The sequence below is a fragment of the Pseudomonas sp. GM102 genome (assembly GCF_000282555.1).
GTDB lineage: Bacteria > Pseudomonadota > Gammaproteobacteria > Pseudomonadales > Pseudomonadaceae > Aquipseudomonas.
The window spans coordinates 1-57287 of record NZ_AKJB01000111.1 but is presented as its reverse complement, the minus strand read 5'-3'; the positions used below and the strand labels follow the sequence as shown (position 1 = coordinate 57287).

The following is a 57287-nucleotide window of genomic DNA, read 5'->3' as shown; positions in this document are numbered from 1 at the left end:
GCGGGTTTTGTTCGCCGGCAGGTCGTAGGGGACGACGTTTTCCTTGTGGTACAGGCAACCGGTGATCAGCGGTTGGTCGGGGTCGCCTTCGAGGAAGGTCACGAGCACTTCCATGCCTACTCGCGGGATGGCGATGCCGCCATAGGCGTTGCCGGCCCAGCCGGTGGCGACGCGCAGCCAGCAGCTGCTGGTGTCGTTGCCCTGGCCGTCGCGGTCCCAGTGGAACTGCACTTTGACGCGGCCGTATTCGTCGCAGTGGATTTCTTCGCCCGGCGGGCCGGTGACGATGGCGGTCTGGCTGCCCAAGGCCTTGGGTTTCGGGTGTTCCAGAGCCGGGCGGAAGTGCGCGTCCCACGGCGTGGCGAGGAAGCGGTTGCGGTAGCCCTGGTGGAACTCGTCCTTGCTATGGGTGACGTCGCTGGTGATGTTTTCGCCGAGCACTTGCGGCTGTTTGCCTTCGTGGACGATTTCCAGCAACAGCCAGAGGTCATTCCACTCGGTGCGCGGGTGTTCGCTGAGGGCCATGAAGTGGCCGCTGACCAGGGTCGGTTCGTCGCCTTTGCCTTCGGCGAGTTGGTAGTCGCTGCGATGGCGTTCCAGGGCGCGGGTCGCCAGTTGCTTGCCGCGCGCACGGTCGGTGAAGCGGCCGGGGTAGTCGTAGTCTTCGAGGTCCGGGGCGAACGCGCTTTTGGCCGCGCCCTCAGGCAGTAGGTGCGGTTTTTCGAAGTCGTAGTCGCGGCGGCTGACGCGGGTGGTACGGGTTTCCAGGCGCAGGTTGAAGCGCTTGATCACCGGCTTTTTGGCAGCCATGCCGGAGTCTTGCTGATAGCTCACCGGCGCGAGTTTGCGGAACACTGTCTGGTCATCGCCGAACACCAGTTTGTGGCCGCTGGTCGAGTGCTGGAAGTGGAAGTGAATGCCTTCCTCTTCGCACAGGCGCTGGATGAAGTGCAGGTCGGATTCGTCGTACTGCACGCAGTACACGCGCTCGGGGTAGATCGCGCCGAGCTGGAAGCTGTAGGCGTCGGCCAGAATGCCGCGGGCCTCAAGCACTTGGGCGATGATCTTCGGCACAGTTAAATGCTGGAAAATCTGCTGGTCGTGGTTGTGCCGCAGATAAGCGAGTTGCGGCACCAGGCTGATGCTGTAGCGGGTCAGGCTCTTGCCGGAATCGCCTTGCTCGATGCGGTACACCAAGCCATGAATTTTGCCCTGGCCGGTGGCGCCGAAGGTCAGGCAACCGGGCTTGTGCAGCAGCTCTTCGAGTTTCAGGTCGGGGCGGGCGCTGACCAGTTCGATGTCGAAACAGAACGGCTGGTTGAGGGCTTCGCGACCGACGAAGCTGAGGACCTGCAGGTCGACGGAAACGCCTTGGAGTGTGAGGGAGATATGGATTGCGTTTGCGTCCAGCATGCCTTGAGTTCCGTCCTTTGAAAAAGCAGGGGCGGATGGTGCAGCATTAAAGTGCCATGTTCAAGGTTGAAATGCCGTAGGCCCGGGGCCTGACGGGTATCGGGCTTTCCCCTATAGCCGAGGTTTTACGCAATGAATACAGGCGTTTTTTGAGGCGATTGGGGCCGTCACACCAAATAAAAGAAGGCCCCACAGGGTGGGGCCTTCCTTCATTACTCAGCCAGGAAATTCAAAGCGATTGCAAGGAAATGGTCGCGCTCTGAGAGTCTTGCTGGCTGTCAGCATCCATCCACACCCATTGCGTACCGTCGCCTTGCAGATTATTGGTAATGCTCTGAATCTGCGAGTAAACGATCTTGACGCTCCCAGCCGCACTGGCAGTAGGCCCAATGTTGGTAACCTGATTGGCAAGGAGGCCGTTTGAAGTCTCATTGACAACAAACACGGTCGCTTGCGCCTCACGGAACTGGCAAGAGAGGAACTGTGTAATGGTGCTGGTGATCGTCAGGTTCATCCATTTCGATGGGGGTACCGCATAGTAACGGGCGTACTTGTTGAACGGATGCTGCTCACCATCGGCCGGTAGTGGATAGTTGCTGAGCCCTGATGTGTTGGTCGGCATGCCGACACTTCCCAACCAGATTTCGACCTGAGAGTTACCGGCATTGCTGGGCAGTGAAACCGAAACGGTTTGAGTATCGGTGCCCGAAACAAAACCCAAGGATGCCAGGCCTGCATTGGCCGTGGTACCAGGCACCGTGATCGGTACGGGCGGCTGGCTGTTGCTCCAGTTCACATAGACAGTCGAATTGTTGTCATTTTGAGCGGAGTTGTAGGTAAAGATGCCATAAAGCTGGCCGGGGCTAAGTGCGGTACAGGTGGCTGTATCTCCTGCGGTTAGAGTAATGCGTTGTCCGCCGTTCCAGTTAATTTGGGCAGCTGAGATAGCGACACTTTCCATGTTGGAGTTCCTTTTCCTGTTGTGGGGTATAAGGATGACCGCACAGCAATTTCCTTACCTGCGCTGTGCGTGGAAAGGATATTAGTTGAAGGCATGTAGCGGTCAAGTAACGGGCTGGTTATTTTTAGTTGAACGCACTTGCCTTCAGTAGCCGCTGGATTGTCTTGATGGAAACTTACCGTGATCATCTGTTTTATTTATATAATTCAATAGGATAAGAATCTGTTGCGCGTTCAGCGGTAGTACTGTTTGAAGAGGCAGGAGTTTAAGGAGTTGGTTTTTTGGAATAGATGAAATTAGGAAGCGCTATAACTGTGCTCTTAAGTTTAAAGACTATAAAACTGTCAATATCCGTTTGTCTTTTTATTTGGGTTGAGGGCTCGTTGCATATTTTTAATCGAAATAAAAATATATCAAAAAAATATTTAATCTCTACCGGCAGGTCCTGAAACCAGCACCTGCGGTAGTGATAAGGGGGGCGCGAATGTCAGCTCAACTGCTGCCGATACGGCAAATCCGGCCCGGTCTTGCTGCACGTCAGCGCCGCTGCGCTCACCGCAAACCTGAGCATCGCGTCGATCTGTTCACGGCTCAGCTGCTGCAAACCTTCAACCGAATCCAGGTGCTGCTCGGTCAGCCAGGTAATCAGCGCCGCCTGGAAGGTATCGCCGGCTCCCACGGTGTCGGCAATCTTCACCGAACTGGCCGGCACCGACCACGAGCCGTGGGCACGGCTGAACACTGTTGCGCCTTCGCCGCCACGGGTCAGGAACACCAACTGACAGCGATATTCCAGCCAGCCTTCGATGACGCGCTGAGGATCTTGCTCGGGGTACAGCAGACTCAAGTCTTCGTCGCTGACCTTGATCAGGTCGGCCAGCTCCACCAGCGTGGCAATCCGTGAACGCCACAATTCGATGTTCGGCTCGGGATTCAGGCGCACGTTCGGGTCGAGGCTGATCAGGCGCTTGCCGCTTTCCCGTTGCACCAATGCCAGCAAGGTATCGGCAATCGGTTGCACCACCAGCGAAAACGAGCCGACGTGCAAACCGCGCACTTCAGGCCCTAGCTCTGGCAGGTGCGCCAGGCTCAACTGCCGATCGGCGCAGCCTTCGCCACGAAAGCTGTAGTGGGGCGAGCCATTGGCACCGACCGCGACCATCGCCAAGGTGGTCGGCGCGGCAAAGTCCACGAGGTAGTCCGGGCGCACACCTTCATCGTGCAGCACTTGCTGCAAACGTCGGCCGAGGTAATCGGTCGATAGCCCGCCAAACAGTGCGGCGTCTACGCCCAAGCGGCGCAAACCTACGGCCACATTGAACGGCGAGCCGCCGGCAATTGCCTTGAAATTCACTTTGGATGCCAAGCCGCTGGCATCGTCTTCGCTGAAGAAATCGAACAGTGCTTCGCCACATACCAGATACATAGTTTCTCGCTCTTTAAAGGGTTGCGACATGCTGTCGATAGCGTTCATAGGCCTGCTGACAGGCCGCCACATTTTCTGCAATCGGTAAGGTTTCACTGGCCAGATCGAGCTTTACGCAACGCTCGCACAAGTCCGCCAGGCTGTCTTCGTGACCGTTTGCCCAGGATTTGCACCACGCCGCCTGAATCGCTGCGCCGAGGGCCGCGGCTTCACTTTGCTCGGTACAAATCACTGGCGTATTCATGATGTCAGCGACGATCTGTCGCCACACCGGGCTCTTCGAACCGCCCCCAATCAGGCAGATGCGCAGGCTTTGTAAGCCATTGTGGCGCAGCAGGTCCAGCCCGTAACGCAAACCGAAGGTGGTGCCTTCTACCACGGCGCGGCACAGATTGGCCCGGGTCAGGTTGCTCATGGTCAACCCCAGCAGGCTGCCGCTGGCATGGGGCAGGGCGGGAACGCGCTCGCCATTGAGGAACGGCAGCATGCACACGCCGTCGGCACCGATCGGCGCTTGCGCGACCAAGGCGTTGAACGCTTCGATATCCAATTCGAACAACTCGCGAATCGCGCCGGTCGCGTTGGTCAGGTTCATCGTGCAGATCAGCGGCAGCCAGCCGCCGCTGGAGGAGCAGAACGTCGCGACCGAGGCGTCCGGGCTGACGTTCGCTTGCTCGGCGTAGGCGTACACGGTCCCCGAGGAACCGAGGCTCATGGTGATCGCGCCGGGCTTTATATTGCCGGTGCCGATGGCGCCCATCATGTTGTCGCCGCCGCCGCTGGAGACCAGTGCCTTGGGGTTGATGCCGAGGTGTTCGGCGATACTCGGCAGGATTGTGCCGACCGGTTGGTGAGCATCGATCAGCTCCGGGAGCGCGGCTTGCAGGCGTCCGGTGGGGTCGATGTCGCGCAGCAGTTGCAAGTCCCACTGGCGGGTGCGCACGTTGAAATACCCGGTGCCCGAGGCATCGCCGTACTCGCTGCAACTGCGCCCGGTGAGCCAGAAGTTGAGGTAGTCATGGGGCAGGAGGATGCGGGCGATTCGGGCGAACACCTCCGGGTGCTGTTCTTTGGTCCAGAGCAGTTTGGACACGGTGTAGCCCGGCGCGATGACAACGCCGAGGCGTTCCAGGGAGTCTTTTTCGCCGCCCAGATGGGCGAGCAAGCGGTCATTCTCCGGCGTGGACTCGGTGTCGCACCAGAGCTTGGCCGGGCGCAGCGCCTGGCCGCGATCGTCGAGCAGCACCAAGCCATGTTGCTGGCCGGAAACACCGATGCCGACGATGGCCTGGCCGTCTACATTTGCGGCGAGCAACGCGCGACGAGTGGCCTGGGTGAAGGCTTCCAGCCATTGGGCAGTGTCTTGCTCGCGACGACCATTGGCGCCGCTGATGAGGCTGTGGGCAGCGGCGCCCTGACCGAGGACCTGGCCGCTGTGCGCGTCGAGGATCACGGCTTTGGTGCCTTGGGTGCCGCAGTCGATACCGAGGAATAGTTGTTGGTTTGCCATGGAAACACCCTACCGAAGATCGTTCCCACGCTCTGCGTGGGAATGCCTTAATGGACGCTCTGCGTCCGCTTCTGGATGGGACGCGGAGCGTCCCGGGCTGCATTCCCACGCAGAGCGTGGGAATGATCAGGCGGCGAGCACTCTTTCCAGCGTCCGCGTCACCCCAACATCGCGCAAGCTGTTACAGCACCACTCGAACGCAGCGACAAATTCGGGTGAGTTCGGAATCGCCGTCCCGAAAATCTCCTCCACTTCCAACAACCGCTGAGTGATCAACACATCATCGGCCACCAGCGTCTGGCAGAACGCCGCCCGTGGATCCGCAATTGCATAGGTCTGGCCATTCTCATCCACGCCTTTGAGGTACAGCGCCCACGCCGCGACCACCAGCGCCGCACGCTTGGTCTCCTGCCCATCGGCAATCAAGCGGTTGATGGTCGGCACGGTGAACTTCGGAAACTTCGACGAGCCATCCGAACACACCCGTTCCAGTTGATCGGCAATCGCCTGATTGGAAAAGCGCGCCACCAGGGTATTTTTGTACTCGGTCAGGTCGATCCCCGGCACCGGCGCCAGTTGCGGCGTCACGTCCAGGTCCATGTAGGCGCGCATGTAGCGCACGAACAGCGGGTCGTTCATGGTTTCGTGAACGAAGCGGTAACCCTTCAAAAAGCCCAGATAGGTCAAGGCCAGATGGCTGCCGTTGAGCAGTTTGATCTTCATCTCTTCGTAAGGCGTGACGTCATCGGTGAACTGCACGCCGACCTTTTCCCAGGCCGGGCGGCCGTTGACGAACTTGTCTTCCAGCACCCACTGCACAAACGGTTCGCAGACCACCGGCCAGGCGTCATCGACGGCATGTTTGTCGGCCAGTTGCAGGCGATGCTCGGTGCTGGTCATCGGCGTGATGCGGTCAACCATCGCATTAGGGAAACTGACATGGCGCTCGATCCAGTCGCGCAGATCGGCGTCGCGCAGGGCGGCGAATGCCAGCAGGGCTTTACGGGTCACGGCGCCGTTGTGCGGCAGGTTATCGCAAGACATCAGCGTGAACGCGGGCATACCGGCTGCACGCCGTTTGGCCAGTGCGGCGCAGAGGAAACCGAACACGGTTTTCGGTGCGTTCGGGTGAGCCAGATCGTGCTGGATCTGCGGCAGGTGTGCCATGAACTCGCCGTTGCTGTCATCGATGCAATAGCCGCCTTCGGTGATGGTCAGCGAGACGATGCGGATATCTGGATCGGCGAGCTTGTCGATCAGCACTTCGGCGCTGTCTTCGGCCAGCAGCATGTCACGGATGGCACCGATGACCCGGACCTCGGCGTCGTCGGCGTCGCCGAGTTCGAACAGGGTAAACAGATAATCCTGCTCTTTGAGATCGTCCCGGGCGCGGCGGTCTTCGGCGCGCAGGCCGACCCCGCAGATGGCCCAGTCCAGCGCTTCGCCGGTATTCATCAAGGCGTCGGTGTAGTACGCCTGATGCGCGCGGTGGAAACCGCCGACGCCAATGTGCGCGATGCCTTGGCGGGTGTCGCTCAGGGTGTAGGCGGGCAGGGCCACCTCGGGAGCGAGGCGGTTGAGGTTCTGTCTATTCAGTTTCATCGCATGCTCTCGGATCAGGCTGCGGCGCGCACTGGGCGGGTCAGCGCCACGCCGTCGGCATCGAATAAATGGCAGTGTTCGGCATCCAGGTGCAGGCTCAGGGTTTCGCCATAACGGCTGGCCAGATCGCCGCGAACGCGCATGGTCAGCGCTTCGCCGGAAGACGTCAGGACGTGGCAGAAGGTGTCGCTGCCCAAGCGTTCGCTGACGTCGGCAGTGACTTGCAAGGTGCAGTCGCCGGGTTGCGCCAGCTCCAGATGTTCCGGACGAATCCCTAAGGTCACCGCGCCGCCGACACTCAGATTCGCCCCGCTCAGCGGCAGGGTGATGCGGGTGCCGGCGTCCAGCAGCACTTCGCAGCTTTGGCCGTTGACGCGGGTGACTTTGCCCTTGAGGAAGCCCATTTTCGGCGTGCCAAGGAAGCCTGCGACAAACAGGTTGGCCGGCTGGTGATACAGGTCCAGTGGCGAACCGACTTGCTCGATCTTGCCGCCATTGAGGACGACGACTTTGTCGGCCATGGTCATCGCTTCGACCTGGTCGTGGGTCACGTAGATCATCGTGGCTTGCAGTTCTTTGTGCAGGCGCAACAGTTCCAAGCGCATCTGCACCCGCAGGGCAGCGTCGAGGTTGGACAGCGGCTCGTCGAACAGGAAGATTTTCGGGTTGCGCACGATCGCCCGGCCGATGGCCACGCGTTGACGCTGACCACCGGACAGTTGCTTGGGCTTGCGCTCCAGCATCGGCCCGAGTTCAAGGATGCGCGCCGCTTCGCCGACTTTTTTCTCGACTTCGGCTTTCGCTACACCGGCCAGGTCCAGCGCGAACGACATGTTTTTGCGCACGCTCATGTGCGGGTACAAGGCGTAGGTCTGGAACACCATCGCCAGGTCGCGCTTGGCCGGGCTGACTTCAGTGATGTCGCGGCCATCCAGTTCGATGGTGCCGCCGCTGACTTCTTCAAGGCCGGCGATCAGCCGCAGCAGGGTGGATTTGCCACAGCCCGACGGGCCGACGAACACCACGAATTCCTTGTCATTCACCTCCAGGTCAATGCCTTTGATGATGGAAAAACCTTCGAAGCCTTTTTGCAGATTTTTGATTTTCAGGTTGGCCATGATGATGGGCCTCCACATGTTGTTATTCATTTAAGCCGGACGGGCTTTTCTGTAGGAGCTTGGCTTGCCGGCGAAGGCGTCCGAAAGATCGCCTTCGCCGGCAAGCCTGGCTCCTACAGGGATCGTGTTGAGTCGGCGATCTTCATTTCACGGCGCCGAATGACAGGCCGCGGACCAATTGTTTCTGGCTGATCCAGCCGAAGATCAGGATCGGCGCACAGGCCAGGGTCGACACCGCCGACAACTTGGCCCAGAACAGGCCTTCGGGGCTCGAGTACGAGGCGATCAATGCGGTCAGTGGCGCGGCCTGGGACGAGGTCAGGTTCAGCGACCAGAACGCCTCGTTCCAGCACAGGATCAGCGACAGCAAAACCGTGGAAGCCAGGCCGCCCTTGGCGATCGGCAGCAACACCCGGACCATTTCCTGCCACAGCGTCGCGCCGTCCAGGCGTGCGGCTTCGAGGATGTCCTTGGGGATGTCTTTGAAGTAGGTGTAAATCATCCAGACCACGATCGGCAGGTTGATCAGCGTGTAAATCACGATCAGCGCGATGCGCGTGTCCAGCAGGCCGAAGCTCTTGGCCAGCAGGTAGATCGGCATCAACACGCCCACCGGTGGCAGCATCTTGGTCGAGAGCATCCACAGCAGCGTGCCTTTGGTGCGCTGGGTTTCATAGAACGCCATCGAGTAGGCCGCCGGCACCGCGATCAGCAGGCACAGGGCCGTGGCGCTGAAGGAAATCACCACCGAGTTCCAGGCGAAACTGAAGTAGTCGCTGCGCTCGTTGATGTGCAGGTAGTTCTCCAGGGTGGGCGTGAAGATGAACTGCGGCGGTGTGGCGAACGCGTCGATTTCGGTTTTGAAACTGGTCAGTACCATCCAGAAGATCGGGAAGAAGATCAGGATCGCGATGGCCCAGGCCAGAGTGCCGAGCAGCAGGCTTTGCAGGCGGCGGGATTGTTGAAGAGTCATGGCGCAGGCCTCAGGCTTTGTCTGTCAGGTTTTTGCCGATCATTCGCACCAGCACGATGGCCGCGACGTTGGCAATCAACACCGCGATCAAACCGCCGGCGGACGCCATGCCGACGTCGAACTGCACCAGCGCCTGGTTGTAGATCAGGTAGGCGAGGTTGGTCGAGGCGTAGCCGGGGCCACCGTTGGTGGTGGTGAAGATTTCGGCGAACACCGACAGCAGGAAGATGGTTTCGATCATCACCACCACCGCAATCGGCCGGGCCAGGTGGGGCAGGGTCAGGTGCCAGAAGATCGCGACCGGACCGGCACCGTCCAGGCGCGCGGCTTCTTTCTGTTCCTGATCGAGGGACTGCATGGCAGTCATCAGGATCAGGATCGCGAAGGGCAGCCATTGCCAGGACACAATGATGATGATCGACAGCAGCGGGTAATGCGCCAGCCAGTCCACCGGTTGCGCGCCGAACAGCTTCCAGATGTAGGCGAGAATTCCCGAGACCGGGTGAAAGATCAGGTTCTTCCAGATCAGCGCACCGACGGTGGGCATGATGAAGAACGGCGAGATCAACATCACCCGCACGATGCCGCGACCGAGAAACTCACTGGCCTCCAGCAACGCGCTGATCAACACGCCGAACACCACGCTGATCAGCAACACACTGCCCACCAGCAACAGGGTGTTGGTGGCGCCGGGCAGAAAGCCCGAGTCACTCAGAAAGTAGCTGAAGTTCTCCAACCCCACGAACTGGTTTTCACCGGGGTAGAGCAGGTTGTAGCGAATCATTGAAAAGTAAACGGTCATGCCCAGCGGCACGATCATCCACAGCAGTAACAACGCTACCGAGGGGCTGACCAGAAACCAGCCGGGGTTGGTCAACCGGCTTTTACGTACCGGTTGGGCAATGTCCATGTGAGCTTTGACAGTTGAAATATTCATGGCGTTAAAACCGATTAAGAACAGACAAATGAAGATCCAATGCGGGAACAGGTTTGTGTGGCGAGGGAGCTTGCTCCCGCTGGGTCGCGAAGCGGCCCCAAAAATTTTGCGACTGCTTCGCAGCCGAGCGGGAGCAAGCTCCCTCGCCACACAAGCCCGTTCCCACAGTTGTTATTGCGCGGTTACTTTGGGATAACCGGCGCGCTTCATCTCACGTTCGGTGGTTGACTGGGCGGCGGTCAGGGCCTGGTCGACCGTGGTCTGACCGATCAGCGCTGCCGAGAACAGTTTGCCGACCTGGGTGCCCACCGCCTGGAACTCAGGGATGGTCACCAGTTGGATGCCGATGTAGGGCACGGGCTTGAGGGACGGTTTACTCGGGTCCGCGGCCTTCAGCGATTCCAGCGTCACCTTGGCGAACGGCGCGGCGTTCATGTAGGCCTCGGTGTAGGTCGAGGCGCGAGTGCCTGGCGGCACGTTGGCGATGCCGTCTTTTTCCGCGACCAGTGCGCCGTACTCCTTGGAAGTGGCCCAGGCGCTGAACGTTTTCGCCGCGTCCTTGGCCTTGGAACTGGTCGGAATCGCCAGCGCCCAGGAGTACAACCAGGCCGACCCTTTGTCGGTGGTTTCATGCGGTGCGTAGGTGAAGCCGACGTGATCGCTGACCTTGCTTTGGGTCTTGTCGGTGACGAACGAGCCGGCGACGCTGGCATCGACCCAGATCGCACATTTGCCGCTGTTGAACAGTGCCAGGTTTTCGTTGAAACCGTTGCTGGACGCGCCCGGCGGGCCGGACTTCTTCATGGTGTTGACGTAGAAGTTCAGCGCGTTTTTCCATTCGGAGCCGATGAATTCCGGTTTCCACTGCTCATCGAACCAGCGTGCGCCGTAAGCATTGGCGACAGTGGTGATCAGCGCCATGTTCTCGCCCCAGCCGGCCTTGCCGCGCAGGCAGATGCCGTACTGTTCTTTATCCTTATTGGTGAGTTTGCCGGCAAATTCGCTGATCTGAGTCCAGGTCGGGCGTTCCGGCATGGTCAGCCCGGCGTCCTTGAACAGGTCGGTGCGGTAATAGGTGATGGAGCTTTCAGCGTAGAACGGCAGGGCATACAGCGTACCCTTGACCGAAAGGCCTTCACGCACCGACGGGAACACGTCGTCGAGGGCGTAACTGGCCGGCAAGTCTTTCATCGGTTCCAGCCAACCCTTGGCGCCCCAGAGTGCGGCTTCGTACATGCCGATGGTCAACACATCGAACTGTCCGCCCTGGGTGGCGATGTCGGTGGTCAGGCGTTGGCGCAGGACGTTTTCTTCGAGCACCACCCAATTGAGCTTGATGTCCGGATGCTCGGCCTCGAAGGTTTTCGAGAGTTTTTGCATGCGGATCATGTCGCTGTTGTTGACGGTGGCAATGGTCAGGGTCTGGGCGCCGAGGCTGACGCTACTGAGGGTCATGCAGGTGAGAGCAAGCAGAGCTTTTACAGAAGGTTGCATCGTGCACTCCTTTTCTGCACCCGGCGGGTACAGAAGGACAGTTATTGTTTTTGTGTCTTCCTGCGCAGGAAGAATGTGCACTGATTACAGCCTTCAATCGATGGGGTGACAAATCATCCATCGCACTGTGACCGATACTTTTTTGCACTGGGGTTTGGCGTGTGAGGCGTAAGGCACGGTTATCTAGCGATTAGCTGCTATCGAATCCGTATAGGTTTTTGATCTGAATAGGGGGATCTGTAGGAGCGAGGCTTGCCCGCGAAGGCGTTTTGTCTGACACACCGCCTTCGCGGGCAAGTCTCGCTCCTACGAAAAGCGGTTAGCCCAGGTTTTGCTCGGTCAAACGCTGTACCGCCAACCGCCGGTAGTGCGACGGGGTCATGCCCTTGAGCTGCTGAAAGCGCCGGTTGAAGTTGGAAATATTATTGAAGCCCGACTCGAAACACACATCGGTCACCGTTTTGTCGCCATCGGCCAGCAACTCACAGGATTTGCTGATGCGCAGGCGATTGACGAATTCGATGAAACAGCGCCCGGTGGCCTGTTTGAATACTCGGCTGAAGTAGGTCGGCGTCAGACCCAGGTGCTCGGCGACTTCTTCCAGCGGCAGTTCCCGGGCGTAATGGGCAAAGATGTAATCCACCGCCCGGTTGGTGCGGTCGATGTTGTGTTCATCGGCCAATTGCGGCGTCGTGGCACCGGAAAGTAACTGATAGTCATCGGACGCCGCCAGTAACTCCAGCAGAATGAAAAAGTGCCCGAGCCGGGTCATGCCCCGGGTGTCGGCGATGCGCTGCATCAAGGTCATGGCCTGGCGAATCGTGCGCTTGCAGCGAAACTCGATGCCGTACTGCGCGCGCTCCAGCAAGGGTGCAAGCGCCTTGAGTTCGGCGAACACCTGATGGCCGCTTTCAAACAGTTCGTCAGTGAAATTGACCAGCATGTCGCGCTTGGGCACCACTTCGTCTTCGGCCACCTGGCTGATCCAGTTGTGGGGCAGGTTGGGACCGGTCAGGAACAGCGTTTCCGGGTAGAAGTTACCGATGTAGTCACCAATGAACACCTTGCCGGAGCTGGCGACAATCAGGTGCAGCTCGTATTCCTTGTGGAAATGCCAGCGCACCAACGGGCACGGGAAGCCGTGCTGACGATAGATGATGGACAACCCGTTATGGTCGTCCATCAATTCGTAGGAAGGATCGGTAACTCTGGCTGGTCGGCTCATGTCAGGGCACTTTTATTGTTATCGCCCGTTGATCATGCCTCTTTCCAGGCTCACTGTGCCAGCCTGCGACACTGACCGTGGCTGCTCGATAGCGAATGGTGGTCGAAGACAGCGATCAGAAGAACGTTTCGCAGGGCGTCCCTTCAAGTGCTGATAAGTTCTTGTTGCGTTCGGCGGGCGAAGTTCGGCATTTTCTTAAATGCGATTTTTTGCTTCAATCCACTGCGCCATGTACTGAGTGCTTTTGTGATGATGATGGCGCAGCATGCTGCCGGTAAAGTTATCCCTTCTAAGTTGTGTCAGATGTTGCTGGCAGTACAACAACTTCTCGATCAGTGCCGGGCCATGTATCGCCGACTGATAACGATCGGCTAATAACATCTGCCCATGGGATTGGGCACTCATCCAAAGGTCTTTGTCTTTATAAAGACGAACCGCACCATCGGCGAACTCACGCGCGGTTTGGGTCACGACGCCCGGCCAAGGCTGTTCGCGGTGCATCGCTTCTGCGCCGATCGGGGTGGTGACATTGGGCGTGCCACACAGCATGGCGTCGACAATCTTACCTTTGATACCCGCGCCGAAGCGTAACGGCGCCAGGCACACCCGTGCCGCGGACATGACTTGCAATGCATCTTCTGCCCAGTTCATCACATGAAACCCTTGGGCTGCATTGTGCAGGGCGGTGGCTTTGGGCGGCGTATAGGCGCCATAGATATGCAGTTGCGCCTCTGGCAACTGCGCACGGATCAGCGGCCAGATCGTGGTTTTCATCCAGAGCACAGCATCCCAGTTGGGCGCGTGGCGGAAGTTACCGATACTGAGGAAATGCGCGCGGTCTTCAAAGGCCGGCGATGCAGTGGTCAGCGGTTCGACCATCAACGGGCACCAGTGCAGCAGTTGTTGCGGTAACCCGAACTGCTCGACCAGCAATTCAATCTCCACCTCGGAGATCATCAGGTTCAAGTCGCAGCGATACAGCGCGGCGATCTCCCGTTTCGCCAGATCGGTATCGGCCATGAGCTCGAACTCTTCACGCAATGCCGGGGCGAACAACTCGCTGAAATCGTTGGCGTCGTCACTGGCCTTCAAGCGTTCCTTGAGCCGCTCATGCCGGGCATGCCGCAGGCATTGCAGATCGGAAGTCTCCAGCACGCGCAAAGCGTCGGGGCAGTGTTTCTCTACTCTCCAGCCGAACTGTTCCTCCATCATGAACTGGTCGAACAACACGATATCCGGGGCCAGTTCGCTGACAAAGATGTCGAAACTGCTGTTGTTCAACTCGATCGGCACTTCACGAATGCCCAGCGCGGTCAGGTCCGCACGGTGCTCACCGGTGCCAGCGGGGCTACTGAAGGTGATGTCCCAGCCTTGCTGCAGGAACGTATCGAGAATTTGCATCACATGCCCACCGGCCGCAGAAGAGCGGGGTTCGGGCCAGACGTAACCAATCACCAGGACTTTGGTTGCGCGGGGCTGACTCATTGACGGGTATTCCTTGAAGCGGGTAGAGGGCGCAGAGAATCGGCGTGCGAGAAAATTCAGGCTTGGACGAGTATGTCTTTGACCTTGTCCCGTAACTGATCGATAGAGAATGGCTTGCCGATGAGATACATGCCGTCTGGCACCTCGATGCTTTCGGCATAGCCGCTGGCGAACAGGATCGGCAACTCGGGACGCAGCATGCGTGCCTGCTTGGCCAATTCCCGACCGTCCATGACCGGTAACCCTACATCCGTCATCATCAAGTCGATGTACTGGTCTTCATCGTTGATGAACTCCAGCGCCGCTTCACAGCCATCCGCCGCAAGCACCTTGAATTCGAGCTCCTCCAGCACATCGACGATCAGCGTGCGCACAATGGCATCGTCTTCGACGACTAGAATGGTGGAGGTGTCAGCGGACATAGTGGGGCTCTCAAAGGTTGAATTCGCGGTTGCCGGACGATCGAAACCGCCGGGTTCTTGCGTGAATAAGTGACGAATCACGACAGGTTCCCGACGCGCTACAAAAACAATAGCTGCACAAGAGCCGCACAGAATAACCGCTCCTTTGTCCCAGAGCAGCTAAATGCAGGTTTTTGCCGCAAAACATGTCAGAAAAATGGATGGCCCCGGCCGTTTTGGGGCAGACTCGATGCTTTTCAACAGTACGACAAGGCTTCCCCATGACCTCTGCGTCCTCGGTTGATGAGCAACGATTCCGTAAACTCCTGAGCCGCAACGTCAGCCTGCCGTTGGGTGTCGGCGTCATCAGCGCGGTTTTCTTCGTTTCGCTGATCACCTACCTGCTGTCGGTGATCCAGTGGGTCCAGCACACCGACCGGGTGATCAATAATGCCAATGAAGCGATAAAGTTGACCGTCGATCTGGAAACCGGCATGCGCGGGTTCCTGCTTAGCGGCGACGAACATTTCCTTGATCCCTACGAGACGGCCAAGCCGAGAATCGCCGTCGCTCTCAATACCTTGCTCGAATTGACCGCCGACAATCCGGTCCAGACCGATCGTCTGCGCCGGCTCCAGGCCTTGCAGACAGAATGGGCCAATTACGCGCAATCGATGATCGATTTGCAGCGCGCCAGCGGTGACTACCGTGGCGCCGTCAAGGCCGGACGCGGCAAACGGCTGACCGATGAGATCCGCAAGCAATTCGAAGACGTTATCGACATGGAGCAGCAGTTGCGTGGCACACGCAACGAGGAAGTGCGGCGCACCACGATCTGGACCATCGCCCTTTATCTGCTGTTCGTAGCCGGTATCAGTGGGTTGCTGGCCTACATTGGCCGTCAGGACTTGCTCAAACTGTCCCAAAGCTACAGCGCCAACCTCGCCGGACAACAGGCCAGTGCCCACCGCCTTGAACAGCAAGCCTGGTTACGCAACGGCCAGACCGAACTGGCCGAGCAAGTCTTGGGGCAACTATCGCTCAATCTGTTGGGGCGCAACATCCTGCAGTTCTGCGCCCAATACTTAGGGACGGCTGTCGCGGCGATCTATGTCCGTGAAGATCATGGTGGCCTGAAACGCATCGCGTCTTACGGTTTCTCCCGGGAACAGGAAGCGCTTGAACAGCATATTTACAGTGGCGAAGGGATTGTCGGTCAGGTGGCGCAGCAGGCGCGCTTGATCCGTCTCGATGACGTCCCAGACGGCTACTTTAAAGTCAGCTCCGGCCTGGGCGAAGGTTTACCGCACAGCGTGCTGGTGGTGCCGACCAGCGACGACGATCGGGTCAATGGTGTGATCGAACTGGGGTTCCTGCGCACGCTGACGGATCGCGATGTCGAACTGCTCGAATTGATTGCCGGTAACATCGGCACCTCGATCGAGGCCGCCCGCTATCGCCAGCGCTTGCAGGAAGTGCTGGCCGAAGCCCAGCAACTCAATGAAGAGCTGCAAGTTCAGCAAGAAGAGCTCAAAACCGCCAACGAGGAGTTGGAAGAGCAGTCGCGGATTCTCAAGGAGTCCCAGACTCACCTGGAAACCCAGCAGTTAGCGCTGGAGCACACCAATAAACAACTCGCCGAGCAGGGGCAGATCCTGGCCGCGCAACGCGATGCCATGGACCTGAAGAACACCGAACTGAATCTGGTTCAAGTTGAGCTCGAAGCGCGTGCCGAAGAATTGCAGCGCTCAAGCAAATACAAGTCCGAATTCCTCGCCAACATGTCCCACGAGTTGCGTACGCCGCTGAACAGTTCATTGATTCTGGCCAAACTGCTGGCGGAAAACCCTCAGGAAAATCTCAGCGTCGAGCAGGTCAAGTTCGCCGAGTCGATCTATTCCGCTGGCAATGACTTGCTTAACCTGATCAACGACATTCTCGACATTTCCAAGGTCGAGGCCGGCAAGCTTGAGGTCCGTCCGGAGAACACCAGTGTTGCGCGTCTGGTGGAAGGTCTGCGAGGCATGTTCCAGCCGTTGGCTGCGCAAAAGAACCTGGATTTGCAGATCCAGTTCCAGGCCGATGCACCGCTGATGCTGTTCACTGACCGCCAGCGGCTGGAGCAAGTGATCAAGAATCTGCTGTCCAACGCGGTGAAATTCACCGAAAAGGGCACCGTCAACCTGAGCGTCGCTGCTCAGCCGGGCAACGGCATCGCTTTTATTGTCGGCGATTCCGGCATCGGTATTGCGCCGGACCAGCAGGAAAGCATTTTCGAAGCCTTCCGTCAGGCCGATGGCACCATCAATCGTCGTTACGGCGGCACCGGCCTGGGCTTGTCGATTTCTCGTGATCTGGCCACCTTGTTGGGCGGCTCGATCAGTGTGACCAGTACGCCTGGGCAGGGCAGTGTGTTCACCCTGGTGCTGCCGCAGCAGTACGTCGAGCCGGGTGACGCGCCTGTCGAGACGATGAAAGCCACGCCGGTTGTCATGCCCCAAAGCGCCATGGTTGCTGCGCCTGTGCCGCTGATTGCCGCCGTCGATATTCCGCGTTTCGACGATGATCGTAACAAGGCGCCATTCGCCACTCGCTGCATTCTGGTGGTGGAGGATGAGTCGAACTTTGCGCACATTCTCTACGACCTGGCCCATGAACTGGGCTATCAATGCCTGGTGGCCCACGGCGCAGACGAAGGCTATGACCTGGCCAGACAATTCTTCCCCGATGCGATTCTGCTGGACATGCGCCTGCCGGATCATTCCGGGCTGACGGTATTGCAGCGACTGAAAGAACATGCCGGAACCCGGCACATCCCGGTGCATGTGATTTCGGTCGAAGACCGCGTCGAGGCCGCCATGCATATGGGCGCCATCGGTTATGCGGTCAAGCCCACCACGCGTGAGGAACTCAAGGATGTGTTCGCCCGTCTCGAAGCCAAACTGACGCAGAAGGTCAAACGCGTATTGCTGGTTGAAGACGACGATGTGCAACGCGACAGCATCGCCCGACTGATTGGCGACGAGGACATCGAAATCACCGCCGTCGGCCTGGCGCAGGATGCACTCGACTTGCTGCGCACCACGATTTTCGACTGCATGATCATCGACCTGAAGCTGCCGGACATGCTCGGCAACGACTTGCTCAAACGCATGTCCACCGAGGATATCTGCTCGTTCCCGCCGGTGATCGTCTATACCGGACGTAATCTGACCCGGGACGAAGAGGCCGAGCTGCGCAAGTATTCGCGCTCGATCATCATCAAGGGCGCGCGCTCGCCCGAGCGGTTGCTGGATGAAGTGACGCTCTTTCTGCACAAGGTCGAATCCCGTTTGTCCCATGAACGCCAGACGATGCTCAAGACCGCCCGCAGCCGCGACAAGGTGTTCGAGGGGCGCAAAGTGCTGCTGGTGGACGACGATGTACGCAACATCTTTGCCCTCACCAGTGCGCTGGAGCAAAAAGGCGCTATCGTGGTCATCGGCCGTAATGGCCGTGAAGCGATTGAGCGATTGCATGAAGTCGAAGACATCGATCTGGTGCTGATGGACGTGATGATGCCGGAAATGGATGGTTTCGAAGCCACCCTCCAAATCCGCAAGGACCCGCGCTGGCGCAGGTTGCCGATCATCGCGGTGACGGCCAAGGCCATGAAGGACGATCAGGAGCGCTGCTTGCACGCCGGCGCCAACGACTACCTGGCCAAGCCTATCGACCTGGATCGTCTGTTCTCTTTGATTCGTGTGTGGTTACCGAAGATGGAACGAATCTAGTGGAGCGCGACACCGAAACCGAATTGCGCTTATTGATCGAGGCGATCTACCTCAAGTACAGCTACGATTTTCGCGATTACTCCGGCGCGTCGATCAAGCGCCGGGTTAATCACGCCTTGAATCAGTTCGAGTGCAAGACCATCTCGGCGCTGCAAGAGAAGGTTCTGCACGATCCGGTCGCGTTCATGCAACTGCTGCAATTGCTGACGATCCCGGTCAGCGAAATGTTCCGCGACCCTTCGCACTTCCTGGCGCTGCGTCGGGAAGTGGTGCCACTGCTCAAGACCTATCCGTCGATCAAGGTCTGGATTGCCGGTTGCAGCACCGGCGAAGAGGTCTATTCGATGGCGATTCTGCTGCGCGAAGAAGGCCTGCTGGATCGCACCATCCTCTATGCCACCGACATCAACCCGCGCTCGCTGGATAAAGCCAGGCAGGGGATTTTCTCCCTGGAGAATGTCCGGGCCTACACTCACAACTACCAGCAAGCTGGTGGTCAGCGTTCATTTGCCGATTACTACACGGCGGCCTATGGTTACGCCATTTTCGACAAGAGCCTGTGCGACAACGTGACCTTCGCCGATCACAGCCTGGCCACCGACAGCGTGTTCTCGGAAACTCAGTTGATTTCGTGCCGTAATGTATTGATTTATTTCAATAAAAAACTACAGGGTCGCGCGTTTGGCTTGTTTCACGAATCCCTGTGTCATCGGGGCTTTCTGGCACTGGGCAGCAAGGAAACCCTGGATTTTTCGGCCTATGGCAATCAGTTTGAAGCATTGGTCAAATCAGAACGGATATACCGCAAATCATGAACAGGGCAATGCTGGAAGGAGTCGCATGTTAGGAAACATCCAGGCCAAACTGCTGATCGTCGACGACCTGCCGGAAAACCTTCTGGCGCTGGAAGCATTGATCAGGCGTGAAGATCGTATCGTCTACAAGGCCCTGTCCGCCGACGAAGCCTTATCGCTGTTGCTGCAACACGAATTCGCCATGGCCATTCTCGATGTGCAGATGCCCGGCATGAACGGCTTCGAGCTGGCCGAGTTGATGCGCGGCACGGAAAAAACCAAAAACATCCCGATTGTGTTCGTCAGTGCCGCCGGGCGTGAGCTTAATTACGCGTTCAAGGGCTACGAAAGCGGTGCGGTAGACTTCCTGCACAAACCGCTGGATGTTCACGCCGTCAAGAGCAAGGTCAATGTCTTCGTCGACCTGTATCGCCAGAGCAAAGCGATGAAGCATCAGGTCGAAGCGCTGGAGCAAAGTCGCCGGGAGCAGGAGGCGCTGCTCAAACAGTTGCAGAACACCCAGAATGAGCTGGAGCAAGCGGTGCGCATGCGTGATGACTTCATGTCCATCGTTGCCCACGAAGTCCGTACGCCGCTCAATGGCCTGATTCTCGAAACCCAGTTGCGCAAAATGCACCTGGCCCGCAATAACGCGGCGGCATTCACGCTGGACAAGATGCACGCCATGGTCGACCGCGACGAGCGGCAGATCAAAAGCCTGATCCGCCTGATCGAAGACATGCTCGATGTGTCGCGGATCCGCACCGGCAAACTGTCGATCCGCCCCAGTCGGTTTGACCTTGTACAACTGGTGAACAACCTTCTGCAAAACTTCGCCCCGCAGGTCGAGGCCGCCGAGTCGTCGGTGACCTTGACGGCCGAGCAGCCCGTGGTGGGCCACTGGGACGAATTTCGTATCGAACAAGTGATTTCCAACTTGTTGACCAATGCGCTGCGTTATGGCGCCAAGAGCCAGATCGACGTACGCGTGTACAATCAGGACGGGCAAGCGCAGGTTGAGATTCAGGATCGCGGTATCGGGATCAGTGAAGAGGATCAGCAGCGCATTTTTCAGCAGTTCGAACGGGTTTCCGCCAAGGCCGTGGTAGCGGGGCTGGGCCTGGGGCTGTTTATTTCGGAGCAGATTGTCGCCGCCCATGGTGGCTCCATCACCGTCGAGAGCCGGATTGGCGAAGGCGCCTTGTTTCGCGTTTGTCTGCCGCTGCAGGAAAACAGCCCGATAAACGCAACCTCTGAGTGACCGCAAGGTCGTATCAGCAGCTATTGACCGAACAAAGGCTTTCCATGAGTGAAGATGCACAAGATGTGGTACTGATCGTCGAGGATGACCCTTCGATCTTGATGGTGCTGTCTGCTTACTTGTCGGGTGAGGGGTATCGGGTGCTGCAAGCCGAAAACGGCGAGCAGGCCTTTGAAATTCTGGCGAGCAAACCGCATCTGGACATGATGATCACCGACTTCCGCTTACCGGGTGGAATCTCTGGCGTGCAGATCGCCGAACCCGCCGTGAAGCTGCGACCGGAGCTCAAGGTGATTTTCATCAGCGGCTATCCACAGGAAATTCGCGAGACCGATAGTCCGATCACCCGCAAAGCGCCGATCCTGGGCAAGCCGTTCGATCTGGATGTTTTGCAACAGATCATGCAGGACATGTTGTCTTGATCGTACAGGTCGGCCCTTGAGGCGGCATCAGGGTACGACTTGATCCGCCGGGTAATAAGCGAATATCGCCTCTTGATTGAGAGAGGCGGGCAGCACCATTTGCACGATCGGAACCACCATGCCGCCACTCTTATTGTAGTAGTCCCTCTGATCATGTTGTGCGCCGGCCAAGCCGCCCGTGGTATAGAGATAGAAGAACGCCTCGATGGGCAATTCTCGAGGGATGTTCTGTGGCCAGGCCGCCAGGATCAGTTCGTTTTGTTGAGGGAACCAACTTGCGCCGAGCATATTCCTCGTGCGTATGGATTGGTAAAAGGAGTCGGCCGCCAGGTGGTTCATGCTGTCACGCACATCGAAACTGCATTGATGAGCGGGCGCACTCGCCGGATCAGGAGCGGCTTGCCAATGCGCCATCCATTGCTCGGCTGTCGTGATGCCGATGGTTTGGCAGCGCAGACTTTGCACAGGGTAATAGGGGTGAAAACCGCACCCCGGTTTGTCTCGTAGCTGAGTCCAGCCGTCGATCGGGAAGCTGCACAACACCTCGATCTTCCTTTTGCCAGGCGGGTTGGCAAGCACCGGATAAAAAATTAGCCCATTGATCTGGCCGAATACAAGATCCCGGAATTTTGAATCCTTGCGCAGAAACGAGAACGATACACCGCCACTCTGTTGTGAATGAGGGCTGGGATTCCAGCTTGAGTAATCCGCAGAGGGTACAGTCGAGCGCAATACGATGCCCGAGCACAGAAACGCCGGCATTGAGGCTGTGCCGCAATTGGTGCGCGTGTCTTGATAACGTCTGGCCAGTTCGGCTGCAACCGCCGCGCCATTGGCTGTAGCGCTGCGGGTTGGAGAAACTCCCCCCGTTCTTTGTTGTTCCTCGCGAACCTGACAGCCCGCCAAAACAACCATCAACATCAGCGCGATGATTTTCTTCATTGCCTGTCCATCCCTTGAAAGTTGACCTGCGCCAGGCAGGCGAGCGCAGAGCGGTCCTTAAGCAGGCGGGCTGCGTACTTCATAAGGGATTTAAACCTCAAGGAATTGCACTGAATAGCTGTCAGAGTTGGCAGGTGACAGCCCTCGCACTGTCATATAGCGTGGTCGGTTGGTTCTATGCGGAAAAAGCGTTTTAAGCGGTCTACCAGCTATCGCGGTCAGGCACGGGGCGAAGTTGATGACGGTACCTGTTAGTTCTGACAGTTGACCGACGAGGCTGAAAAAGCGAATAAATGTCTCTCGCATATTCTCCGGCTTGCTTGCGCACAGCCGATGCCGAGACTGAACGCCATGCACCGAGACACACCGACACTTGCAGTGATTGAGCCACGTGGCGTTTCGGTGCGAGGTGTCGCTTATCATCGGCAGTCGAGCACGCAGACTCCCCGGGCCCACATCACTCAGCACACTCTCGACCTCGCGGGACGTACCAGCCACAGCCGTGACCCACGACTGTTTGCTCTCCATCAAGACGACGAATCGACACGCCCTAATCAAACCACGCTCGTCAGCCTGTCGGGCCGCGCGTTGCTGTCCAACAATGTGGATGCCGGTTGGCGATTGAGCCTGACCGGTGCAGCCGATCAGGCGCTGGAGAGTTGGGATGAGCAACTCAACCACCAGCGGTTTGTCTACGATTCACTGATGCGTCCATTGTTCGGTTTCGAGCAGGTGGTGGGGGAAGCGCAACGACGCACCCTTTGTTTTTCCTACGCCGACGCCAGCATCGAATCCGCCCGGCATAACCGCTGCGGCCAGTTGATCCGCCATGACGACAGCGCCGGCACTCAGCACTTCAGCGAGTTCAGTGTCCTCGGCGTGTCGCTTGAGCAGTCCCGCCGCTTTCTTGAAACTCCCGAAATCCCCGATTGGCCAGTGCCCGAAGCTGAACGCGATCAACTGCTGGAACTTCAGGAGGCGGTCACGCGAACGGGCTGCAACGCCGTCGGCGAGTTGATCGAACACATCGATGCCTTGGGCACCGTGCAGTCCTTGCATCAGACTGTGGCCGGAGAGTTGTACGAAACCTGCGTGACACTGGCCGGTGACCTGACGCCAACTACTTTGGTCAGTCAGATTCAATACAACGCCTTCGGACAGATCGAGCATCAAACCGCCGGCAACGGTGTGGTCACCCACGCGACATTCGATCCGGCTGACGGGCGCTTGAAAACCCTGCTTGCACAAGTGCCGGGGGCGGCGCCGCTGCAGAATCTGACCTACACCTACGATCCGGTGGGCAATCCGGTGCGCATCAGTGACGATGCCCAGCCCATTCGCTATTTCCGTAATCAACGGATCGCCGCCATCAACACCTACGGGTATGACACCCTCTATCGACTCATCGAGGCTCGCGGCCGGCAGCGGATCAACGCATCAAGCGGGCCTGGGTTGCCCGAGTTCGTCTCGTTGCCCGATGCGAATCAGTTGGAAAACTACCGGCAGACTTTTGACTACGACGCCGGCGGCAACCTGGAAATCCTGCACCACAGCGCCGACAGCGGCAGTGGCAGCCGCACCGAATGCACCGCAGTGGCGGCGTTGAGCAATCGCAGCCTGCCTTGGATCGACGGTAACGAACGTCCAACCGACGCTGAAATCGAAGCCGGTTACGACGCCAACGGCAACCTCAAGACGCTGCAACGCGGCCAGGCGTTGCAGTGGGATGCGCTCAACTGCCTGCGTCAGGTCGATCAGGTGGTCCGTGACGACGAACCCAATGATGCAGAGAGCTACGTGTATGACGGCAGTGGCCAACGCCTGCGCAAAATCCGTACCGCCTATACCGGAACCCTGACCCGAACCCACGAAACCCGCTACCTGCCGGGCGTTGAAATTCGCACAAGTCCTGAGGAAACCCTGCATGTGATCAGTGTCCAGGCCGGACGCTGCCGCGTGCAGATCCTGCATTGGGCAAAGGGTCAGCCAGCGGGTATCGCAGCCAATCAGCAGCGCTACACCCTGACCGACCATTTGGGCTCAAGCACGCTGGAACTGGACAAAAACGCCGGCTTCATCAGCGAGGAAAGTTACTACCCCTATGGCGGCACGGCGTGGTGGGCCGGTCGGGACAAAGTGGAGGCGAGCTACAAGACCATTCGTTACTCGGGGCAGGAACGTGATGCCACGGGGCTGTATTACTACGGTATGCGTTACTACATGCCGTGGCGTCAGCGCTGGTTGAGTGCGGACCCAGCGGGGACGATAGACGGACCGAATTTGTATGCAATGGTTGCCTGCAATCCGCTGAAGTATGTGGACTCTGCAGGACTCTCGCGAGAAGAAAGTGGCAAGGCGATGCTCGCAGCGGCGACGCAGGACTTTGGGGCAAAGCTTGTGGGGGCGGGAATGAAATATGGACTGTCGCTCGCATTGGGCAGTTTTAACCCGGTGAACTGGCTTGTAACCGGTGTGGGTGGAGCGTCGGCCGCTGCGAATGGCGCAATCGTGGGCATTTCATGGGTTCGATCTCTTCAAGCTGATGAGATCGGTGATTTTCGTCGGTATGCCGAGCTGGCAGCCGGAGCCGCTGGAGGAGCCTTGTTTACCGCTGCTCCCGTCATCATTGGACACTTCACAAATCCGGGAATGAATCTTGAGGCGTTGAAAGAAGTGCCCTCACTGATCGGCAATCTAGGGTTTGAGGTCACTGCTCAAAGTATTGAGAAGGCGTTTCCAGGTAACTCTTGGGCAGGAAAGCCTCCGAAGTCGGGAATTGTTGCCGAAACCGCCGCCACCATCACGGTCAAAGGGGCGATGGCAATCGCAGCCTACAATCTGTTCGATACACCTGAATTGTTAAGTGCTGAGGGGTTTACCCAAGAAGTTGTCTTTTCCGCGGCGACCAAGGGAGCGGTCGTGGCGACCAATAGCGGCGTGCGGACTTTTTATCCCGAACTGGCTCCCTATCAAACGGCTCAAGGGGGAGAGCCCGAAATAGCTGGGGTAAAACTGGCCAGTGACGTGGCGACGCGGGCCTTCTTTAATACCATTCCGAGGCTGGTTGATATGGCGTTGCAATCAAACCCGGTAACTGCTGTCGTGGGTGATGGAAACCTGAGTAGCACTCTGAGTTTTGCAGCTAAGTCGACCTTTCAGGTGGCACGCAATCAATACAAGCGTGATATCAAATCCGGCCTCGACAGGTTGGTAGCCAACCCTCAGCGACTGTTGGAAACAAAGGGTAAAAATTACGGCAGCACAGGGGTTTAGACTTTCTGTGTCGAAACTACTGCGCAATCATCTCCCGCACCTTCGCCGTCAACAAATCGAAGGTGAACGGCTTGGTGATCATCTGCATGCCAGGGTCAAGAAAGCCACCGCGCACCGCGGCGTGTTCGGCATACCCGGTGATGAACAATACCTTGAGATCAGGCCGATACTGTCGGCCGATTTCCGCCAGTTGCCGGCCGTTCATGCCCGGCAGCCCCACGTCGCTGATCAACAGGTCGATTCGCTGACCGGAGTCAAGAATCGGCACCGCGCTGTCGGCGTCGCACGCTTCAACGAAGGCGTAGCCCAATTCACTCAATACGGCACTGACCAGGACTCGCACGGCGGGATCGTCCTCGACGATCAGCACGGTTTCGCCGTCCCGGGCGTAAGGAGCCTGTTGAGCATCGACTCGGGTGTCCTGGGGCAGTGCTCCGCTGAAACGCGGTAAAAACAGACTGACCGTGGTGCCTTTTCCGACTTCACTGTGAATGCTGACGTGGCCGCCGGACTGTTTGCTGAAACCGTAAATCATCGACAGTCCCAAGCCCGTGCCCTGGCCGATGGGTTTGGTCGTGAAGAAAGGATCGAAGGCCCGGTTGATGGTGCTTTGCGGCATGCCGTAACCGGTATCGGTGACGCTCAGGACGATGTAATCGCCCGGCTGCAGATTGCTGTGTGCCTCGGTGAACGCGGTATCCAGATGCTGATTGGAGGTTTTGACCAACAGCTTTCCGCCGTCGGGCATGGCATCCCGGGCGTTGAGCACCAGGTTGAGCAGGGCGCTTTCGAGTTGGTTGGGATCGGCCTCGGCCACCCACAGTTGCTCGTCCAGCTGCATTTCCAGGTGAATGCTTTCGTTGATGCTGCGTTGCAACAGTTCACCCATGGACACCACCAGAGTGTTCATCTGCACGGGTTTTGAATCCAGCGACTGGCGACGGGAGAACGCCAGCAGACGATGCGTCAAGCCCGCCGCGCGGTTGGCTGAGGTCACCCCTAGATCGATCAAACTGTCCAGGTCTTCGGTGCGTCCCCGGGCCAGGCGACGACGCAGCAGCTCCAGGCTGCCGATGATGCCGGTCAGCATGTTGTTGAAGTCGTGGGCAATACCGCCGGTGAGTTGGCCGACCGCTTCCATTTTCTGCGACTGCCTGAGAACCTCTTCGTTATGGCGCAATTGCGCGGTGCGTTCCTCGACCTGTTGTTCGAGGGTTTCCAGGGTATTTTGCAGGCGCAGTTCGCTTTGGCTCAGATCAATCAACCGGTCCCTGGCTTCATACTGCCGTCTTCGCCCGCGCAACGCCGTGGTGACCAGGCTGATCAGCGTGACCGGATGAAACGGCCGCTCGAGAAAGGTCACGTTGCCCAGTAGCAAACCGAGTCGCGACGCAGGGTTTTGCTCCGGGCCACCGTGGTGGGTCAGCAGTACGATCGGCAGATCCGACCACGCCGGTTGCTGTTCGATCTGACTCAGCAGCGGTTCAAGGTCGGCGCCCAATAAAGCCTCGCAAGCAATCACCAGCAGGCCGGCACCTAGCGACAGCTCATTGCACAACGCGCCCAGATCCCGGGTGATGACCCCGTCGACTCCTGCCTCGTTGAGCATCATCAGTGCGATCTGGCTGTCGCGTCCCAACGGCGCAAGAATGATCGCACGCTCGGACATCGCCTCCATGGCCGTCACTGAACATCTTCCTCAAGCAACGGATTGCTCGCGCCCAGGTAAGTTGGCACGCCACGCAATACACCCTGGAATGCGTCCAGTGGTTCGCCGATGGTCATGCCCAGGCTGCTGATGCGGTATTCGCGGATGGTCGATTCGTGGCTGCCGGTACGTTTCTTGATGATCGAGATTGCTCGGCGAACCTTGCCCAGGGCTTCGAAGTAGCGCAACAGGATGACGGTGTCGGCCAGATAGGTAATATCGACGGGGGCCTGCATGTCACCGACCAGCCCATGCTGGGCGACGGTCATGAATGTCGCAGCGCCTTGGCGATTGAGGTACAGCAGCAACTCGTGCATGTGCAGCACCAGCGCATTTTCCTCGGGCATCGCCGCTTGATAGCCGTTGATACTGTCGATCACCACGGTTTTGATATTGCGTTCATCAACACAACGACGAACCCGGTAGGAGAATTCGCCGGGGGACAATTCGGCGGCATCCACTTGTTCGATCAGCAGGTTGCCGGTGTCTTCCAGGGCCTTCAGGTCGATGCCGATGTTTTTCATCCGCTCGAACAGCAACCCCAGTTCTTCATCGAAGATGAACAACGCGGCTTTTTCGCCACGGGCCACCGCCGCAGCGGCGAAGACCATCGAGATCAACGATTTGCCGGTCCCGGCCGGACCGAGGATCAGGGTGCTTGAGCCCGTCTCGATACCGCCACCGAGCAGGGCATCCATTTCCGGGATGCCACTGGTCAATTGCTGGCGGATATAACGGCCGCGATGTTCCGCCGCCACCAGGCGCGGGAACACATGCACGCCGTCACCCATGATGGTGAAGTCATGGAAACCGCCCCGGTACTTCTGACCGCGATACTTCACCACGCGGATGCGCCGGCGTTCGGCGCCGTAATTGGGCGTCAATTCTTCGAGGCGAATCACCCCGTGGGCCACACTGTGCACGGTTTTGTCGAGGGCTTCGGTGGTCAGGTCGTCCAGCAGCAGCACCGTAGCCTCGTAGCGCACGAAGTAATGCTTGATGGCCAGAATCTGTCGGCGGTAGCGCAAAGAGCTTTGGGCCAACAGGCGGATTTCGGACAGGCTGTCGACCACTACGCGGGTCGGCTTGACCCGTTCAACCGCCTCGAAAATCTGTTTGGTGGCTTCGCCCAGCTCCAGGTCCGAGGAATACAGCAGACTCTGCTGTTGCTCGGCATTGAGCAGGCTTTCCGGCGGCGTCAGCTCGAAGATGTGGATGTTCTCATCCAGCTCCCAGCCGTGGGACAACGCTCCTTGGCGCAGCTCGCGCTCGGTTTCCGACAGGGTGATGTACAACGAGCGCTCGCCGGCACGGGCGCCAGCCAACAGAAAATGCAAAGCGACGGTGGTTTTGCCGGTTCCGGGTTCACCCTCCAGCAAGAACACGTGGCCGCGGGACAATCCACCGGCCAGGATGTCATCCAGACCTTCAATGCCGGTGGCGGCTTTTGCACTGATCAACTCGTTAGACGTAGACAAGAAATGCCCTCTCATGACTAGGGGAAGCGAGGCAGCAGGCTGCAAGTGCCTGAGTGGACTGCCTGATCACTTGACCTTTCGCCGAGACGGCGGTTCACCTTTTATTGCTCTGATTTGTAGCAGCTGCCGAAGGCTGCGATCTTTCGATCTTGATTAAAGCCCTTGCTGCAACGCCGGATCATCCGGATTGAGCTGCTCCAGCTGTGCCAGCAGGATCTGCACGTTCTGCAACTGTCCGCTTTCCTTCCAATAGTTGATCAGCAACACGCGCGCCTTGCGATCGGCCGGGTGGCGCTGGACGATTTCCTGCAGCTGGTTCTGCGCCGCTTCCAACTCCTGCTCACCATGCAGCGTGGTGGCCAGGTCGTAGCGGTAATCCTTGTTGTCCGGCTCAAGCTCCACGGCTTTGGACAGGCCGAGCAGGGCGAATTCACTTTGCCCGTGATGCAGCAACCAGAGCCCCAGCGCATGCTGCAGGTAGGCCGAGTCAGGCTGGGCCTTTAACTGTTTCGCCAACAATTGCCGGGCGGCATCGCTTTGGCCCTGTTTATCCAGCACTTCGATCTGCATCACCAGGGCCGGCAGATTACCGGGCTCCAGTTGTAACGTGCGCTCCAAGGCCTGCTGCGCTTCCTTCAGCTCGGCATTGTGCAAGTGCAGGCGCGCCAGTTGGTACTGGGTTTCGGCGCTTTCCGGCTGACCCTTGAGCAGTTGCTCCCAGGCATCGATGGCTTGCTCCAAGGGGCCGAAATACAACCCCAGTTCATCCGGGGTCAGGCCCAGCAAGGCATTGACCGCCGCAAACCGGACGCTCGGATCGCTGTCATTGAGCAAAGGCCCCAGCAATAGGCTGCGCTGCCCACTGGGCACCAACCCATTGATGCTTTTGATCGCTGCGATGCGCACATCCGCCGATGGATGTTGCAGGTCCGCATCCGCCAGCTTCAGGGCTTGCGGGCTTGGGTAGTTGGGCAGTTCGGCATGCAGCCAGACACGGCGCTTGGTTGACAGGTCAGGACGACCCAATTGCTGATAAAGCACCCGCGCCGCGCCCGGTTGACCCGTGCGTGCCTGGGCCAGTGCTTCGCTGTAGCCATGCTTGATCGCCGCCGGCACCACAGGCGTCGTGCTCCGCAGGAAAAACCAGGCGAGGACGAGGGCAAACAATAAACAGAGGCTGATGAGCAAGTAGCGGCGGGACTGAGGCATGCAGGAATCCGGGAGCTGGCAGGCTTTTGCAAAGCCACCAGCTTCGGTCAGGCCGGGCTGTGAGTCAAACCCAAGCTTAGTTCAGCACGTAGTCGACGGGCTCAAGGGCGGGTGGCAACTCGGTTTGCCCCAGTGCTGCCAGCACTTCGCGCTCCAGCATGCGCACAATTGCATTGCACGGCAGATCGTTCTCATCGAAGCCGAACGGGTCTTCCAGATCGTCGCCGATTTCGTCGAGGCCAAAAAAGGTGTAGCTGACAATGGCGGTGATCACCGGTGTCAGCCAGCCAAGGGGTTCGGCCATGGCAAATGGCAACAGGATGCAGAACAGATAAATGGTGCGGTGCAGCAACAGGGTGTAAGGGAAGGGCAGTGGCGTGCTTTTGATTCGTTCACAACTGGCCTGGACCTGGCTGAGGCTGACCAGTCGGGTTTCCAGTTGGGTATAGCGCCATTCACTGATCTGGCCGCGCTCGACCAGCGCTGAACACCGCGCACCGATTCGCTGCAAGAGTGAGTCGGTGATGTTCGGGTGCTTTGCGTCTACGGCTTCTTGCGTCCACGGTTTGATCGCGCTCATCTCGTTTTCAAAGCGCAGGCGGGCGATCAAGCCATGGGCGAAGCCGCAGAGTTCACGCAGCAGACGTTCACGTTCGGCCGCCGCCATCAATCCTTGGGTTTCGCGAATCAACGAGCGTACTTCGATGATCAGTTGCCCCAGTTGCTTGCGACCCTCCCACCAGCGGTCGTAGCAAGCGTTGTTGCGAAAGCTCATGAAGATCGACAGCGCCAACCCCAGCAAGGTGAAGGGGGTGGCATTGACCTTGGAAAAATAGGCCGGGTGCCAAGTCTCCACCAACACAATGACCGACGCGAGCAGGGTCACCAATAGACTGCGCAAGGCAATGCGCTTGGCAATCGAGCCTTTAAGAGAAAACAGCATGCCGATCAGATTCGGCTTGGGACGCACAATCATGGGCAGCAACTTTATATAGAGAGTGGCGCTTTCGCAGCAGTATCAGCCTAAGGGGCGGAGGAAGGGCCGTCCAATTGCTATGGCTGACGAGCTAATCGACAGGCTCTATCAAGGTAGTCGTGTTCATCGGTGAATTTGCCTACAGGTTTTGTCGACACCGAAACCTGTCGAGGCACTGAAGCAATGACTACGCTTGCTGGAGATGACTCAATGAGCGCTCCCATGCAACCACTGCTTCAATATTTCAAGGCGATACTCAACCCCGGACGAGAGGTGCTGCTGTTTGCCCTGAGGACCATTGTGGCCGGACTGCTGACATTGTATCTGGCCTTCCTGTTCGACCTTGAACAGCCCAAGTGGTCGATCATGGCGGTGGTCATCGTCAGCCAGCCATTGGGCGGCATGGCCCTGGCCCGAAGTTTCGGCCAGGTCATCGGCACCACGCTCGGAGCTGTGGTGGCGGTGTTGATCATGGCGATCTTTCCCCAGGCGCCCCTGCCTTTCATCCTCACCCTGGCCTTGTGGTTGGCATTCTGTACCGCCGGCGGCACCTTGTTGCGTTACACCAGTTCCCAGGCATTTGTCCTGAGCGGGTACACGGCGGTGGTCGTGGCGCTGCTGGCGGTGCCCGATCAGGAGGGCACGTTCCTGCTGGCCGTCACTCGTGTGACCGAGACGCTTTTGGCGGTGGCTTGCGTGTGCGTGGTCAGCCTTCTCACGGCGCGGCCGGAAGCGGTGGCGCGGGATTACTTCGCCAAGATCGATCAGGTCATCAAGCTGCTCGCGACCCACGCTGCTGCCGTCATCCGAACCGAAGAAAGCGAGGCCGATTTCCATCGGCGGCAAATGCAACTGCTCGGCGCAATCAGTGCTCTGGAGGGGGTACGTCGGCATTTATATTACGATGCGCCACGGTTGCGCAGCGCCAATAGTCTGGTGCAGTTGCTTGGCAATCAACTGGTGCTGCTGACTTCGCGGTTGACGGCCCTGCGTCACCAGAGGCTACTGCTCACCGAACGCTGGAAAGGCGCGTTGCCGGAAGAAATACAGCGTTTACGCGCCGAAGAACTGGCGTTTCTCGATGAGTTGGCCCTGCAAGGGCGTTCTCTGTCGACCGAGGCGCGGCACCATTTTTCCGCGCTGCAACAGCGTTTCGATGACCAGGCCTACAAGGCCGAACAACTCACCGAGACGATGCCTGCCACCCTACGTTCATTGGCCTGGGCACTGCGCTGGGAGCAGGCACGGATGCTGGAGCAACTGGCGCAGATTCTGGAACTGAGCGACGCGATTCAGGACGGGCGTGAAGCCAGTTGCGTGTTCCGTGGCCAGGAAAATCCGCTGCATTTGGACTTCACTTTGGCGGCAATGAATGCAATCCGGGCATTTGCCGCGTTGCTCGTAGCCGGTCTGATCTGGATCGAGACCGCTTGGGACGGGGCCCGTGGCGGGATGATTGTAGTGGGGATTCTCTGTTCGCTGATGGCGACTTTTCCGCGACCGTTGCTGGCCGCGCAAAGCTTTGCCAGGGGGCAGGGTCTGGCTTTGGTGGTGTCAGCGCTCTATCTGTTCATGCTGATACCGATGATCAGTGACTTCGAGTTACTCGCCTTGTTGCTTGCCCCATTGCTGTATGCCGTCGCGGTGGGGCTGGCCAGTCCGTCAACCACGGGTACAGGCATTGGTCTTGGACTGACGACCATTCTGTTGCTGGGGCCGCAAAACACAGAAATCGGCCAAAACAGTGCCATTCAGTGGTTCGAGTTTGCCGGCGCGTATGTCAGCGCCTCCGCGCTGGCGCTCAGTGTCTACGCCTTGATCTTCCCGTTCAGGCCCGTTTTGCGGATACGCCGGCTGTTCAATGAAAACTGCGAGCAGGTTTACGCTTTGCTGAAGACGCCGGCCACCGATGAACAGCAATTTACGTTTGAAAGCCGTATGGTCGATCGCCTGACCATGATGCTGGGACTATTGCCGGCGACCAACGACAAGGACTCCAGCGAGCTGTTCGAAGTCAGCCTTGGGTGCATGGCACTGGGTGTGGCCTTGAACCAGCTCAGGCAACAGGGGCAAAGCAACACGTTGCTGAGTACAGAACAGCAAAACCGTTTGCTGGCTGCCGTGCGTGAGACAGGACGATTGATTTCTGGACGGCCCGGGATTGACCTTGAGCCGTTGCTCGCAAACTTGCGTGTCTTGGGCGATGAAATGGATGACTTGCATTTAGACGTTCATGAACACCTGTGGTCGGTATTCAGGATGCGTGTGGCGTTGTTGATCGTGGTGTCGTTTCTGGAGCGACATCGCAAATACTTTCAACCCGTCCAAACGGAAGGAGAGCCGGCCCTTGCCCATTGATTTTGAATTGGGTGGCGTCTACTTGCCGCCGATTGCCCAGGCGTTACTGCTGGCCCTGCCGATTTTCCTGCTGCTGGACTGGGTCTTGCGCCGCTTTGGCGTGCTGCGTTTTGTCTGGCATGAAGCCTTGTTCGAAGGCGCGTTGTACGCGTGTGTTTGCGCGACGCTGATTCTGGTGATGGGAGCTTGATGCCTTGAAGAAGATCCTTGCCCGACTCGTGACAGTGGCGGTGGTATTGCTGGCTTTCGTGCTCGGCTGGTTCGCCTGGGAACATTACACCCGCGCCCCCTGGACTCGGGATGCACGGGTTCGCGCCGATGTGGTGACCTTGTCCGCCGATGTCTCGGGGCGCATCGTCAGCCTGAGCGTTCAAGACAACCAGCATGTTACGAAAGGCCAGTTGCTGCTGGAGATCGACCCGGCTCGTTATACGCTGGCGGTGGAGCATGCCAAGCGTGCGGTGGAAGTCGCAAAAGCCACGCTGGGCCAATCCGAAGCGACGATTGTCTCCAGTGAAGCGCTGCTCAGGCAACGCCAAAGCGAAGAGCGTCGCCGTCGAACCCTCAAACAGGGTTTCGCGATCTCCGGCGAAGAATGGGAAAAATCCAGTACCGAAGTGGCTGTGGCGCAGGCGGAACTGTTGCGCAATCAGGCGAATCTGGGCCTGGCACAAGCCAATGTGCAGCTGGCGATCGCCGCATTGACCCAGGCCGAACTGGACTTGCAGCGCACGCGGGTTGCAGCGCCTGTCAGTGGTTACGTGACCAACCTGCTGACTCGTCAGGGGGATTACGCCACTGCTGGAGGGGCGTTATTGGCACTGGTGGACAGCGACTCGTTTTACATCAGCGGCTACTTTGAAGAAACAAAACTGCCACGAATCGAGGAGGGCGACCGGGTAAAGATCGAGTTGATGAGCGGCGAGACCTTCGGCGGCACCGTGCAAAGCATCGCTTTTGCTATCGCCGACCGCGAGAACTCCCCCGGCAGTCGCCTGCTGGCCAACATCAACCCCAGTTACACCTGGGTGAAGCTGGCGCAACGGGTGCCAGTACGGATTCAGATCGACGCCGACTATGTCGCCAAAAACCGCCTGCGTGCAGGGACCACGGCTACCGTGACAGTGCAAGAACATCGAGATAAACAGGCAACCCACTAACCCTGTAGGAGCGAGGCTTGCCCGCGAAGAATGCACTGCGGTTTTTCAGGTATTACGCGTCATCGTTCTTCGCGGGCAAGCCTCGCTCCTACAGGGGTATGTGTTGAATTAAAGATCGACAAAAAAAAGCCCCGCGACCGAATGAGGCGCGGGGCAAAAGAATTGGTCGGTTGCGGCCAACCAAAGGAGCTCGTTGAAACGTTACTTGCTGGCGACCGTCTCTGGCTGCCAGCCGCCGCCAAGGGCTTTGTAGATCGCGACAATGCCGCGATACAAATCGACTTCGGCCTGGGCCTGGGTGTCTTCGGCTGCCAGGCGCTCGCGCTGGGCATCGAGCAGTACGAGGAAGTCCACGGTGCCTTCGCGGTAGCGAATGTCGGCCAGGTCCGCAGCGGCGCGGCTTGATTCGCTTTGACGAATCAGCGAGATCAGGCGCTGCTGACGTTTGCCGTAATCGCTGAAGGCGTTTTCCGATTCTTCCAACGCCAGCAGTACTTGCTGCTCGTAGGTCGCCAGGGCGCCTTCGGCTTCAGCATCGGCGCCGCGTAAACGGGCGCGCACACTGCCCAGGTCGAACGCCGCCCAGGTAATGCTTGGGCCCAGTGCCCAAGCGTTCGCCGCCGAGGAACCGATCTGCGAACCGCGCCCGGCGGTGAAGCCGAGGAAGCCGCTGAGGCTGACCCGTGGGAACAAATCAGCCTTGGCCACGCCGATGCGAGCGGTGGCGGCCGCCAGTTGGCGTTCGGCGCTACGGATGTCCGGACGCCGTTGCAGCAGCTCGCCCGGATCACCGATGGGCAGGGCCTTGGCGATCGCTGGCAAGTCTTTTGGACTCAGGTCGACGGTCAGCTTGTCCGGACGCTCACCCAGCAGGGTGGCGATGCGGTTGCGCTGACGAACCTGTTCGGCCTGCAGTTGCGGCACGCTGGCTTCGACAGAGGCCAGGCGTGCATCGGCGCGAACCACGTCCAGCTGATCGCCGACACCGGCATCACGCAGGCTTTCGGTGATCTTGCGCGATTCCTGCTGGTTGTTCAGGTTGGCCAGGGCGATCTTTTCCCGCAGCTGTGCACCGCGCAGTTGGCCATAGGCGTCCACCAGTTCGGCAATCATGGTGACTTGCAGTTGGTAAAGATCGGCTTCGGCTGCCTGCTGTTCAGCGTCGCTGGATTCCAGGTTGCGCTGGATGCGACCGAACAAGTCCAGTTCCCAGGCCATGTCCAGGCCCAGGTCATAGCGTTCACTGCTGACCCGGTCGGTGGTCTGGCCGGGAATTTGCCCCTTGGCCAGATCACTGCTGGCGCGGCTGGTGATGGTCGGCATGGCGTCATTGCTGGCGTCATCGCGAATCGCCCGGGCCGCTTTCCAGCGAGCGAAGGCCACGCGCAAATCACGGTTGCCTTGCAAGGATTGCGTCACCAACTGGTTGAGGGTCGGATCGTCGAACTGCTGCCACCAGATGCCTTCGAAACGGGCGCGGTCGAAGTTCTTCTGACCGGCGCTGCCATCGGTGGCGGCCGTGATGTTGGCCGCCTCCGTCGCTGGGGTTTTGTAGTCCGGGCCAACGGCGCAGGCACTCAGGGCCAGTACCAGAAGGCTCGGCAGGAAGGCTTTCAGGCTCATTGTTGCGCCTCCAGTTGCTTTTCCAATTTCAGCGCCTTGGCCGCTTTGCGCGCTTCACCGCGCTCCACAAAGTTACGAATCAGTACGTAGAACACCGGCGTCAGCAACAGACCGAAGAAGGTCACCCCGAGCATCCCGGAGAACACCGCCACACCCATGGCATGACGCATTTCAGCACCGGCACCGCTGGAGAAAACCAGAGGGACCACACCCATGATGAACGCGAAGGAGGTCATCAGGATTGGCCGCAGACGCAGACGGCAAGCTTCCAGCACCGCTGCCAGCGGGCCGAGGCCTTCTTCCTGTTTATCCTTGGCAAACTCGACGATCAGAATCGCGTTCTTACAGGCCAGTCCCACCAGTACGATCAAACCGATCTGGGTGAAGATGTTGTTGTCACCGCCCGAGGCAATTACACCGGTAATGGCCGACAGCAGGGTCATCGGTACGATCAGGATCACCGCCAGTGGCAGGCTCCAGCTTTCGTATTGAGCCGCGAGTACCAGGAACGCCAGCAGTACGCAGAGCGGGAACACGAACAGCGCTGTGTTGCCGGACAGAATCTGCTGGTAGGTCAGGTCGGTCCACTCGTAGGTCATGCCGTTGGGCAATTCGTCCTTGAGCAGTTTCTCGATGGCTTTCTCGGCCTGGCCGGAGCTGTAGCCGGGGGCTGCCGCACCGTTGATTTCAGCGGTGATGAAGCCGTTGTAGTGCATCACGCGGTCCGGCCCCGAGGTGTCGCTGACCTTGATGAAGGTCGCCAGCGGAATCATCTCGCCCCGGTTGTTACGCACTTTCAGCTGACCGATCTGGTCCGATTCGAGGCGGAACTGCTGCTCGGCCTGAACGTTGACCTGATAGGTGCGACCGAAGCGGTTGAAGTCGTTGGCATACAGCGAACCCAGGTAGATCTGCAGGGTGTCGAAGATGTCGCTGACGGCAACGCCGTGGGTCTTGGCTTTTTCCCGGTCGATGGCGGCATCGACCTGCGGCACGTTCACGGTGTAGCTGGTGAACAGGCCGGCCAGTTCCGGCACGCTGTGGCTTTTGGTAATGATGTTCATGGTTTCTTTGTACAGCTCGTCATAGCCCAGGTTGCCCCGGTCTTCGATCTGCAGGCGGAAACCGCCAATAGTGCCCAGGCCTTGTACCGGCGGCGGCGGGAAGATCGCCATGTAGGCTTCCTGAATCCCGGCGTACTGGCCGTTCAATGCACCGGCAATCGCACCAGCGGACATGCTCGGATCCTTGCGCTCGTCGAACGGTTTCAGGGTGACGAACACGATGCCGGCGTTAGGGCTGTTGGTGAAACCGTTGATCGACAGACCCGGGAAGGCCACCGCGCTTTCCACGCCAGGCTGTTTCAGGGCAAGGTCGGACATGCGCTTGATCACGTCTTCGGTACGGTCCAGGCTCGCGGCATCCGGCAGTTGCGCGAAGGCCACCAGGTATTGCTTGTCCTGGCCGGGTACGAAACCGGTCGGGGTATTGGAGAAACCGAAGAACGTCAGCACCATCAGACCGGCGTACACCAGCAAGGCGATACCGCTGCTGCGGATAACCCGGCCCACGGTGCCGACATAACCATGGCTGGCCTTGTCAAAGAAGCGGTTGAACGGACGGAACAACCAGCCACCGAAGAGCTTGTCCAGAACCTTGGAGAAGCGGTCTTTCGGCGCGTCATGGCTCTTGAGCAACACGGCGGCCAGCGCCGGCGACAGAGTCAGCGAGTTGAAGGCCGAGATCACGGTCGAAATCGCAATCGTCAGGGCGAACTGTTTATAGAACTGCCCGGTCAAGCCGGAGATGAACGCCGCCGGGATAAACACCGCACACAACACCAACGCCGTCGCGATGATCGGACCGGTCACTTCGCGCATCGCACGCTTGGTGGCTTCGACAGGGGTTAATCCGAGCCCGATGTTTCGCTCGACGTTCTCCACCACCACAATCGCATCGTCGACCACGATACCGATGGCTAGTACCAATCCGAACAGCGACAAGGCGTTCAACGAGAAGCCGAACAGGTGCATCACGGCAAACGTACCGATCAGCGAAACAGGCACTGCCACCAACGGAATGATCGAGGCGCGCCAGGTTTGCAGGAACAGGATCACCACGAGTACCACTAGGATCAGCGCTTCGAAGAGGGTGTGAACCACCGCCTCGATGGAGCCACGCACGAAGATCGTTGGGTCATAGACGATGCTGAAGTCCATGCCTTCCGGGAAGTTCTTCTTCAGCTCGGCCATTTTCTCCCGAACGTCGTTGGAGATCTGGATCGCGTTGGAGCCAGGGCGCTGGAAGATCGGGATCGCCACCGCCGGCTGGTTGTTCAGCAAGGAACGCAGGGCGTATTGGCTGGAGCCGAGTTCGACGCGAGCGATGTCTTTCAGGCGAGTGATTTCACCATTCTCACCGGAGCGAATAATGATGTTCTCGAACTCTTCCTCGGAAACCAGACGACCTTGCGTGTTGACTGACAGCTGGAACGCGGTGGCATTCGGCGCAGGCGGAGCGCCCAGGGCACCGGCCGCCACTTGACGGTTCTGTTCACGAATCGCGGTGACCACATCGGTCGCGGTCAGGTTGCGCGAAGCAGTCTTGTTCGGATCGAGCCACACCCGCAGCGAGTAATCGCCCATACCGAATAGCTGCACATCACCGACACCGCCCAGACGCGCCAGCTCATCCTTGATGTTGAGCAAGGCGTAGTTGGACAGGTAGAGCATGTCGTAGCGTTTGTCTGGCGAGGTCAAGTGCACAACCATGGTCAGGTCGGGCGAAGCCTTGTCGACGGTGATACCGATGCGCGTCACTTCCTCGGGAAGCTTGGGCTCGGTCCGGGTCACGCGGTTCTGAACCTGCACCTGCGCGTTGTCCAGGTCGGTGCCCAGCGCAAAGGTGATGGTCAGCGTGATCTTGCCGTCAGCGGTGGACTGCGAGGACATGTACAGCATGTTCTCGACGCCGGTGATGGCTTGCTCCAGTGGAGCGGCCACGGTTTCACCGATGACTTTAGGGTTGGCACCCGGGAAGTTGGCACGGACCACAACGGTCGGCGGAACCACTTCCGGGTATTCGCTGATCGGCAACTGGAACAGCGAGATGGCGCCGGCGATCAGGATCAGCAGCGACAGTACCGCTGCGAAGATCGGCCGTGAAATGAAGAATTGGGAAAAATTCATCGTAGAGATCCCTTAACCGCGTGGAGTCGCAGCAGCCACTTTCACAACCGTACCCGGCGCGACCTTGGCAGGTGCGACTTGGGGCAGGTTGCTGGCTTCCAGCGCTTGTCGTTGTTGAGCCAGAGCCGCGAGAGTTTCCTGGCTGGCCATCGGGATCACTTCAGGGGTGACCGGTGAACCAGGGCGAACCCGTTGCAAGCCCTTGACGATGATGGTGTCGTCCTTGTTCAGACCGCTGCGCACGATGCGCAGACCTTCGATCTTCGGACCCAGTTCGACGGGGCGGTAAGCCGTTTTGTTGTCGGCATCCATCACCAGCACGAACTTTTTACCCAGGTCGGTACCGACCGCTTCGTCGTTGATCAACACCGCGGAGTAAGTGCCGCTGCCCACCAGTTTCAGGCGTGCATAAAGACCCGGGGTGTAGGTGCCGTCGCTGTTGTCGAACACGGCGCGACCGCGGATGGTGCCGGTCTTCGGGTTGACCTGGTTGTCGACGAAGTTCATCTGGCCCTGGTGCGGGTTGCCGTCTTCATTGGACAGGCCGAGGTAAACCGGCGTGGTCGCGCCGCGTTGGCCCTGGCGGGCGAGCTGGGTGTATTTAAGGAAGACACGCTCGTCGGCGTCGAAGTAGGCGTAGACCTTGTCGGTGGACACCACGCTGGTCAGCGCGGTGGTATCGGCGGTCACCAGGTTGCCGGCGGTGATTTCCGCACGGCTGACACGGCCGCTGATAGGCGCAGTGACGCGGGTGAAGCTCAGGTTCAGTTTGGCCAGGTCCAGTTGGGCCTGGAGGGCACCGACGGCGGCGCGGGCTTCTTGAGCCGCGCTGGTGCGCGAGTCGGCGAGTTCGGCGGAAATCGCGTTGCTGGTGCGCAGGCGTTCACCGCGCTGGGATTCGTTTTCGCTGCGGGTGGCCGTGGCGCGAGCTTGGGCAACCAGGGCTTCGAGGCGGCGGACCTCAGCCTGGAATGGACGTGGGTCGATCTGGAACAACAGATCGCCTTTCTTGACTAGCGCGCCTTCGGTAAAGGCTACGTCATCAATCTGGCCGGAAACCCGTGGACGAATCTCTACCGTTTCCGGCGCTTCAAGGCGCCCGGTGAATTCGTCCCACTCGTTGACCGGTTGCTCCAGCACCTTGGCCACGCTGACTTTGGCCGCGGGCATCGTGGCGGCAGCGTCCGGGGTCTTGCCGCAGGCGCTCATCACCAGCACGGCCAACAAGGCCAAGGGGAAGCGCAAATGTTTGAGTGACTGTTCCATGGATGCATCCGCCAATGTATTGAGATGGACGGATGATGCTTGGCGGGGTTGTATGGCACGAATCGAATGAACCGAAGGTAACTATCATTCGGAATGATATAAGTTCATTGCAAGCCCTCTAGCATGCACCTCCCATTGGCGGGCTTTCAAATGAAATGATGACAATTCAGTGTTGCAGGGAGTGTAAGAGATTGGCATCAACCGCGTCATGGCCATCGCGAGCAGGCTCGCTCCCACATTGGACCAGCGGCGTACACAAATCCCCGTAGGAGCGAGGCTTGCCCGCGAAGAGGCCATGAGCCCAATACAAAAATCAAACCAGCCTCGCAGGTTTGGTCAACTCTGCCTGTACTCTCTGAGTTCAGCTACGGAATCTGAGCGTTGTTGAGGGGGCTTCGCCGTAGCGTCTTTTGTACTCCTGAGCAAATCGCCCCAGATGGGCAAACCCCCATTTGAAGGCGATATCTGTGACCGAACCTTCTTGTTGCTGGCGGCAAAGTTCAAGGTGCACTTGTTCCAGCCGTAAATTGCGCAAGTAGGCCATGGGCGTGGTATCGCAAAAGTCGCGGAAGCCGGCGAACAGCGTGCGAACGCTCACACCGGCATGTTCGGCCAATTGCTCGATGCTCAGCGGTTGGTCGGCGTGAGCGCGCATGAATTCTTCGGTTCTTTTAACGAAGTGGGGTAAAGGCGCTCTGGGTCTGCTGGCACAGTCCAGTCGTTCTCGAAGATTGTTCGGCTGGCCGTAAACCAGAGCATCGAGCAGCATTGACTCGAACTGCTTGAGTACCAGCGAATGGTGCAGTGGATGGTCATCCAGCTTGATTGCGTCCGCCAGAATGTTGATTAGCTGGAGAAAGTAGTGACCTCCAGGTGTGGTCAGGTCAAGTTCTGGATCGAATTCCAACGGTCTGTCCAAATTGTGTCCCAGATGCTGGACGCAATGGTATTCGACTTCACTGCGTTCGATCCTCAAGGCCAATTGTGGCGCGTTAGCCTCCCAGCTCATCGACAACGGCAGATTAGGGGAGATCAGAGAGGCCCGTTCCGGCGTGGAAATGAAGTCATGTCCTGCGCATTGAATGCGTGCTTGTCCCTTGATGGGTACCTGGATCAGGAAAAAATCCTCGAGGCGACCAGGGTCGATAAAGACGTTGACGCCGTATTCCAATCGGTTCAAGGACAGTCGCCCACGGTTGATGTGGTGCATCCGTGCGCTGACCCGTTCGGTGCTGTCGATGCAGCGCAATTCGTGGTTTTTGAAGACGCCGCTGACGCCTTCGCGGATGCCGTCCAGATCATTGAGCAGGAACAACTGGTTTTCCGGGGTGAACAGCGACGCACTGTCGAAAAGGCTGGCGCAGCGCTGTGCGATGAGATTCTGACTCATGGTCACCTCAGTTGCATGCACGATTCAAGGCATGTCGCACGGTGGTGTTACCCAGGTTTTGCAGGATCTGGATGATCGCTGCGTTATCCGGATAACCCGTGTGCATGTCCGTTTCTTTTTGTGCCCTTATTGGGCTTTCTGCCTAAGCCAGCAATTGGTGTGCCAAGCGACGACAGAGGCATTCTGACGCAGCGTGCCGTAGTCGGTATTTCTTAGAATCCTCCCGCAAATCCTGGACGTCCAACTTTTTTTGGAGGGGTGAGGCATAGGTGAATGCGGCAAAGGCACCGACACATTTTCGCAGCTCGCGGACAACGACAGCATCAGATGGATAGTGCTGGCAAGGGCAGGGTCGCACCATGACTTCAACGCTTGTTGATTCGTTGAAGCCGCCAGACGGCGAGGTTGAACGCCATGAACATTACCCATACACCGCCTGTTCCAAGCGCTCATCAATGGCGCAACTGGGACGACCTGGAAAACGCCGACGTTCAGCCTGGCAGCCATCTCATCACGTCAAGACGTCGTTACTACCACCATGGGATTTATCTGGGCGGGCGTCGAGTCGTGCACTACGCAGGCTTTCATAAAGGTTTTCAGGTCGGTCCGGTCGAAGTGTTGGCATTGGACTGTTTTGCTGGCGGGCAACCAGTGTGGGTCGACGATGCCCCGACTTCTCTGTTCGACGGTGAGGAAGTGATCCGCCGGGCACTCTCGCGCCTGGGGGAAAATCACTACCGGTTGCTGACCAATAATTGCGAGCACTTCTGTAACTGGTGCCTGTACGGCAAAAGCAGCAGCGAACAGGTTCGCGGCTTCATGACCCATCCATTGGCACTGCTGCGGTTGGTGCTGCAAAGCCTGCCGGATAACTTCCTGCAGGCCTCGGACAAGCGTTGCACTCAGCGGATAGTCGGTACAGCAGAAGGTGCCCAATATCACATCCAACGTTCCTGAGCCCTTGGAGATTCGAGATGAAAGGCCAATATGTCAGCGTGCCGGTTCCGTCCGGTGGTCAGTTCCAGGCTTACCTTGCGACCTCTATCGATGGTCGCGGTCCGGGTGTGGTGCTTTGTCAGGAAATTTTCGGCGTTAACCAGGCTATGCGTGAAGTTGCCGACCTGTTGGCCGAGGAAGGTTATACGGTGCTGGTTCCGGACCTGTACTGGCGCCAAGAGCCTGGTGTCGATTTAGGTTACACCGAAGCGGAGTTCGGTCGTGCCTATGCGCTCTACCAGGGCTTCGACGAGGCGCTGGGCATTGATGATATCCGTGCCAGTCTGAAGGTATTGGAGTCATTGCCTCAATGTAAACCGGGGGACCTGGGCGTTGTCGGCTATTGCCTGGGTGGCAAGCTGGCTTACCTGGCGGCCTGTCGGTTGCCTGAGGTGGCCTGTGCCGTTGGTTACTACGGCGTAGGAATTGAAACCGCTCTCTCGGAAATTGAAGGACTTCAAGGGCGTCTGGTGCTCCATATGGCCGAACAGGATCAGTTCTGTCCAGCAGAGGCCCGCTCCGCGATCAAGGAGGCCCTTGGCGATAAAAAGGGTGTTGAGCTCTACGTTTATCCGGGTGTTGATCACGCGTTTGCTCGCCCTAGCGGTCATCACTACCACAAGCCATCAGCGCTTCTGGCCCACGAACGTACTGTTGCTGCACTGCGCAGGGAACTAGGGCCAGACTACAACCTCTCTGACCTGTGGGATGAGCATGTCCGTCACGAGTTCGATACCCGGGACGTACCTGCCACCATGGCGACCATGGTCGCTGAACCTTACGTCAACCACATCCCGACCATGACCGGTGGCGTGGGTGCTAAAGAGTTGAGCCGCTTCTACCAGCATCACTTCGTCCACGGCAACCCGAAGGATATGGCGTTGACGCCACTGTCTCGCACAGTCGGTGCATCACAGATCGTCGATGAATTCATCATGAGCTTTACCCATGACGCCGAGATTGACTGGATGCTTCCCGGGGTGGCGCCCACCGGGCGCTACGTCGAGATCCCGATGCTTGGCGTAGTCAAGTTCCGCGGTCCGAAGCTCTACCACGAACACATCTACTGGGATCAGGCCAGCGTGCTGGTTCAGATCGGCCTGCTTGACCCGACCGGACTACCCGTGGCGGGTGTGGTGACTGCGCAAAAGCTGCTCGATGAGTCACTGCCCTCCAATACGCTGATGCCGAGTTGGGCTTCCAGCGCTGACAAGCCGGTGTAAGGGGAAAGACATGTCTCATCTAGAGAATAAGGTCGCCGTGATCAGCGGTGGCGCAACCCTGATTGGTTCTGCCGTCGCTCGGGCGCTGATGGATGCCGGTGCTGTTGTTGCACTGTTCGATATCGATCGTGACGCAGGTCTCAGGGCGGCGTCCGAGCTCGGTGAGCGAGCCGCATTTTTTCATCTCGATGTAACGGATGACGAACTTATTGCCCATGCAGTCGAAGACGTTCGGGCACGTTTTGGTGGGGTAGACCTGTTGATTAATCTGGCCTGCACCTACAGCGACCAGGGCTTTGCTTCCAGCCGCCAGGATTGGCTACAGGCACTTGATGTGAACCTGGTTTCAGCCGTGGCATTAACTCAAGCGGTGCATCAGGACCTTAAAGCCCGACGTGGTGCGATTGTCAATTTCACATCCATCTCGGCCAAGTGTGCCCAGACCGGGCGTTGGCTTTATCCAGTCTCGAAGGCCGCCATGGTGCAGCTGACTCGCTGCATGGCGATGGACCTGGCCGCCGACGGTATCCGCGTTAATTCGGTATCGCCTGGCTGGACCTGGTCGCGGGTGATCGACCAAGCCAGTGGCGGTAACCGCGAAAAGGCTGATGCGGTCGCCGCTTCCTATCACCTGTTGGGCCGTCTGGGAGAACCCGGCGAAGTGGCCAATGTGGTGGCGTTTCTATGTTCGCCAGCCGCCAGCTTTGTGACGGGTGCGGATTATGCCGTCGATGGAGGCTACTCGGTCATGGGACCGGAACAGAACCTGCCGGCGATACCACGGCTTGCTGAGTAACACCGAACACTAACAAGAAACCCTGTTCGGCGACTGCCGAATGCTGCACCTGTAACCGTCGATAACCAGGAGAATAACAATGCGTCGAATCGCCATCGTCGGAGCCGGTCAAGCCGGCCTGCAACTCGCTCTAGGCCTGCTCGCCAAGGGCTACCATGTGACCCTGGCCACTAATCGTAATGGCGAGGACATTCGCAACGGTAAAGTGATGTCCAGTCAGTGCATGTTCAACGCCGCCCTGCAAAGTGAGCGTGATTTGGGCCTGAACTTTTGGGAAGACCAGTGCCCGGCCGTAGAAGGTATTGGCCTGGTAGTGCCTGACCCAGAGAAGCCAAATGAGCCACTGTTCAGCTGGAGTACCCGGCTGGATCGCTACGCCCAATCAGTCGATCAGCGCCTGAAAATGCCAGTCTGGATGGACGAGGTCGTGAAGCGTGGCGGCGAGGTCATTATTCAGGATGTCGGTGTGGCCGAGTTGGAGCTTCTGTCGACCAGCCATGACCTGGTACTGCTGGCGGCGGGTAAGGGCGAAATCGTCAATCTGTTTGAAAAAGATGCCGAGCGGACTCAGTTTCAGCAACCGCAAAGAGCGCTGTCATTGACCTATGTGAAGGGCATGACACCGATGTCGCCGTTTTCCCGGGTCAGCTTCAACCTGATTCCCGGTGTAGGCGAGTACTTTGTGTTTCCTTGCCTGACGACCACCGGACCTTGCGAAATCATGGTTTTCGAAGGGATTCCGGGCGGGCCGATGGATTGCTGGCAGGGGATTACGTCTGCAGAGCAACATCTTGAGAAAAGCCTGGAGCTGATCAATCGCTACGTCCCTTGGGAAGCCGAACGCTGCCGCTCTGTGGAAATGACCGATGACAAGGGCTTCTTGTCCGGCAGATTCACGCCGATGGTGCGTAAACCGGTATTGACGCTGCCGTCTGGCCGCAAGGTCTTTGGCATGGCCGATGCTCTGGTAGTCAACGACCCGATTACCGGCCAGGGTTCGAACAATGCCGCCAAGTGCAGCAAGGTTTACCTGGATGCGATTGTCGCTCGTGGTGCGCAAGATTTTGGCCCGGACTGGATGCACGACACTTTCGAGCAGTACTGGAGCTATGCCCAGCATGTGGTCAAGTGGACCAACACCATGCTGACTCCACCGCCTCAGCATCTGCTGGAACTGCTGGGCGCCGCCAGCCAGTCAAAACCCCTGGCCTCGGCCATCGCCAACGGCTTCGATGATCCGCGCAATTTTGCACCTTGGTGGTTCGACGCCCAGTCTTGCCAAGCCTTTATTCAGGAAAAGACTCGTCAGGCCGCTTGAGCCGCCATCGAGCCAGGAGTTCATCATGAATGCATTTAGTCCAGAGTCTATCCAACACGAACTGGTCAACGCACAAGACTGCGACCCGCGCGAACTGCGTAATCTGCTCGGGAAGTTTGCGACTGGTGTAACCGTTATTACCACGCGCACCCCTGACGGGCGGAATGTTGGCATGACCGCCAACTCCTTTTCATCAGTATCGCTGGATCCGCCACTGGTGCTTTGGAGTATTTCTCGCAACGCTCCGAGCCTGGCGGACTATCTGTCGTGTGGCCATTTTGCAATCAATATCCTGGGTGCTGATCAGCACGATCTTTCGGGACGTTTTGCGCGGCCTGCGCCAGACAAATTCTCGGGCGTGGCATTCAAGGCCGGGGAGGCTGGAGTACCGCTTCTTGATGGCGTGATCGCGACCTTGGTCTGCCGCAACGTTACGCAGTATGAGGGGGGTGATCATCTGATTTTTCTGGGGCAGATCGAGCACTACCGCCACGGCACAGGCGAGCCACTTGTGTTTCATTGTGGACAGTATCGAGTGGCGTCGGAGCATCCAGGATTGAGTCGATAATTTAAGAACCCCGAACTTCGCCGCTATTTCAGAGTGGCGAAGTATTTGTTACCGCTGAAAACATAAAGTTGCGGTGTGATCGCAAGTATTCGCTGTATTTCCTGAAGGTGTTGAGTCTGACTGTTGCTTGTGCAATGAGGATTCTGCGTTTGTACGTTAACGGATGGCCTTGCCTGCAGATTGCAACTTTCGACTGCTCTACCTTTAGCCTGGCTGTAAGTGGAGAGCGTGATGAAAATAAAAATAAAACTGCTGTCGGTGTGCATTCTGGGATCTGGCTTTTCGGGATTTGAAACGGTACAGGCGTATGACCTGCCCGTGGTCAATTTAGGTTTCACCAGTTTTCTCGATGGCGGCCCACCTGCTGGATCAGGTTGGTACTTCCAGGAGTACTTCCAGAGCTACAGCGCCGATCGGCTGCGCGATAAAGACGGCAAGGCGCTGGGGCTACCCAAGCAACAGCTGGATTATCAAGTGGCCGTCACTCAACTGACGTACTTGTCCGACATCCGCGTAGGCAATGCCGCACTGGGTATGAATGCCTTGCTGCCCTTTGTGACGCGGATGGACGTCGATGACGGGCTGAACAATGCAGCGATAAAAGGTCAAAGTGGCTTTGGTGATTTGCTGTTGGGACCGATGATTCAATTTGATCCGATTATGGGGCCCGATGGCCCGCGCTTCGTTCATCGCATTGAATTGCAGGTCAATTTGCCCACCGGCAAATACGATAGCAAACACGATGTTAATCCCGGGGCTAATGCCTGGTCGTTTAATCCGTATTGGGCGGGCACCTATTGGTTCACGCCAAAATGGACGGCGTCAGTGCGAGCGCACTATCTCTACAACGGCAAAAACAACGACCCGGGGCCAGGCTTTGGCGATGCCGGCGACATCCAGGCCGGACAGGCTCTGCACGCCAACTTTGCAACCGAGTATGCCGTCACGCCACAGCTGCGCCTGGGCATCAATGGTTATTGGCTAAAGCAGATCACCGATACCAAAGTGGACGGTCATGAAGTGTCTGGACGTCGAGAGAAGGTCTGGGCCATTGGACCGGGTGCAATGTACAGTTTCTCGAAGGATGACCATGTGTTTTTGAATGCGTACTTTGAGCAAGATGTAGAAAACCGTGCTGACGGCAGTCGTGTGCAAATGCGTTACATCCATCACTTTTAAGACCGCGAAACTCCTGCTCCTTTGGCGTTCGATGCCTTTGGTCTTTTGCCTGCCCCACGCGGCAGGCTTTTTTTTTCTGCTTCCGGGACTTTTCGATCATGCCCGCATCCCCCTTATCACCCGATACCGCCGTTCTGATTTGCCGCACTGACCTGCGAGGGCGCATCAGCCACTGCAGCGAAGCATTTGTCGCGCTCAGCGGCTATTCAAGCCAAGAACTGACTGATCAACCTGGTAACGTGCTTCGGCATCCGGAAATGCCGCCACAGGTTTTTAGTAGCCTGTGGCAAACGTTAAAGCTTGGGCGGCCCTGGATGGGCCTGATCAAGAACCTTCGTCGGGACGGTACAGCCTATTGGTTGAGCGTATACATCAAACCGGTGTTCGGCCTCGATGGCATAGAGGCCTACGGTGCGATTTACAGCGTACCTAGCGAGCAACAACGTGAACGAGCGCAAAAGCTCTATGCTCGCTTGAATAGTCAGGATCCGGTCGTGCGGTGGAAGATCGGGAGCTTGCTTGGCTGCGCATTACCGGCGGTGCCCTTAGGTTTTGTCCTGTCGGCCGGGCTTTGGCAACTGGACGCTTTTGTCGCTCAGAGCGCCTTGATCGTAGTGGGGCTGGGGGCCATGGCGGCTTTTCAGGAGTATCGACAAACTCGAGCTCTCCAGCGTGTTTTCTCTGCACATCCAAAAGCATTCACTGAACCGTTAATGGCGCAAATGTACAGTCGCGAGCAGGGTGCCGCAGCTCAAGTGGATATGGCCTTGGTCGCGCAAGAGGCTCGTCTGCAAAGTGCTCTGTCGCGGATTGGCAGCACCGGCCTGGTGGTACAGCAGCGGGTGCTGGAGCTCGGGCAACTGATCCAGGCCGAAACCCTGCGCCTTGAACGTCAGCGCGATGAAACCGATCTGTCGGTGACGGCGCTCACTGAACTGGCCGCGACGATTCAAGAAGTTACCGGCAATGTGCAGGCCACCCATCTGGCGACCACCCGGGCCGCCGATCTGGCCAACCATGGCGAGCAACTATCCGGTCAAAGCCTGAGAGCAATGCAATTGCTCAATACATCCGTGGGCGACACGGCTACGGCCGTTCAACAATTGGCCAGTTCTACGGAAGCGATCAGTCATATCACCAACATCATCAGTTCGATTGCCGGGCAAACCAATCTGCTGGCACTGAATGCGGCAATAGAGGCGGCGAGGGCGGGGGAAGCGGGCAGGGGCTTCAGCGTAGTGGCCGATGAAGTGCGGCAATTAGCGACGCGAACCCAGGAAGCGACACAACAAATTCAACCGCTCTTACTGCAACTGCGCGATGCCACCGAGCTGACGGTGCAACTGACTGATGCAGGGCGTGAGTTTGCCTCTCACAGCACCCGTGAAGTCACTTCAGTGCAGGACAACCTGGCGGGTGTGAACTCATCCCTCGCACAAATTTCCGGCATGGGCATGCAGATCGCTTCTGCCATGGAGCAGCAGTCGCAAGTGGTGGAAAGTCTGTCGCAGCAGGTATTGCAGGTGGCTGAGCTGTCGACGGATAGTGTCGACAAGGCGCTGGACGGAAAACGCATCAGCGAGGACTTGCAACGTCAGGCCGAAGCATTGTGTCATCTGGCTGAACGCTTTGATCGTTGATTTGCCAGGTTCAATTGAAGACAAGATAAAAGGGGAAATAGCCGCGAGGCTATTTCCCCTTTTTAGTCGTCACTGCTTGGCGTTGCTCTCGATGAATTTTTCGTAGTACATCTGAAAATGTTCAATCTGCTGGGCATCAAACCAGGTTTTGATGGACTCCACCATCGGTGGCGGACCGCACAAGTAGATATCGAACGGATTAGCCTCCAATTGCTGGCGGTCGAAGTGTTCTGGAATCCACCCGGTTTTGCCTGCCCATGCCGCGGACGGTTTCGAGACGACGAGGTGGTAGTCGAAGTCCGCGATGCATTCACGGTAACCGGCCAGCCGCGAGAGTTCACACAAATCGTTGTCTTGCGTAACGCCATAAAACAACTGGATCGGCTGGCCGCAACCTCCTTTTTCCGCAATGTTATCCAGCATCCCGAGGAAAGCCGACAGGCCGGTTCCGCCTGCCACCAGTACCAGTGGCTTGGTCACTTGGCGTAGATAAAAGCTACCCAAAGGTGCCTCGAACTCAATGAGTTGACCAGGCTGGCAATGCTCTCTGATGAAGTTACTCATCACCCCATCAGGCAGCAGCCGGATGAGAAACTGAAGCTGGTTAGTGGGGTTCGGGCGGTTAGCGAATGAATAAGAGCGCCACTCACTGGTTCCAGGAACATGCACACGTGCGTACTGTCCCGGAAGAAAATCCAGTTGCTGCTTGTTGGAACACGCGTCGATATGAAGGATCGCGGTGGTGGCTGACACTTGCTCTACACCGGTAACAACCGCTTGTAACAGCTGGGTTCCACCGCCGTTACACAAAGTCGAATCGAAGTCGAAATAGAACGAAGCATCCGATTGCACGCGGGTCTGGCAAGAGAGCATTTTGCGTTGGGCCAGATCGTGTTCGGATAATGCCTCTTCATCGACGTAGTCTTGAGTGAATTGACCTGATTCGCAGCGGCCCTGGCAGGTGCCACAGACGCCTTCGCGACAATCCAGTGGAATGTTCACACCATTACGCAACGCGGCGTCGAGCAGCAGTTCGTTTGGTTTGACCTCGAAGAACGAGGTCTTGCCGTCCGCGAAGCTGAAAGCGACTTTATGGTTCATGACAAGGTGCCCCGCAGCTCACAGGTGATAGAAATCAAGCACGGAATTGATCGTGTCATTGAGCAACACGATGTGCTTGCGAGTGATCTTCCAGCTGTCTGCGACCGCTTTAAGGTGGTAGGTCACATGGCCGTAGAACTGTTCGGACAATCCTTGACGCGTATAAAGCGTGACCCAGCCTGCCTTGACTTCAAGCAAGCCCTGATCGAGCTCTTTGATTCGTACGTTGCTGATTTGATGCAGGGTGCGCGGCATGGGGTTTGAGGCTGCCGACTTACCGGTGCGCAGGCGAAACACCCGATCTTCAAGGCCAGACCGGTTCGAGTAGTAAATCAGCGACATGCTGCGCTTGGGGTCGGTGGTGTACACATGCTCCGACTCCCATTGCGGCAGATGGAATTCACTCTGTTCATCAAAGAGGGCGATGTAGGCGTCCCAGTCCTGCTGATCGCACAACTCGGATTTACGGTAAAGGAACTGCTCGACGGAATGTTGTAGTGCGCTCATTTCACACCTCCTTCAACTTCAGGGCTTTTTGTTCCAGGCCTTGCAGAAGGAAGCGCTGCCAGGAACCGTGCTGATTAATGTAGAGCCCCTCATGGGTGAACTCGGTGCCGGTCAATACCGGTTTAATGCCCAGAACCTCGCTGTTAGGTGTGGGGCCTTCAACCCATTTTTCACTGCCGCGGGATACTTCGTTCCAACGCTCAAGGCGTGCCTGAAAGCCGCGCTGGGCTTCACGAAACTCCACCAGGTCGTCGGGGGTTCCCATGCCTGAAACGTTGAAGAAATCCTCGAACTGGCGAATCCGGTTTTCCCGGTCCGCGTCGGACTCACCTTTCACGCCGATGCATTGGCTGGTGATCTCTGTCTTGTTCCAGGCCACCGGGCGCACAATGCGCAGTTGTGAACTGATTTGATCCATGAAGAACAGGCTTGGGTAAATGTTGAGGTTGCGCAGACGGTGCATCATCCACTCGGCTTGCTGCTGGCCATACTCTTCCACCAGACGCGGCATGACGGTGGCATAACCGGCGCGTACAGTCGGGTTGGGCATGTCGCTGAACAAGAGGCTGTGACCATTCTTGAACGAGAACCAGCCGTCATCGGTTTCGGCATCGCCGGCGCCCAGTTTGCTGTAGTCCAGTGTGTCGGAGCCGCCGCCATTAGCGGCATTGACTTGCTGGCGATGCTGTACCGTGGAGACGTAGTTGTAGTGCACCGTGCTGACGTGATAACCGTCCAGACCGTTTTCGTGCTGCAGTTTCCAGTTGCCGTCGTAGCTATAGGTCGACTTGCCCGGCAGTATCTCCAGCTCGCCAGTGGGGGACTGCGCGACCATCATGTCGAAGAACACTTTGGCATCACCGAGGTAGTCTTCCAGCGAGTCGCTGCCGTTGACGTCCAGACTAATGAAGACGAAGCCCTTGTAGCTTTCGATCCGGGCTTTCTTCAGGCCGCGGGTTGCCTTGTCAAAGCCTTCCGGATACTCCCCTGGTGCCTTGACCTTGACCAGGCGGCCGTCACTTTTGTAACACCAGGCATGGAACGGACAGGTGAAGGTTGACTGGTTACCTTTGCTGACACGAGTCAGCGTCGCGCCCCGATGCTGGCAAGCGTTGATTAGCGCGTGGAGCAGATTGTTCCCATCCCGGGTGATGATCATCGGCTGACGACCTGCGCGCATCGTCAGGAAGTCATTGGGATTTGCGATTTCACTTTCGTGGCAAGCGTAGATCCAGTTCTTTTCGAAGATCAGCTCCATCTCCAGGTCGAACAGTTCCGGTTCTGTGAACATGTCACGGGCGATACGGTATATGCCTTCAGCCGGCCGGAAATCCAGACAACCCTGAATGTAGTCTTGCCACTGCGCAATGCTTCTAGTGCTGTTCATCAGGTACACCCTTTTTGTAGTTTTAGGCTCAACCCGATTGAAAGCCTTTCTGTGCAGTGCAGCTATCCGGATTCGAGGCGATATCTGTCCGTTTCTTGGGCGCTGGGAGCCATTTGGGTGAGCGCTGCTCAAGCAAGCTTCTTTTCGCGTTTTTTTGATTGTTTTTGCACTATGTGGATAGCGGGCTTGTGGGGGCAAAAAGTATGGTTACAACTAATCTGTAACCCTTGTGGTGCTGTGATGAATCTGCAAACTCATGCTCGGGCTGATGCTGAATTTCAAGACATCCATGCGGTACGTCATGACCTGCAGAGTGCGCAGGCCTGGATGGCGAACATTTGCGGCCCCCACGAATTAAAGACCTCTTCTGCGCAACGTCTTCATTTTCAGCATGATGGAAACGTCCTGAAGTCGATGTCTACGGTGATTGGCTATATCGAATACGGTACAGATGTCACTATCGATATTGATGCGTCGGTACTCAACAGCTACAGCATCAGTCTTCCGGTCAGTGGGCAACAGGAGTTGCGAAAACCCAATGGATTGTTGATGTCCGATAGCAACAACGGGCTCATTGTTTCGCCCTATGATCAGCAAGAACTTGCCATTGCAGGTAACTGTCGGAAAATTCAGGTTGCGATCAAGTGCGTAGCAATGCGTCAAGTGTTGGAGGAGTTGCTACAGCGACCCGCCCCACAACCGATTGTCTTCGAAACAGGGATAAGTACAGATCAAGGGACTCCCGCGGCATGGTGGCGGCTGGTTAAGTTTCTGCTGATGGAACTGGATCAGGGGCGAGAGCTTTTTGGCCATAGTTCTATTGCCCGTGACATTGAACGGACATTGATAAAAGGTTTGATCCTGGCGCAGCCAAATAATTACTCAAGTGAACTGGAGGGGATCTCGCAAACACGGTGCCCTGCGTATTTGCTGAAGGCCAAGCAGTTCATGCACGAAAATGCTGGCAGCGAACTGCATCTGGACGATGTCAGTCGGGCGGCTGGCGTATCCCGCTTCAAACTGTCTGAGGACTTCAAGAAGTACTTTGGTATACCTCCCGCTTTGTACTTGAAGCGGTTTCGCCTTGAATCGGTCAGGCAGGCGCTCTTAGAGGGTGGTTGTAATGAAAACATCACCGCGGTAGCGATGCGGTGGGGGTTTAACCATCTGGGGCGTTTTTCATCAGATTACAAAAAATTGTTTTTGGAAGTGCCATCGAAAACGGTTGAACGAAGTCGCAGTCATTGACTAGGCAGGGCGCCTGTTAGCAGGCGCTTGCATCAAAGTAAAATAAGAGAAAATTGTCATGAAAACAGTTACCCAATTACTGTGTTTAAAGCCCGTGCACAATCAAAAAGTTCACACCATTGCACCGGATCAAATGGTGTTGGAGGCGATCAGGGTTATGGCTGAGCGAAACATCGGTGCTCTACCTGTCGTAGAAAACGGGAAGGTAATCGGTATTGTCAGTGAACGAGACTATGCACGGAAAATGGTACTGCAGGGGCGCTCCTCGGCGGGTACGCCTGTGAGGGATATCATGAGTTTCCCCGTCATAACGGTAGACGCTCGCCAGCGCATTGAAGATTGCATGGGGATTATGACCGATAGCCATCTTCGTCATCTGCCAGTCGTGGAAAACGAAGAGTTGCTGGGTTTGCTATCAATTGGTGATCTGGTAAAGGCTGCTATTGCAGAACAAACCGACCTGATTCATCAATTGGAAAGCTATATCCGCGGGCATTAAAGACGTCGGGCGCGCCGACCTGGCAAAAAACTTATGCTCGCCGCAAGTTCTTCGACTTGCGCACGGGTAAACGCACTACCGAAACAGGGGAAAAGCCTGTTTCGGCTGCTTCGGCAGGTCGATAGGCTGGAAACGATGGTCAAAAAACCACCGACGTGAGGCTACCGCTCATTACGAGCTGTCGGCCCCAGAAATTCAGTAATCAGTGACGTCACTTGCTGATGAATCACCTCACGCGATCGCCCGTCGTCGCCATCCTGGCAAATCATGCCGTCCCCCGGCGCCTCTGCTTCGAGCAACTTCACCGCGCCCGGTTTGCACCGAGACAAGAAACTGAAGTGGCTGGCGTCGCTGATCTCGACGTAGCGCGTCGAGGCTTGCGGCAGCCGTTTGGCCAGGTCGGCGGACTCCAGCTGCGCGGGAAGGTCTTCAGAGGGCAAGCCCGCCGCGATCACCAGTGCCGGAACCGGCAGCGCCGCGAGGCTCGCATCGGTCAACCCGCGTGACAGGCCCAAGTCTAACGAGACAATGGCGGTGACGCGTTTATCGCTCAGGTCAGAGCCTAATCGAGTCTTTGACTCTGGGGTGCTGCCGGGGTTGATCTGCTGGTAAACGCTGCAACTGGATAACTGCGGATGCGCCTTGCAGTCTTGGGCAAACCGCTCGGGATCGAAGCGTGCTCCGGCGATTTCCAGCGAGGTCCAGCCGCCGAGGGAATGACCGACCACTGCAATTCGACGCTTCGCGACCGCGCCGAATTGTTCCGGCTGAGCCATGACCGCATCGATGGCCCGGCTCACATCGGCAGGTCGTTGCCACAACTGGGCGGCCGCTTCAGGGTTGCGATCCCTGGTGGTGGTACCCGGATGATTGACCGCCGCGACGATGTAGCCTTGGTGGGCGAGTGTACTGGCCAGCCAATCCTGATTGCCCAAGTTGCCACGAAAGCCGTGGGAGAGCACCACCAACGGATGTTCACCGGCAGCCGCTGGCGCATTGCGTACGGCGAGGGCACCAACGAACACGGGACTGTCGGCGATCAATTGCGGTTTGGCAGAGGTTGCACTTGGATACCAGACGACCATCTCCAGTGCACGCTCGTTGTGCGCGTCTGGAAGGGTCGAGGACTGGAAGCCGATAGGGTTGCCGTCAGCGAGTGCGTGGGTGCAGAGACAGATCAGAAGCAGGGGGGCAAAAGCTTTTTTCATTGTTTTTATCTTCCTTGACTGGATCAACTGATGGAGAACTGTCTGCACATGGGCTCGAACATGCGCAGGATCTGTGTGCAGATTTGGCTCAGGCGTTTGATCAGATGGGCTGACGCGTCAGCCCATTCAAAGACTCACAGGGTCACCAAAAAACATTTTTGATTGGGCTCTAGGACAATGGTTTCTGGCAAAAAAAATGAAATTTGCCCCCATATTTGCCCCCGCTCGCATCGGGTGTAAGAGTGATCGCTAATAGCGATTCCTGACAGAACACCAAGACGGTACATACGCGATAAACCTAGAGTCAATTAGGCACTTAATGTAGCGTTGGTAGTTTAGGGATACCGCGAGTAAACCTACGAAGTAATGCGTTTCAGATGGGCAGTGGCGGCGAGTCAATAAAAATTCACTTCGTCAGGCTTATCTGCGCGGCCTCGTCAAACTTCAATCGGGCCGTTTCAACCTCAGGCAATTTGTCGAGCGTCCATTTATGCAATTCGCGGAATGGCTGCTGCAGTGTTCGACCAAGTTGGGTGATCTCATACTGGACTGCCACGGGCGAAAACGAGATGACCTGGCGCGAGACGAGTCCATTTCGTTCCAGTCGACGCAGGCACTGTGTCAGTGCTTTCTGAGTGACGCCCTCCAGGCGACGCCTGATGGCGTTAAAACGGTGCGGCCCGTCATCAAGTACCGCCAGAACCATCATCGACCACTTGTCTGCGATTTGGTCGAACAGCGCCCGGCTTGGGCACTCCGACGAAAAACATTGCGGCTTTAATTCCAGCATCGAAGTTTCCTCATATATACCTAGGCGACTCTAGGTGCCTAATTGACATTTGGTTTACAAAATATACTCATATGGCTTCCAAAAGCAAATGGAGTCCATCCAATGTCAAACCCTGAAACCAGCATTTTATTTCGTCCTTTTTCCATCCGGTCGCTTGAACTGAAAAACCGGATTGTCATGGCGCCAATGACGCGTCTGTTCTCACCCGAAGGCATCCCGGGTGAAGCGAGCACTGCCTACTACCGGCGGCGGGCAGAGGGACGTGTCGGGCTGATTTTGTCGGAAGGCACCGTGGTTGATCGCCCAGCATCGCGCAATGACTCCGGCATACCTTTTTTTCACGGCGAAGCGGCGTTGGCTGGGTGGAAAAACGTGATCGATGCGGTCCACATCGCTGGCGGGCGCATGGCACCGCAGATCTGGCACACCGGTGCCACGCGTTACATCAACGACTGGGAGCCAGATGCGCCAGTGGAAAGCCCGTCGGGCCTTGATTCGCCAGGTGACCTGCGTGGTGTGGCGATGAGTGAAGAGGACATTGCCGACACGGTAGCAGCGTTCGCCAAGGCCGCAGCGGATGCCCAACGACTGGGCTTCGATACCGTTGAGATCCACGGAGCCCATGGTTATTTGATCGATCAGTTTTTCTGGTCTGGTACCAATCTGCGCACCGACCGCTACGGCGGTCCGACAATCAAGGAACGCTCGCGCTTTGCCAGCGAGATCGTATCTGCTGTTCGTCATGCTGTTGGCCCTGAATTCCCGATCATCATGCGTGTCAGCCAGTGGAAGCAACAGGATTACGGAGTACGCGTCGCTGAAACGCCAGCTGTGATGGAAGACTGGCTGTTGCCATTGGTCGAGGCTGGTGTCGACGTCCTGCACTGCTCACAACGCCGCTTCTGGGAACCTGAGTTCCCCGAGATTGACGGTGAGAACGGCCTGAACTGCGCGGGCTGGGCGAAGAAAGTAACCGGGGCCGCGACCATCAGTGTTGGTTCGGTTGGGCTAGAAAATGATGTTACTAATGCCTTCGCCGGCAAGGGATCAACCCCTGCGAGTTTGGATCGGCTCGTCGAGCGCATGGAGCGCGAAGAGTTTGATCTGATCGCTGTAGGGCGTGTTCTGCTGAGTGACAAGGATTGGGCCGCCAAAGTTGAAAAAGGCGATTACGCAGACCTGAAGGGCTTTAATCCGGCATCTTTAGCCGAATTGGTTTGAGCCTTGTTGCGGAGTGGAGAGTGCGACCGATCTGGCAAGGGGTTTGCTTGGCTTATTAGTCACCTAATGACAGCTTCATGCTGATTACTGGGCTATGTCGGCCTTGAGCCAAACTCGCGGCGAATCAACTTTGCCAGCGCTCGAATATAAATTTCGCCATATCTCGCGCAGGCGTAGCCCGCAGGATATGGCGATGCTGGAAACAGGGCTAATCGACCGCTTTGACCATGTCTTCGATGA

General features: G+C 57.7%; 44 protein-coding genes and 1 pseudogene. 19 read left to right on the top strand and 26 right to left on the bottom strand.

Annotated elements, in window-relative coordinates:
• The 12 genes from PMI18_RS05205 to PMI18_RS05260 all read right to left on the bottom strand — a co-directional run.
• On the bottom strand, positions 1–1413 hold a 1413-nt coding region (locus tag PMI18_RS05205; protein ID WP_007905630.1), incomplete at its 3' end, for a type VI secretion system Vgr family protein.
• Positions 1414–1642: 229 nt separating this feature from the next.
• Complete coding sequence (locus PMI18_RS05210) at positions 1643–2374, bottom strand: hypothetical protein (protein ID WP_007905629.1); 732 nt, start codon at positions 2372–2374, stop codon at positions 1643–1645.
• 487 nt (positions 2375–2861) lie between these two features.
• On the bottom strand, positions 2862–3800 hold the full coding sequence (locus PMI18_RS05215) for a carbohydrate kinase family protein (RefSeq protein ID WP_007905628.1): 939 nt from the start codon (positions 3798–3800) through the stop codon (positions 2862–2864).
• A gap of 13 nt (positions 3801–3813) precedes the next feature.
• Entirely contained in the window at positions 3814–5310 is a 1497-nt protein-coding gene (gene xylB / locus PMI18_RS05220) for a xylulokinase (RefSeq protein ID WP_007905627.1), read from the bottom strand.
• A 126-nt stretch (positions 5311–5436) separates the two neighbouring features.
• Complete coding sequence (locus PMI18_RS05225; protein WP_007905626.1) at positions 5437–6912, bottom strand: mannitol dehydrogenase family protein; 1476 nt, start codon at positions 6910–6912, stop codon at positions 5437–5439.
• A gap of 14 nt (positions 6913–6926) precedes the next feature.
• Positions 6927–8030 carry an ABC transporter ATP-binding protein gene (locus PMI18_RS05230; protein ID WP_007905624.1) on the bottom strand — a complete coding sequence of 368 codons (1104 nt, stop codon included), beginning with the start codon at positions 8028–8030 and terminating at the stop codon, positions 6927–6929.
• A gap of 142 nt (positions 8031–8172) precedes the next feature.
• Positions 8173–9003, bottom strand: a complete 831-nt coding sequence (locus tag PMI18_RS05235) for a carbohydrate ABC transporter permease (RefSeq protein ID WP_007905617.1) — start codon at positions 9001–9003, stop codon at positions 8173–8175.
• Between the two features lie 10 nt (positions 9004–9013).
• Positions 9014–9940: a carbohydrate ABC transporter permease gene (locus PMI18_RS05240; protein ID WP_007905615.1), complete on the bottom strand. Its 927-nt coding sequence runs from the start codon at positions 9938–9940 to the stop codon at positions 9014–9016.
• A 171-nt stretch (positions 9941–10111) separates the two neighbouring features.
• A complete protein-coding gene (locus PMI18_RS05245) occupies positions 10112–11434 on the bottom strand; it encodes an ABC transporter substrate-binding protein (protein WP_007905613.1) in 1323 nt (440 codons plus the stop codon).
• A 319-nt stretch (positions 11435–11753) separates the two neighbouring features.
• Positions 11754–12659: an AraC family transcriptional regulator gene (locus PMI18_RS05250; RefSeq protein ID WP_007905611.1), complete on the bottom strand. Its 906-nt coding sequence runs from the start codon at positions 12657–12659 to the stop codon at positions 11754–11756.
• Positions 12660–12854: 195 nt separating this feature from the next.
• Positions 12855–14144, bottom strand: a complete 1290-nt coding sequence (locus PMI18_RS05255) for a glycosyltransferase (protein ID WP_007905609.1) — start codon at positions 14142–14144, stop codon at positions 12855–12857.
• A 56-nt stretch (positions 14145–14200) separates the two neighbouring features.
• A complete protein-coding gene (locus PMI18_RS05260) occupies positions 14201–14566 on the bottom strand; it encodes a response regulator (protein WP_007905607.1) in 366 nt (121 codons plus the stop codon).
• 260 nt (positions 14567–14826) lie between these two features.
• On the opposite strand from PMI18_RS05260, the gene PMI18_RS05265 reads away from it, so the two are divergent.
• The 4 genes from PMI18_RS05265 to PMI18_RS05280 are packed head-to-tail and all read left to right on the top strand — an operon-like array spanning position 14827 to position 20795.
• Positions 14827–18318: a response regulator gene (locus tag PMI18_RS05265; protein WP_007905606.1), complete on the top strand. Its 3492-nt coding sequence runs from the start codon at positions 14827–14829 to the stop codon at positions 18316–18318.
• The gene (locus PMI18_RS05270) at positions 18318–19133 is read left to right on the top strand and encodes a CheR family methyltransferase (protein WP_007905605.1); all 816 of its coding nucleotides are present in this window, start codon (positions 18318–18320) and stop codon (positions 19131–19133) included. The genes PMI18_RS05265 and PMI18_RS05270 overlap by 1 nt, the downstream gene beginning before the upstream one ends.
• 25 nt (positions 19134–19158) lie before the next feature.
• The gene (locus tag PMI18_RS05275) at positions 19159–20373 is read left to right on the top strand and encodes a hybrid sensor histidine kinase/response regulator (RefSeq protein ID WP_007905604.1); all 1215 of its coding nucleotides are present in this window, start codon (positions 19159–19161) and stop codon (positions 20371–20373) included.
• Between the two features lie 44 nt (positions 20374–20417).
• Positions 20418–20795 carry a response regulator gene (locus PMI18_RS05280; RefSeq protein WP_007905602.1) on the top strand — a complete coding sequence of 126 codons (378 nt, stop codon included), beginning with the start codon at positions 20418–20420 and terminating at the stop codon, positions 20793–20795.
• A gap of 27 nt (positions 20796–20822) precedes the next feature.
• Here PMI18_RS05280 and PMI18_RS05285 read toward each other — a convergent pair whose 3' ends face one another.
• Positions 20823–21737 (bottom strand): hypothetical protein, encoded by a 915-nt coding sequence (locus PMI18_RS05285; protein ID WP_007905600.1) that lies wholly within the window; start codon positions 21735–21737, stop codon positions 20823–20825.
• A gap of 378 nt (positions 21738–22115) precedes the next feature.
• On the opposite strand from PMI18_RS05285, the gene PMI18_RS05290 reads away from it, so the two are divergent.
• Positions 22116–25010, top strand: a complete 2895-nt coding sequence (locus PMI18_RS05290; RefSeq protein ID WP_238542622.1) for an RHS repeat-associated core domain-containing protein — start codon at positions 22116–22118, stop codon at positions 25008–25010.
• Between the two features lie 16 nt (positions 25011–25026).
• Here the strand turns inward: PMI18_RS05290 and PMI18_RS05295 are convergent, their stop codons facing one another.
• The 4 genes from PMI18_RS05295 to PMI18_RS05310 form a co-directional block, all read right to left on the bottom strand.
• Complete coding sequence (locus PMI18_RS05295) at positions 25027–26688, bottom strand: ATP-binding protein (protein ID WP_443200877.1); 1662 nt, start codon at positions 26686–26688, stop codon at positions 25027–25029.
• A gap of 5 nt (positions 26689–26693) precedes the next feature.
• Positions 26694–28196, bottom strand: a complete 1503-nt coding sequence (locus PMI18_RS05300) for an ATPase domain-containing protein (protein ID WP_007905590.1) — start codon at positions 28194–28196, stop codon at positions 26694–26696.
• A 153-nt stretch (positions 28197–28349) separates the two neighbouring features.
• Positions 28350–29405, bottom strand: a complete 1056-nt coding sequence (locus tag PMI18_RS05305) for a tetratricopeptide repeat protein (protein ID WP_007905587.1) — start codon at positions 29403–29405, stop codon at positions 28350–28352.
• Between the two features lie 76 nt (positions 29406–29481).
• The gene (locus tag PMI18_RS05310; RefSeq protein ID WP_007905585.1) at positions 29482–30381 is read right to left on the bottom strand and encodes a bestrophin family protein; all 900 of its coding nucleotides are present in this window, start codon (positions 30379–30381) and stop codon (positions 29482–29484) included.
• A gap of 210 nt (positions 30382–30591) precedes the next feature.
• On the opposite strand from PMI18_RS05310, the gene PMI18_RS05315 reads away from it, so the two are divergent.
• From PMI18_RS05315 to PMI18_RS05325, 3 genes are read left to right on the top strand one after another with little or no spacing between them, the layout of a single operon-like run.
• On the top strand, positions 30592–32739 hold the full coding sequence (locus PMI18_RS05315) for an FUSC family protein (RefSeq protein ID WP_007905583.1): 2148 nt from the start codon (positions 30592–30594) through the stop codon (positions 32737–32739).
• Positions 32729–32929, top strand: a complete 201-nt coding sequence (locus tag PMI18_RS05320; RefSeq protein WP_007905582.1) for a DUF1656 domain-containing protein — start codon at positions 32729–32731, stop codon at positions 32927–32929. The genes PMI18_RS05315 and PMI18_RS05320 overlap by 11 nt, the downstream gene beginning before the upstream one ends.
• 4 nt (positions 32930–32933) lie before the next feature.
• Complete coding sequence (locus PMI18_RS05325) at positions 32934–33899, top strand: biotin/lipoyl-binding protein (protein WP_007905581.1); 966 nt, start codon at positions 32934–32936, stop codon at positions 33897–33899.
• A 201-nt stretch (positions 33900–34100) separates the two neighbouring features.
• Here PMI18_RS05325 and PMI18_RS05330 read toward each other — a convergent pair whose 3' ends face one another.
• The 4 genes from PMI18_RS05330 to PMI18_RS05345 form a co-directional block, all read right to left on the bottom strand.
• Entirely contained in the window at positions 34101–35522 is a 1422-nt protein-coding gene (locus PMI18_RS05330; protein WP_007905575.1) for an efflux transporter outer membrane subunit, read from the bottom strand.
• Positions 35519–38710, bottom strand: a complete 3192-nt coding sequence (locus PMI18_RS05335; protein WP_007905573.1) for an efflux RND transporter permease subunit — start codon at positions 38708–38710, stop codon at positions 35519–35521. Before PMI18_RS05335 ends, PMI18_RS05330 begins: the two co-directional genes overlap by 4 nt.
• Before the next feature lie 12 nt (positions 38711–38722).
• Positions 38723–39976 (bottom strand): multidrug efflux RND transporter periplasmic adaptor subunit MexE, encoded by a 1254-nt coding sequence (mexE, locus tag PMI18_RS05340; protein WP_007905572.1) that lies wholly within the window; start codon positions 39974–39976, stop codon positions 38723–38725.
• 361 nt (positions 39977–40337) lie between these two features.
• Positions 40338–41366 (bottom strand): AraC family transcriptional regulator, encoded by a 1029-nt coding sequence (locus PMI18_RS05345; RefSeq protein ID WP_007905571.1) that lies wholly within the window; start codon positions 41364–41366, stop codon positions 40338–40340.
• A gap of 414 nt (positions 41367–41780) precedes the next feature.
• Here PMI18_RS05345 and PMI18_RS05350 point away from each other — a divergent pair, with 414 nt between their 5' ends.
• The 8 genes and pseudogenes from PMI18_RS05350 (at position 41781) to PMI18_RS05380 (ending at position 49086) form a co-directional block, all read left to right on the top strand.
• Entirely contained in the window at positions 41781–42323 is a 543-nt protein-coding gene (locus PMI18_RS05350; protein WP_007905570.1) for a lecithin retinol acyltransferase family protein, read from the top strand.
• A gap of 17 nt (positions 42324–42340) precedes the next feature.
• Entirely contained in the window at positions 42341–43585 is a 1245-nt protein-coding gene (locus PMI18_RS05355) for a dienelactone hydrolase family protein (RefSeq protein ID WP_007905569.1), read from the top strand.
• Between the two features lie 10 nt (positions 43586–43595).
• Positions 43596–44381, top strand: coding sequence for an SDR family oxidoreductase (locus tag PMI18_RS05360; RefSeq protein WP_007905568.1), 786 nt, complete (start codon positions 43596–43598; stop codon positions 44379–44381).
• Between the two features lie 79 nt (positions 44382–44460).
• The gene (locus PMI18_RS05365) at positions 44461–45699 is read left to right on the top strand and encodes a styrene monooxygenase/indole monooxygenase family protein (protein ID WP_007905567.1); all 1239 of its coding nucleotides are present in this window, start codon (positions 44461–44463) and stop codon (positions 45697–45699) included.
• A gap of 25 nt (positions 45700–45724) precedes the next feature.
• Positions 45725–46267 (top strand): flavin reductase family protein, encoded by a 543-nt coding sequence (locus PMI18_RS05370; protein ID WP_007905566.1) that lies wholly within the window; start codon positions 45725–45727, stop codon positions 46265–46267.
• Positions 46268–46498: 231 nt separating this feature from the next.
• On the top strand, positions 46499–47446 hold the full coding sequence (locus tag PMI18_RS05375) for a SphA family protein (RefSeq protein WP_007905565.1): 948 nt from the start codon (positions 46499–46501) through the stop codon (positions 47444–47446).
• A gap of 98 nt (positions 47447–47544) precedes the next feature.
• A pseudogene (locus PMI18_RS31990) lies at positions 47545–47844 on the top strand (PAS domain-containing protein); the annotation flags it as partial.
• 231 nt (positions 47845–48075) lie between these two features.
• Positions 48076–49086 (top strand): methyl-accepting chemotaxis protein, encoded by a 1011-nt coding sequence (locus tag PMI18_RS05380; RefSeq protein ID WP_443200876.1) that lies wholly within the window; start codon positions 48076–48078, stop codon positions 49084–49086.
• Between the two features lie 69 nt (positions 49087–49155).
• Here PMI18_RS05380 and antC read toward each other — a convergent pair whose 3' ends face one another.
• Genes antC through antA form a run of 3 tightly spaced genes read right to left on the bottom strand, consistent with a single transcriptional unit; the run spans position 49156 to position 52081 of the window.
• Positions 49156–50187: an anthranilate 1,2-dioxygenase electron transfer component AntC gene (antC, locus tag PMI18_RS05385; RefSeq protein ID WP_007905561.1), complete on the bottom strand. Its 1032-nt coding sequence runs from the start codon at positions 50185–50187 to the stop codon at positions 49156–49158.
• Between the two features lie 18 nt (positions 50188–50205).
• Positions 50206–50694: an anthranilate 1,2-dioxygenase small subunit gene (gene antB, locus PMI18_RS05390; RefSeq protein WP_007905559.1), complete on the bottom strand. Its 489-nt coding sequence runs from the start codon at positions 50692–50694 to the stop codon at positions 50206–50208.
• A gap of 1 nt (position 50695) precedes the next feature.
• Positions 50696–52081: an anthranilate 1,2-dioxygenase large subunit gene (gene antA / locus PMI18_RS05395; protein WP_007905557.1), complete on the bottom strand. Its 1386-nt coding sequence runs from the start codon at positions 52079–52081 to the stop codon at positions 50696–50698.
• Positions 52082–52321: 240 nt separating this feature from the next.
• Here antA and PMI18_RS05400 point away from each other — a divergent pair, with 240 nt between their 5' ends.
• Together PMI18_RS05400 and PMI18_RS05405 are read left to right on the top strand one after the other, a co-directional pair.
• Positions 52322–53329, top strand: a complete 1008-nt coding sequence (locus PMI18_RS05400; protein WP_033036833.1) for an AraC family transcriptional regulator — start codon at positions 52322–52324, stop codon at positions 53327–53329.
• A 58-nt stretch (positions 53330–53387) separates the two neighbouring features.
• Positions 53388–53828: a CBS domain-containing protein gene (locus tag PMI18_RS05405; protein ID WP_007905554.1), complete on the top strand. Its 441-nt coding sequence runs from the start codon at positions 53388–53390 to the stop codon at positions 53826–53828.
• Between the two features lie 161 nt (positions 53829–53989).
• On the opposite strand, the gene PMI18_RS05410 is transcribed toward PMI18_RS05405, so the two are convergent.
• Positions 53990–55036, bottom strand: coding sequence for an alpha/beta hydrolase family protein (locus PMI18_RS05410; protein ID WP_007905552.1), 1047 nt, complete (start codon positions 55034–55036; stop codon positions 53990–53992).
• Between the two features lie 406 nt (positions 55037–55442).
• Positions 55443–55826: a winged helix-turn-helix transcriptional regulator gene (locus PMI18_RS05415; protein WP_007905551.1), complete on the bottom strand. Its 384-nt coding sequence runs from the start codon at positions 55824–55826 to the stop codon at positions 55443–55445.
• Between the two features lie 102 nt (positions 55827–55928).
• On the opposite strand from PMI18_RS05415, the gene PMI18_RS05420 reads away from it, so the two are divergent.
• Positions 55929–57047 (top strand): NADH:flavin oxidoreductase, encoded by a 1119-nt coding sequence (locus PMI18_RS05420; protein ID WP_007905548.1) that lies wholly within the window; start codon positions 55929–55931, stop codon positions 57045–57047.
• Positions 57048–57287: the final 240 nt, after the last annotated feature.

Coding starts and splice junctions, on each gene's coding strand:
- PMI18_RS05210 (WP_007905629.1), bottom strand. CDS start 2,374: ATGGAAAGTGTCGCTATCTCAGCTGCCCAAATTAACTGGAACGGCGGA.
- PMI18_RS05350 (WP_007905570.1), top strand. CDS start 41,781: ATGAACATTACCCATACACCGCCTGTTCCAAGCGCTCATCAATGGCGC.
- PMI18_RS05315 (WP_007905583.1), top strand. CDS start 30,592: ATGAGCGCTCCCATGCAACCACTGCTTCAATATTTCAAGGCGATACTC.
- PMI18_RS05305 (WP_007905587.1), bottom strand. CDS start 29,405: ATGCCTCAGTCCCGCCGCTACTTGCTCATCAGCCTCTGTTTATTGTTT.
- PMI18_RS05245 (WP_007905613.1), bottom strand. CDS start 11,434: ATGCAACCTTCTGTAAAAGCTCTGCTTGCTCTCACCTGCATGACCCTC.
- PMI18_RS05255 (WP_007905609.1), bottom strand. CDS start 14,144: ATGAGTCAGCCCCGCGCAACCAAAGTCCTGGTGATTGGTTACGTCTGG.
- PMI18_RS05405 (WP_007905554.1), top strand. CDS start 53,388: ATGAAAACAGTTACCCAATTACTGTGTTTAAAGCCCGTGCACAATCAA.
- PMI18_RS05370 (WP_007905566.1), top strand. CDS start 45,725: ATGAATGCATTTAGTCCAGAGTCTATCCAACACGAACTGGTCAACGCA.
- PMI18_RS05295 (WP_443200877.1), bottom strand. CDS start 26,688: ATGGAGGCGATGTCCGAGCGTGCGATCATTCTTGCGCCGTTGGGACGC.
- PMI18_RS05275 (WP_007905604.1), top strand. CDS start 19,159: ATGTTAGGAAACATCCAGGCCAAACTGCTGATCGTCGACGACCTGCCG.
- PMI18_RS05345 (WP_007905571.1), bottom strand. CDS start 41,366: ATGAGTCAGAATCTCATCGCACAGCGCTGCGCCAGCCTTTTCGACAGT.
- PMI18_RS05335 (WP_007905573.1), bottom strand. CDS start 38,710: ATGAATTTTTCCCAATTCTTCATTTCACGGCCGATCTTCGCAGCGGTA.
- mexE (WP_007905572.1), bottom strand. CDS start 39,976: ATGGAACAGTCACTCAAACATTTGCGCTTCCCCTTGGCCTTGTTGGCC.
- PMI18_RS05380 (WP_443200876.1), top strand. CDS start 48,076: ATGGCGGCTTTTCAGGAGTATCGACAAACTCGAGCTCTCCAGCGTGTT.
- PMI18_RS05330 (WP_007905575.1), bottom strand. CDS start 35,522: ATGAGCCTGAAAGCCTTCCTGCCGAGCCTTCTGGTACTGGCCCTGAGT.
- PMI18_RS05215 (WP_007905628.1), bottom strand. CDS start 3,800: ATGTATCTGGTATGTGGCGAAGCACTGTTCGATTTCTTCAGCGAAGAC.
- PMI18_RS05375 (WP_007905565.1), top strand. CDS start 46,499: ATGAAAATAAAAATAAAACTGCTGTCGGTGTGCATTCTGGGATCTGGC.
- PMI18_RS05400 (WP_033036833.1), top strand. CDS start 52,322: ATGAATCTGCAAACTCATGCTCGGGCTGATGCTGAATTTCAAGACATC.
- PMI18_RS05285 (WP_007905600.1), bottom strand. CDS start 21,737: ATGAAGAAAATCATCGCGCTGATGTTGATGGTTGTTTTGGCGGGCTGT.
- PMI18_RS05410 (WP_007905552.1), bottom strand. CDS start 55,036: ATGAAAAAAGCTTTTGCCCCCCTGCTTCTGATCTGTCTCTGCACCCAC.
- PMI18_RS05230 (WP_007905624.1), bottom strand. CDS start 8,030: ATGGCCAACCTGAAAATCAAAAATCTGCAAAAAGGCTTCGAAGGTTTT.
- PMI18_RS05265 (WP_007905606.1), top strand. CDS start 14,827: ATGACCTCTGCGTCCTCGGTTGATGAGCAACGATTCCGTAAACTCCTG.
- antB (WP_007905559.1), bottom strand. CDS start 50,694: ATGAGCGCACTACAACATTCCGTCGAGCAGTTCCTTTACCGTAAATCC.
- PMI18_RS05240 (WP_007905615.1), bottom strand. CDS start 9,940: ATGAATATTTCAACTGTCAAAGCTCACATGGACATTGCCCAACCGGTA.
- xylB (WP_007905627.1), bottom strand. CDS start 5,310: ATGGCAAACCAACAACTATTCCTCGGTATCGACTGCGGCACCCAAGGC.
- PMI18_RS05420 (WP_007905548.1), top strand. CDS start 55,929: ATGTCAAACCCTGAAACCAGCATTTTATTTCGTCCTTTTTCCATCCGG.
- PMI18_RS05360 (WP_007905568.1), top strand. CDS start 43,596: ATGTCTCATCTAGAGAATAAGGTCGCCGTGATCAGCGGTGGCGCAACC.
- antC (WP_007905561.1), bottom strand. CDS start 50,187: ATGAACCATAAAGTCGCTTTCAGCTTCGCGGACGGCAAGACCTCGTTC.
- antA (WP_007905557.1), bottom strand. CDS start 52,081: ATGAACAGCACTAGAAGCATTGCGCAGTGGCAAGACTACATTCAGGGT.
- PMI18_RS05415 (WP_007905551.1), bottom strand. CDS start 55,826: ATGCTGGAATTAAAGCCGCAATGTTTTTCGTCGGAGTGCCCAAGCCGG.
- PMI18_RS05225 (WP_007905626.1), bottom strand. CDS start 6,912: ATGAAACTGAATAGACAGAACCTCAACCGCCTCGCTCCCGAGGTGGCC.
- PMI18_RS05250 (WP_007905611.1), bottom strand. CDS start 12,659: ATGAGCCGACCAGCCAGAGTTACCGATCCTTCCTACGAATTGATGGAC.
- PMI18_RS05365 (WP_007905567.1), top strand. CDS start 44,461: ATGCGTCGAATCGCCATCGTCGGAGCCGGTCAAGCCGGCCTGCAACTC.
- PMI18_RS05260 (WP_007905607.1), bottom strand. CDS start 14,566: ATGTCCGCTGACACCTCCACCATTCTAGTCGTCGAAGACGATGCCATT.
- PMI18_RS05355 (WP_007905569.1), top strand. CDS start 42,341: ATGAAAGGCCAATATGTCAGCGTGCCGGTTCCGTCCGGTGGTCAGTTC.
- PMI18_RS05280 (WP_007905602.1), top strand. CDS start 20,418: ATGAGTGAAGATGCACAAGATGTGGTACTGATCGTCGAGGATGACCCT.
- PMI18_RS05235 (WP_007905617.1), bottom strand. CDS start 9,003: ATGACTCTTCAACAATCCCGCCGCCTGCAAAGCCTGCTGCTCGGCACT.
- PMI18_RS05310 (WP_007905585.1), bottom strand. CDS start 30,381: ATGATTGTGCGTCCCAAGCCGAATCTGATCGGCATGCTGTTTTCTCTT.